The 57,671-nt window shown below is 57.8% G+C and carries 50 protein-coding genes (1 of these 50 running past the window's edge); 21 read left to right on the top strand and 29 right to left on the bottom strand.

The window, feature by feature from the left end:
- The 7 genes from xdhB to AC0B60_RS13875 form a co-directional block, all read left to right on the top strand.
- A protein-coding gene (gene xdhB, locus AC0B60_RS13905; protein ID WP_465086425.1) for a xanthine dehydrogenase molybdopterin binding subunit crosses the window boundary here: on the top strand, positions 1-65 show its 3' portion. 2,302 nt of this gene lie to the left of the window's left edge; only the last 65 of its 2,367 coding nucleotides appear in the window; the start codon falls outside the window, past its left edge; it ends in the stop codon at positions 63-65.
- The gene (gene xdhC, locus AC0B60_RS13900; RefSeq protein ID WP_465086423.1) at positions 50-928 is read left to right on the top strand and encodes a xanthine dehydrogenase accessory protein XdhC; all 879 of its coding nucleotides are present in this window, start codon (positions 50-52) and stop codon (positions 926-928) included. The genes xdhB and xdhC overlap by 16 nt, the downstream gene beginning before the upstream one ends.
- 170 nt (positions 929-1,098) lie before the next feature.
- Positions 1,099-2,454, top strand: a complete 1,356-nt coding sequence (locus AC0B60_RS13895; RefSeq protein ID WP_465086422.1) for an 8-oxoguanine deaminase — start codon at positions 1,099-1,101, stop codon at positions 2,452-2,454.
- 70 nt (positions 2,455-2,524) lie between these two features.
- Complete coding sequence (locus tag AC0B60_RS13890; protein WP_465086421.1) at positions 2,525-3,922, top strand: uracil-xanthine permease family protein; 1,398 nt, start codon at positions 2,525-2,527, stop codon at positions 3,920-3,922.
- 61 nt (positions 3,923-3,983) lie between these two features.
- On the top strand, positions 3,984-4,403 hold the full coding sequence (locus AC0B60_RS13885) for a GlcG/HbpS family heme-binding protein (protein WP_465086420.1): 420 nt from the start codon (positions 3,984-3,986) through the stop codon (positions 4,401-4,403).
- Between the two features lie 48 nt (positions 4,404-4,451).
- Positions 4,452-6,374, top strand: a complete 1,923-nt coding sequence (locus AC0B60_RS13880; RefSeq protein ID WP_465086419.1) for a methyl-accepting chemotaxis protein — start codon at positions 4,452-4,454, stop codon at positions 6,372-6,374.
- A 65-nt stretch (positions 6,375-6,439) separates the two neighbouring features.
- Complete coding sequence (locus AC0B60_RS13875; protein ID WP_465086418.1) at positions 6,440-7,252, top strand: substrate-binding periplasmic protein; 813 nt, start codon at positions 6,440-6,442, stop codon at positions 7,250-7,252.
- Positions 7,253-7,293: 41 nt separating this feature from the next.
- Here the strand turns inward: AC0B60_RS13875 and AC0B60_RS13870 are convergent, their stop codons facing one another.
- The 3 genes from AC0B60_RS13870 to AC0B60_RS13860 form a co-directional block, all read right to left on the bottom strand.
- A complete protein-coding gene (locus AC0B60_RS13870; protein ID WP_465086416.1) occupies positions 7,294-7,896 on the bottom strand; it encodes a hypothetical protein in 603 nt (200 codons plus the stop codon).
- A gap of 80 nt (positions 7,897-7,976) precedes the next feature.
- A complete protein-coding gene (locus tag AC0B60_RS13865) occupies positions 7,977-9,284 on the bottom strand; it encodes a methyl-accepting chemotaxis protein (RefSeq protein ID WP_465086415.1) in 1,308 nt (435 codons plus the stop codon).
- A gap of 162 nt (positions 9,285-9,446) precedes the next feature.
- Positions 9,447-10,337: a LysR family transcriptional regulator gene (locus tag AC0B60_RS13860; RefSeq protein ID WP_465086413.1), complete on the bottom strand. Its 891-nt coding sequence runs from the start codon at positions 10,335-10,337 to the stop codon at positions 9,447-9,449.
- 140 nt (positions 10,338-10,477) lie between these two features.
- Between AC0B60_RS13860 and AC0B60_RS13855 the strand changes: the two genes are divergently transcribed.
- Entirely contained in the window at positions 10,478-10,798 is a 321-nt protein-coding gene (locus AC0B60_RS13855; RefSeq protein ID WP_465086412.1) for a hypothetical protein, read from the top strand.
- Here AC0B60_RS13855 and AC0B60_RS13850 read toward each other — a convergent pair.
- From AC0B60_RS13850 to AC0B60_RS13825, 6 genes are read right to left on the bottom strand one after another with little or no spacing between them, the layout of a single operon-like run.
- Complete coding sequence (locus AC0B60_RS13850) at positions 10,789-12,591, bottom strand: AMP-dependent synthetase/ligase (RefSeq protein ID WP_465086411.1); 1,803 nt, start codon at positions 12,589-12,591, stop codon at positions 10,789-10,791. The genes AC0B60_RS13855 and AC0B60_RS13850 overlap by 10 nt on opposite strands.
- Positions 12,588-13,397 carry an ABC transporter ATP-binding protein gene (locus AC0B60_RS13845; RefSeq protein WP_465086410.1) on the bottom strand — a complete coding sequence of 270 codons (810 nt, stop codon included), beginning with the start codon at positions 13,395-13,397 and terminating at the stop codon, positions 12,588-12,590. Before AC0B60_RS13845 ends, AC0B60_RS13850 begins: the two co-directional genes overlap by 4 nt.
- Positions 13,398-13,405: 8 nt before the next feature.
- Positions 13,406-14,614 (bottom strand): ABC transporter substrate-binding protein, encoded by a 1,209-nt coding sequence (locus AC0B60_RS13840; protein ID WP_465086409.1) that lies wholly within the window; start codon positions 14,612-14,614, stop codon positions 13,406-13,408.
- Between the two features lie 59 nt (positions 14,615-14,673).
- Positions 14,674-15,717 (bottom strand): branched-chain amino acid ABC transporter permease, encoded by a 1,044-nt coding sequence (locus AC0B60_RS13835; RefSeq protein WP_465086408.1) that lies wholly within the window; start codon positions 15,715-15,717, stop codon positions 14,674-14,676.
- Position 15,718: 1 nt separating this feature from the next.
- A complete protein-coding gene (locus AC0B60_RS13830) occupies positions 15,719-16,597 on the bottom strand; it encodes a branched-chain amino acid ABC transporter permease (RefSeq protein ID WP_465086407.1) in 879 nt (292 codons plus the stop codon).
- Positions 16,597-17,412, bottom strand: coding sequence for an ABC transporter ATP-binding protein (locus AC0B60_RS13825; RefSeq protein WP_465086406.1), 816 nt, complete (start codon positions 17,410-17,412; stop codon positions 16,597-16,599). Before AC0B60_RS13825 ends, AC0B60_RS13830 begins: the two co-directional genes overlap by 1 nt.
- A gap of 249 nt (positions 17,413-17,661) precedes the next feature.
- On the opposite strand from AC0B60_RS13825, the gene AC0B60_RS13820 reads away from it, so the two are divergent.
- Positions 17,662-18,456 carry an enoyl-CoA hydratase/isomerase family protein gene (locus AC0B60_RS13820; protein ID WP_465086405.1) on the top strand — a complete coding sequence of 265 codons (795 nt, stop codon included), beginning with the start codon at positions 17,662-17,664 and terminating at the stop codon, positions 18,454-18,456.
- Positions 18,457-18,459: 3 nt separating this feature from the next.
- Here the strand turns inward: AC0B60_RS13820 and AC0B60_RS13815 are convergent, their stop codons facing one another.
- Complete coding sequence (locus AC0B60_RS13815) at positions 18,460-19,146, bottom strand: NAD-dependent epimerase/dehydratase family protein (RefSeq protein ID WP_465086404.1); 687 nt, start codon at positions 19,144-19,146, stop codon at positions 18,460-18,462.
- Positions 19,143-19,985 (bottom strand): Nmad3 family putative nucleotide modification protein, encoded by an 843-nt coding sequence (locus AC0B60_RS13810; protein WP_465086403.1) that lies wholly within the window; start codon positions 19,983-19,985, stop codon positions 19,143-19,145. Before AC0B60_RS13810 ends, AC0B60_RS13815 begins: the two co-directional genes overlap by 4 nt.
- A 113-nt stretch (positions 19,986-20,098) precedes the next feature.
- Between AC0B60_RS13810 and AC0B60_RS13805 the strand changes: the two genes are divergently transcribed.
- Positions 20,099-21,172: a mechanosensitive ion channel family protein gene (locus AC0B60_RS13805; protein ID WP_465086402.1), complete on the top strand. Its 1,074-nt coding sequence runs from the start codon at positions 20,099-20,101 to the stop codon at positions 21,170-21,172.
- A gap of 4 nt (positions 21,173-21,176) precedes the next feature.
- Here AC0B60_RS13805 and AC0B60_RS13800 read toward each other — a convergent pair whose 3' ends face one another.
- Entirely contained in the window at positions 21,177-22,064 is an 888-nt protein-coding gene (locus AC0B60_RS13800; RefSeq protein WP_465086401.1) for a chemotaxis protein, read from the bottom strand.
- 176 nt (positions 22,065-22,240) lie between these two features.
- Here AC0B60_RS13800 and AC0B60_RS13795 point away from each other — a divergent pair, with 176 nt between their 5' ends.
- Positions 22,241-22,660: a DUF4864 domain-containing protein gene (locus AC0B60_RS13795; protein ID WP_465086400.1), complete on the top strand. Its 420-nt coding sequence runs from the start codon at positions 22,241-22,243 to the stop codon at positions 22,658-22,660.
- Between the two features lie 91 nt (positions 22,661-22,751).
- Complete coding sequence (locus AC0B60_RS13790; protein WP_465086399.1) at positions 22,752-23,756, top strand: AraC family transcriptional regulator; 1,005 nt, start codon at positions 22,752-22,754, stop codon at positions 23,754-23,756.
- A 14-nt stretch (positions 23,757-23,770) separates the two neighbouring features.
- Here the strand turns inward: AC0B60_RS13790 and AC0B60_RS13785 are convergent, their stop codons facing one another.
- The 17 genes from AC0B60_RS13785 to AC0B60_RS13705 form a co-directional block, all read right to left on the bottom strand.
- Entirely contained in the window at positions 23,771-24,952 is a 1,182-nt protein-coding gene (locus AC0B60_RS13785) for a thiolase family protein (protein WP_465086398.1), read from the bottom strand.
- Between the two features lie 16 nt (positions 24,953-24,968).
- Positions 24,969-26,120, bottom strand: coding sequence for an acyl-CoA dehydrogenase family protein (locus AC0B60_RS13780; RefSeq protein WP_465086397.1), 1,152 nt, complete (start codon positions 26,118-26,120; stop codon positions 24,969-24,971).
- A 162-nt stretch (positions 26,121-26,282) separates the two neighbouring features.
- Positions 26,283-27,911: an acyl-CoA synthetase gene (locus AC0B60_RS13775; RefSeq protein WP_465086396.1), complete on the bottom strand. Its 1,629-nt coding sequence runs from the start codon at positions 27,909-27,911 to the stop codon at positions 26,283-26,285.
- A 54-nt stretch (positions 27,912-27,965) separates the two neighbouring features.
- Positions 27,966-29,351 carry a phosphohexomutase domain-containing protein gene (locus AC0B60_RS13770; RefSeq protein WP_465086395.1) on the bottom strand — a complete coding sequence of 462 codons (1,386 nt, stop codon included), beginning with the start codon at positions 29,349-29,351 and terminating at the stop codon, positions 27,966-27,968.
- Positions 29,352-29,435: 84 nt separating this feature from the next.
- Positions 29,436-30,899, bottom strand: a complete 1,464-nt coding sequence (locus tag AC0B60_RS13765; protein ID WP_465086394.1) for a mannose-1-phosphate guanylyltransferase/mannose-6-phosphate isomerase — start codon at positions 30,897-30,899, stop codon at positions 29,436-29,438.
- Positions 30,900-30,983: 84 nt separating this feature from the next.
- On the bottom strand, positions 30,984-32,165 hold the full coding sequence (locus AC0B60_RS13760; protein WP_465086392.1) for an alginate lyase family protein: 1,182 nt from the start codon (positions 32,163-32,165) through the stop codon (positions 30,984-30,986).
- Positions 32,166-32,198: 33 nt separating this feature from the next.
- Entirely contained in the window at positions 32,199-33,623 is a 1,425-nt protein-coding gene (locus AC0B60_RS13755; RefSeq protein WP_465086391.1) for an alginate O-acetyltransferase AlgX-related protein, read from the bottom strand.
- A complete protein-coding gene (locus AC0B60_RS13750; RefSeq protein WP_465086389.1) occupies positions 33,620-34,273 on the bottom strand; it encodes an alginate O-acetyltransferase AlgF in 654 nt (217 codons plus the stop codon). The genes AC0B60_RS13755 and AC0B60_RS13750 overlap by 4 nt, the downstream gene beginning before the upstream one ends.
- Before the next feature lie 11 nt (positions 34,274-34,284).
- Complete coding sequence (locus AC0B60_RS13745) at positions 34,285-35,436, bottom strand: alginate O-acetyltransferase (RefSeq protein ID WP_465086388.1); 1,152 nt, start codon at positions 35,434-35,436, stop codon at positions 34,285-34,287.
- Positions 35,437-35,447: 11 nt separating this feature from the next.
- Positions 35,448-36,866, bottom strand: a complete 1,419-nt coding sequence (locus AC0B60_RS13740) for an MBOAT family O-acyltransferase (protein ID WP_465086387.1) — start codon at positions 36,864-36,866, stop codon at positions 35,448-35,450.
- Between the two features lies 1 nt (position 36,867).
- Positions 36,868-38,460: a NosD domain-containing protein gene (locus AC0B60_RS13735; RefSeq protein WP_465086386.1), complete on the bottom strand. Its 1,593-nt coding sequence runs from the start codon at positions 38,458-38,460 to the stop codon at positions 36,868-36,870.
- Positions 38,461-38,469: 9 nt separating this feature from the next.
- Positions 38,470-39,915 (bottom strand): alginate export family protein, encoded by a 1,446-nt coding sequence (locus tag AC0B60_RS13730; RefSeq protein ID WP_465086385.1) that lies wholly within the window; start codon positions 39,913-39,915, stop codon positions 38,470-38,472.
- A 5-nt stretch (positions 39,916-39,920) separates the two neighbouring features.
- Positions 39,921-41,297 (bottom strand): tetratricopeptide repeat protein, encoded by a 1,377-nt coding sequence (locus AC0B60_RS13725; protein ID WP_465086384.1) that lies wholly within the window; start codon positions 41,295-41,297, stop codon positions 39,921-39,923.
- 14 nt (positions 41,298-41,311) lie between these two features.
- Positions 41,312-42,481 (bottom strand): alginate biosynthesis protein Alg44, encoded by a 1,170-nt coding sequence (locus AC0B60_RS13720; RefSeq protein ID WP_465086383.1) that lies wholly within the window; start codon positions 42,479-42,481, stop codon positions 41,312-41,314.
- A 63-nt stretch (positions 42,482-42,544) separates the two neighbouring features.
- Complete coding sequence (locus tag AC0B60_RS13715; protein WP_421841501.1) at positions 42,545-44,029, bottom strand: glycosyltransferase family 2 protein; 1,485 nt, start codon at positions 44,027-44,029, stop codon at positions 42,545-42,547.
- 93 nt (positions 44,030-44,122) lie between these two features.
- Complete coding sequence (locus AC0B60_RS13710; RefSeq protein ID WP_465086382.1) at positions 44,123-45,433, bottom strand: nucleotide sugar dehydrogenase; 1,311 nt, start codon at positions 45,431-45,433, stop codon at positions 44,123-44,125.
- 713 nt (positions 45,434-46,146) lie between these two features.
- Complete coding sequence (locus AC0B60_RS13705) at positions 46,147-46,908, bottom strand: SDR family NAD(P)-dependent oxidoreductase (protein ID WP_465086381.1); 762 nt, start codon at positions 46,906-46,908, stop codon at positions 46,147-46,149.
- A 102-nt stretch (positions 46,909-47,010) separates the two neighbouring features.
- On the opposite strand from AC0B60_RS13705, the gene AC0B60_RS13700 reads away from it, so the two are divergent.
- The 9 genes from AC0B60_RS13700 (at position 47,011) to AC0B60_RS13660 (ending at position 57,440) form a co-directional block, all read left to right on the top strand.
- Entirely contained in the window at positions 47,011-47,457 is a 447-nt protein-coding gene (locus AC0B60_RS13700; protein WP_465086380.1) for a MerR family transcriptional regulator, read from the top strand.
- Between the two features lie 25 nt (positions 47,458-47,482).
- Positions 47,483-48,649, top strand: coding sequence for an isovaleryl-CoA dehydrogenase (locus AC0B60_RS13695; protein ID WP_465086379.1), 1,167 nt, complete (start codon positions 47,483-47,485; stop codon positions 48,647-48,649).
- A 198-nt stretch (positions 48,650-48,847) separates the two neighbouring features.
- On the top strand, positions 48,848-50,455 hold the full coding sequence (locus tag AC0B60_RS13690) for a carboxyl transferase domain-containing protein (protein ID WP_465086378.1): 1,608 nt from the start codon (positions 48,848-48,850) through the stop codon (positions 50,453-50,455).
- A 14-nt stretch (positions 50,456-50,469) separates the two neighbouring features.
- On the top strand, positions 50,470-51,273 hold the full coding sequence (locus AC0B60_RS13685; RefSeq protein WP_465086377.1) for an enoyl-CoA hydratase-related protein: 804 nt from the start codon (positions 50,470-50,472) through the stop codon (positions 51,271-51,273).
- Positions 51,274-51,278: 5 nt separating this feature from the next.
- The gene (locus AC0B60_RS13680) at positions 51,279-53,279 is read left to right on the top strand and encodes an acetyl/propionyl/methylcrotonyl-CoA carboxylase subunit alpha (RefSeq protein ID WP_465086376.1); all 2,001 of its coding nucleotides are present in this window, start codon (positions 51,279-51,281) and stop codon (positions 53,277-53,279) included.
- Positions 53,279-54,187 (top strand): hydroxymethylglutaryl-CoA lyase, encoded by a 909-nt coding sequence (locus AC0B60_RS13675; protein ID WP_465086375.1) that lies wholly within the window; start codon positions 53,279-53,281, stop codon positions 54,185-54,187. Before AC0B60_RS13680 ends, AC0B60_RS13675 begins: the two co-directional genes overlap by 1 nt.
- A complete protein-coding gene (locus AC0B60_RS13670) occupies positions 54,184-54,762 on the top strand; it encodes a peroxidase-related enzyme (protein WP_465086374.1) in 579 nt (192 codons plus the stop codon). Before AC0B60_RS13675 ends, AC0B60_RS13670 begins: the two co-directional genes overlap by 4 nt.
- Before the next feature lie 64 nt (positions 54,763-54,826).
- On the top strand, positions 54,827-56,509 hold the full coding sequence (locus tag AC0B60_RS13665; protein WP_465086599.1) for an AMP-binding protein: 1,683 nt from the start codon (positions 54,827-54,829) through the stop codon (positions 56,507-56,509).
- Between the two features lie 271 nt (positions 56,510-56,780).
- Positions 56,781-57,440, top strand: coding sequence for a hypothetical protein (locus AC0B60_RS13660; protein ID WP_465086373.1), 660 nt, complete (start codon positions 56,781-56,783; stop codon positions 57,438-57,440).
- Positions 57,441-57,671 lie beyond the last annotated feature (231 nt).

The following is a 57,671-nucleotide window of genomic DNA, read 5'->3' as shown; positions in this document are numbered from 1 at the left end:
AGGCTGTCACAGCAACCGAGCGCTGGGTTGCAGCGCAAGGGGAACCGTCATGCAAGAACGCCTGACCTGGATCCAAGCCGTTGCTGACTGCGAACGTCGCGGTCAGCCCTATGTTTTGGTCACGGTGCTGGGCGTAACAGGCTCGGTACCACGGGAGCCGGCCAGTAAGATGGTCGTCACCCGGGAACACAGCTACGACACCATCGGCGGCGGCCACCTGGAATACCGGGTGATCGCCCGCGCCCGCGAGCGCCTGGCAAATCACGAATACAGTTACGAGCTGGCGCATTTCCCCCTGGGCGCCAGCCTCGGACAATGCTGTGGTGGTAGCGTGGCGGTGCTGCTGGAAGCCCAGCCTGGCGGCGATGCCCGCCTTGTGGTCTTTGGCGCAGGTCACGTCAGCCACGCCCTGATGCGCATCGTGGGTGATTTGCCCTGGCAGATCACCTGGGTCGACTCCCGGCAGGAATGTTTTCCGGACAGGACGCCCGACAACACCACGGTTCATTGCACCGACGACCCGGTTGGGGACGTTCCCGACCTGTGCAGCAACGCCCATGTACTGATTCTGACCCACAACCACGCACTGGATTATGACCTCTGCCAGGCGCTGCTAAAACGGGACGATGTGCGCACGATCGGCCTGATCGGTTCGCAGACCAAAGCGGAGCGTTTTCGCCAACGCCTTGGTCACCGCGGGTATGACGAAGCCGATATCGACCGTATCCGCTGCCCCGTCGGGCGCAGTGACATCCCGGGTAAGCGGCCCATGGAAGTCGCGGTGTCCATTTCCGCGGAGCTTCTTAGCCTGGTCGCTTCCGACACGGCCGAGAAGCCATCAAAACGAGGTCTCTCCTGGGGGGCACTCAAAGCGCTTACGAAGGAAGTTAAACCTAACGAGGTTGAGGTCGCGGGCCACAAAACGTAACTCAGCAGACAACCTGACATTGCTGCCAACCCCGGCCCGGCGCCCGCTTGAGCGCCGGGCCGGCAAATACCTCGTCATTAAAAGTTCAATTTGCTCACAATTTTTCTTGACAAGTAATACATATTTGTACGAAGTTATCGGTAACAATGTATACAACATGAGCTGCAGGAATGACCGAAACAGACCACAGATTATGGATTCGCAATCCGCTTGCCTGCTCTGACCCAGGCGCTGCCGGTGGTATTGTCGTCACAGGAACAAGAATTGTGGAAAAAGTGGCCGGGGGGCAGCAACCTCTCCAGCCCGTTACCGAGACCTTCGATGCTTCCGAGCATGTCCTGTTACCCGGCTTGGTGAATACCCACCATCACTTCTACCAAACCCTGACCCGTGCCTATTCCCCCGCGCTCAATAAAGAGTTATTTCCCTGGCTGACCACGCTTTACGATGTCTGGGCCAATCTCAACGACAGCCAGATGGCCCTGGCCAGCGAACTGGCGATGGTCGAGCTACTGATGTCGGGATGCACCACCGTAGCGGACCATCACTACGTCTTTTCCGGTGCCTTGGTAAACGCGATTGACTGTCAGGTCGAAACTGCCCAGCGCCTCGGCGTTCGTGCCGCCCTGACTCGTGGGTCCATGAGCGTCGGGCGCGACGATGGCGGTCTGCCGCCACAGACCGTGGTGCAGGACGAGCAAACCATTGTCGATGACAGCCAGCGTCTTATCGACCGTTACCACCAGCGTGCTGAAGGGGCCATGACCACCATCGCCCTGGCCCCTTGCTCACCGTTTTCAGTAAGCCGGGAGTTGATGCGCGAGAGCGCGCGGCTTGCAGAGAAGAACGACGTTCGCCTCCACACCCATCTTGCCGAAACTGAAGATGAGACCGCCTACTGCCAGAAGCTGTTTGGCATACGCCCTCTGGATTACCTCGAGGACAGTGGCTGGCTCACTGATCGCACGTGGCTGGCCCATGGCATTCATTTCAATGACGATGAGATCCAGCGCCTTGGCCGCGCAGGCACGGGCATCGCTCACTGTCCCTCTTCAAACATGGTTCTGGGCTCAGGGCTCTGCCGGACCCTCGAACTCGAAGCGGCGGGCTCACCGGTCGGATTGGCGGTCGATGGATCAGCGTCGAGCGACCACTCGAACCTTGCGTCGGAAATGCGTCAGGCACTGCTTCTGGGCCGCCTGCGTTACTCGCCGAGCCAGGTAACGCACGAAGCCGTCATCCGCTGGGCAACGGAAGGCTCGGCCCGCTGCCTGGGACGAACCGATATCGGCGGACTGGAGCCAGGCCAGCAGGCGGACCTGGCCCTGTTCAAACTTGATGAGCCGCGGTTTTCGGGCGCAGAGAATCCACTGGCTGCATTATTACTGTGTGGCGCACAGCGCGCTGACCGGGTCATGGTCGCCGGGCGCTGGAGAGTGACCGGCGGTCTGCCCTGCGACGTCGATCTTGACGCGCTGATGGCACGCCATGATGAGGCGGCCCGCCAACTAAGGAGAGCCATTTAGAAGATCTTTGTAGAGCTATTGGTAGTCAACAGTCAGGCATTCCTACAAAAACAACACCTAGGAGAGACTCATGACAACAAGTACATCCGAACGGCCAGATACCGGTCCAGCAGACCGTTATAGCACCCGCGACGTTAATTCCATGCCGCCCTTGCGCCGAGCGATTCCGCTGGGCATTCAACATGTTCTGGCGATGTTCGTTAGCAACGTGACCGTGCCGATCATCATCGCGGGGGCGGCGGACCTGCCTCCCGATCAGACCGCTTTTATGGTTCAGGCAGCGATGTTTGTCGCTGGCATCGCAACCCTGTTGCAATCCCTGGGCCTCGGGCCCATCGGTGCCCGCCTTCCTATTGTCATGGGGACCAGTTTCGGATTCGTACCGGTCCTGATTCCCATTGCCATCGGCATGGGGTTGCCCGCCGCCCTTGGAGCAGCGTTGTGCGGAGGCGTCGCAATGGCGCTGATGGGGCTGTTTCTTCCCTGGTTTCGGTTTTTGTTCCCGCCAGTGGTGACTGGAACCTTTGTCGTGATGCTGGGCATATTGTTGATGCCCGTTGGCCTTGCCTACGCCGGTGGTGGTTTCGGCGTATCGGATTTCGGTGCCCCCCATCACATCGGGCTGGCCTCGCTTGTTCTCGTCGTAACCGTGGGTCTTCACCAGTTCGGCCGAGGTATCTGGAGTGAAGTTGCCCCACTGGCCGGCTTACTGGTTGGCTTCGTTGCTGCCGCGGCCTTTGGCTATGTCGATTTCTCCAAGGTGGGCGATGCAGACTGGGTGACGTTCCCCACCCCGTTGGGCATTGGTATCGAGTTCCATATGGCCGCCATCATCCCCGTGGTGGTGCTGTCTCTGGTCACCGTGGCCGAATCCATCGGCGATATAGTGGGTACCACCGCGGGGGGACTGAACCGTGAACCCACCAAGAAGGAGCTCTCCGGCGGCGTCATGGCCGATGGCATCGCGAGCGTGTTTGCCGCCATCTTCAATGCGTTCCCCCAGATCAGTTTCAGCCAGAACGTGGGCATGGTCGCATTGACGGGTGTTGTTAGCCGCTATGTAGTCGCGATTGGCGGAGGATTCCTGGTGTTGGCCGGCCTGTTGCCAAAGCTCGGCGGTCTCGTTTCCAGTATTCCCAACGCGGTGCTCGGCGGCGCGGTACTGCTGATGTTCGGCATGATCGCCAGTGCCGGCATTAAAATGCTCAGCCAGGTGCCATTCGACAAGCGCAACATGCTGATCATTGGCACCTCTCTAACCATAGCCGTGGGCTTGCCGGCGCAAGAGGGGCTCTATGCCAACCTGTCGGAAAACCTGCAAGCGATGATCGAATCCGGTTTGATCCCCGGGGCCATTACCGCCATCGCGTTGAACCTTATCCTTCCAAAAATCCCAAACCCGGTGCCCGATGACGCTGAACGCCCTGAAAGCTCTAAAAGCACGGCAATGAAGCCGGACTCACTTTGAACACCTGGGTGACTGAGAGCTGAAAAACCATGTCTCCCAACGATAAACCAAGGAAAACTCGATGAAAACAAAACCAGTGCTAGGCTTAACAGACGTAAATCTGATTCTCGACGCGGCTCAGAAAGAGGCTGAAGCCAACGGCTGGCCGGTGACCATAGCGGTGGCCGACGATGGTGGCCATGTCCTGGGGCTGCGTCGGCTGGACGCAACGGCGCCATTCACCGCGCATGTCGCGATGGAAAAGGCCAGTAGCGCCGCGATCGGCCGAAAAGAAACACAGATTTTCGAAGATATGATCAACAATGGGCGAAATGCTTTTCTTTCCGCACCGCTCCAAGGGCTCCTCGCCGGCGGCGTACCAGTAATCCTGGACGATCAGGTGGCCGGGAGTGTGGGAGTCTCCGGCGTCAAACCTGACCAGGACGTGCGGATAGCCAAGGCTGGCATTGAGGCGATCACCTCATCCGTGAAACGCCTTTGAAAAATGGATCGCCCTGTCGACCACTGACGTCATCGCACTGGAGTATCCATGAGCATTCGCCTAAAGCTAATCATAGGAATGGGGGCAGCACTGCTTGCCAGCACGTTGCTGTTGGTTTCCCTCAACATCTTCCAGATGCGCGGGCTTCTTGATCAATACCTGCTCAACTCCGCCCTGCCATCCAGCCTGGAGGCCATAGCAAACTCCGTTGAGCGAGACCTTCAGGCGCCTATTACAGCCTCACAGCTGATCGCAGGGAACAGCTACCTCAAAGAGTGGATAAGTGACAATGAGCCGCAACAAGGGCTCGCCCCTGCCACCCGCTACCTTGAGGGGGTAAGGCGTAGCCAGGAAGCCTCCTCCGCCCATTTCGTGTCGGTGAACACGGGCAACTACTACACCCACCAGGGCATCGACAGGGTAGTGACACCCCAGGCGGACCGATGGTTCTACGATTTTCTGAAAAGCGGCGAGACCATGGAGCTGTCGCTGGACGTAGACAAAGCGACTGGCAAGCCTACCCTCTTCATCAATGCCCGCATGGAGGACCGTGGCGAGGCTATCGCGGTTACCGGCGTCGGGATCGGGCTGAATCAGATGGCGGAGCGAATCCGGGAATTCCGCTTTGGTGAAACCGGCATCGTGTACCTGGTGTCTGAAAAAGGTCAGGTCAACATTCATCCGGACCTTCAGAAAACAGACCAGCCCCTATCAAAGGTTCTCTCTCCGACGGTCGCCGCCGAACTGCTGCAGGGCTCAACTTACCATCTGACCGAGTTTGATCGTGATGGCCGCAGCTACATTGCCGCCAGCCTGCCTCTGTCGATCACGGACTGGCGTGTCGTCGTAGAGGTTCCGTCTGCCGAGATCTATGGCGAAGCCAGCCGTGCCAATCAAACCTCGTTGTTCGTCGGCGTCCTCGTAGCCGTTGTTTTCCTGGGCATCATAGCTCTGGTCGCCACTCGCATGACGAAGCCACTGACGAAAATCACTCGGGCGTTGACCGAAATTGCCAAGGGTGGCGGTGATCTCACCCAGGAACTGGCGGTCGAACGCAAAGACGAGCTGGGCCAATTGGCGACTGGATTTAACCAGTTTGTCGGGGCACAACGAGAGATGGTTCGGGGCCTTTTGGAGACAGCAATCCGGCTCAAGGCATTTGTCGAGCAAACGTCCACCGTCATAACGGCCAACACCGACCGAGCCAAGGAGCAAAGCAGCCTGACAGACTCGGTGGCCACAGCGGTATGCGAGATGGAAGCCACGGTTCAGGAAATTGCCAAAAGCGCCACGGAAACGGCAAACCAACTGGAGCAGGTCGGCAACAGCGCCAGCGACATTCGTGAAGGCATGTCTCGCTCCATCGCCCAGGTCGAGGGAATGGCGAATAACATCCGCGAATCGGCCTCGGCGATCCAACAGTTGGCTACCGAAGCGCGGGATATTGGCCAGGTCATCGAAGTGATCAATGCCATATCCGATCAGACTAATCTACTGGCTTTGAACGCCGCCATAGAAGCAGCCCGGGCCGGTGAACATGGGCGCGGATTCTCTGTGGTCGCTGACGAAGTTCGCAGCCTGGCACAGAAGACGCAATCATCAACCAAGCAAATTCGAACCATTATCGAGCGTTTGCAGGAGGGCTCCGAGCGTGCGGTCGAGACGATGGCCACAAGCGAAAAAGCCACCGAAGAAACCGTCAGTACCTCCGCCAGCATGGGCAAGGCCCTGGATGGAATCGGCGAAAACGTGGACCGGATTGTAGAGATGAGCCACCAGGTGGCTGCAGCAACCGAAGAACAAAGCTCCGTTACCGAGGAAATCAGCTCAAACGTTCAGGACATTTCTCATCTCAGCACGCGTTCGAGCGAGGACATGACGGCAGCCAGCCGTGAAATTGAAGAATTACGTGCGATGGCTGAAAAGCTCGAAGCTCAAATGAAAGCGTTCCGGCTCGACCGTGAAGACTGACCTAATGCGGAAAATATCCGGACGCTATACAGCTCATCCAACAACGACTATATAGGGAGCCATCAGTGAAACATATATTCGCCGCCTGCCTGCTGTTTGCCTTGACCGCCCAGGCAACTGCGCAGACATACGTGGTGGGAGTGGAACAAGGAAGCTTCCTGCCCCATTACGGGGTTGACGAACAAGGCCAATACAGCGGTTTCGCCCGTGAACTACTGGACCTTTTCGCCGAACATGCCGGCGTAACATTCGTTTATAAACCGTTGCCCGTCGAAGAACTGATGCCGGCCCTGGTTGAAGGCAAGGTGGACTTCAAGTACCCGGATCATCCCGACTGGGCCCGTTCGGCAAAAACCGGGGATCGGATGAGCTACAGCCGCCCCATCGTGGAATATGTTGACGGCGTTCTGGTGTCTCCGCGCCGCCTCGGCCTGGATGGGGACCACCTTAAACGCATCGGTCTTGTCGATGGCTGGACGGCCCGGGGATACGAGGAAAAGATCGAGGCCTCGCAGATACTCCCGGTACCCAGCGACAGCCTGCCGGAAATGATTCACCAGGCTTTGCTGAAGAACAGTGACGGCGCTTACTACAACGTGGTGGTCGCCCTGCACCACATCAATAATGTTCGGATAAGACCGGGCGTTCTCGTGTTCGATCCCAATCTCCCGCATACCCGAAGCTCCTACCGGCTTTCAACGATCAGGCATGGGGATTTGCTACCGCGCTTCGACAGTTTTATGAAGGAGCGCCACGAACAAGTCGCGGCGATCAAAGCCAAACACCGGGTAGAGGCCAACATTGGCACCGAATACTTTGGCATGGAGCAATGGAAAGTGGATTTTCTCAAACGGCAAAAGGCGAAAAACACTCAGTGAAACTGACCCTTTCGCCACATTCTTTCCCGAACTGATCAAGGCTACTGAGGACACAGTTCCGTTTCCAGCCAACGGTGCACTTCATGCCGGTGACGCCTGCGATTGAGCTGTTCACTGTGGATATCGCGGGGAAAAATCTCCGATACGCCATCATGCCTCAGCCAGAAACGCCGGCGTACGCCCACGGCATAGTGGCTGGGGCCGTGAACCACCGCGGCCCGGATTTCAACGGCAGTAACATCCTCGAACAGGTAGTCACCGTCACCGCCGCTATCGTCACTTCGGCGCCCCAGGATAATGTTGCGGAATGAACCCAGCACCAAGTACCCACCAGGCTGCAGAGGCCCCTGCCGCAAAACCTGGTGCACATTACTGTCATCCGCCCCAACCCGGCGATATTCGGTGACCGTCAGGGTTTTCTCTTCGCCACTGCGGGTTTGCAGTACCACCTGCACACACTGCACATGGATGGTTTCTTTACCCATATTCACCAACAGACACAGGGCGTCCGGGTTTTCGCTCTGGGCATGATGAATGACCATATAGGGGCGGTTATTGCGCTGATACTGGATCAGGAACAACTGGAAATATATGATCCAGATAATCGCCATGACCGCGCTGCTGATGGGGCTGATATATTCCATTCGCTCTCCTGTTTCAGTCGACGTATGCGATTACACGTTCTGTCGATACACCGGGATTTCAACCCCATCTCCGAAACAGATTACCCCTCGCTACTCAACCGCGCCACCACAGCCGCCAGATCCGTCATACCCTTCTCCACCTGCTGAATGCCGGTAGCAATGCCGGAAATTTCGTCCGAACTGCGACGTGAAAGCGTCGAAACCCCGTCCATATTCGCGCGTAGAGACTCGATCAAGTGACTGTTCTTGCCTACCACCGTGGAAATTTCTTCCAGAGATTGAGCGGTCTTTGCAGCCAGTTTACGCACCTCGTCGGCCACCACTGCGAACCCACGCCCCATTTCGCCAGCACGGGCAGCTTCGATCGCAGCGTTCAGGGCCAACAGGTTGGTCTGCTCTGCCACGGTGCGGATGGTGCTGACAATGCTGCCAATCTGCTCGGCCTGGGTCTCGAGATCCCGACTGACCTCTGTGGCGCTGGCGACCTCTACCAGTGCCGACGCCGAGGTGTCGACCGCAAGGTTGAGGGCACGAGTGGCTTCTGCCGCAATCTGTGACGTTTCCTCGGAAGTGGCGGCGGCTACGTCGGCCGCCTCGCGGGCATTGTTCACCCGCGCGGTAATGTCCGAGGCAAACTTGATCACCTTGTATACCTGCCCTTCGGCATCCAGCACAGGGCTATACGTGGCTTCCAGCCAGATACTTTTGCCGCTTTTGTCCCTGCGTTCAAACTGCCCAGAAAAGCTCTCACCGCGAGCCAACCGCTTCCAGAAGTCCGGATTATCGCGATAGAAATCATCAAAGCAGAACATCTTGTGGTGCTGATGGATGATCTCGTCTTTGGCGTACCCTGTGGTGGCCAGGAAGTTTTCGTTGGCTTCCAGTATCTTGCCGTCGGGCGTGAACTTGATGACTGCCATGTACCGGTCGATGGCATCAAGCATGGCGGTATCATTCGCCACTTTGTCCTGGGCGGCGGTCGCGTCTGTTGCCAACTTAACGACCTTGAATACTTTCCCTTCCTCATTGGTGACGGGAAAGTAGGTGGCCTCCAGCCAGACACGTCGACCATCCTTGGCAAAGCGGGGGAAAGTGCCTTGTTTCTTGATGCCGCGCCCGAGGTCATCCCAGAAGCGCTGATATTCTGACGATGCCGTATAGCTTGAGTCACACAGTGACCGATGGTGCTTGCCAATGACTTCCTGGCGCTCGTACCCAATAATGGAGAGCAGGATATCATTGGCAGACTCTACAATTCCCGAAGGGCTGAACTCGATATACCCGATCTGGGAGGCAATGGCATTCAGGGTTTGCTGAACCCTCTCCTGTTCGCCCCTGGAGACCGTTAACTGATCCGTCAATTCCGCAATACGATGGCGCCCAAACATACACTCTCTCCCTGATGGATGAAGCGGCAATTTGTTCAATATATGCTCAACCCATCGGAGAAATAAGTAGTTTAAAGTACAGTTAAGGCAACGAACTGTAAGAAACAATTACATTACATGTTTAGCGATATGACCACCTTGAAACCAAGAGATTCCTGGATATCACCTTAAGTCTACAAACGCGTCCTTCACATGCCGGGCCAGCTCGTCGTTGACCGGATTGCTGCCACTGCGCACCAGTGCAATCTGATAATCCGCCAGCGTTGGCAGCCCTTCCCGATCAAGTTTTCGCAGCGGCGGGCGCACCAGGCTGACCGGAAAGGGCGCAACCGCCAGGTCCGACAACATCGCCGCTTCCTGGCCGAAACAGTTGTCACAGGTGTAGGCGACCCGATAGGAAATGTGGGCGTCACCCAGGGCCGTCAGCGCTGCCCGGCGCCATACACATCCATGGCTGGCGAGAGCTACTGGCAAGGGTGAGCGGTTGGCGGCAACTCCACCTTCGCGACCAGCCCACACCAACGGTTCCGTGTGCACGACTTCCCCCCGTCGCTCCTGGCCCTCATTACCAATGGTGACCAGCACCATGTCCAGTTCTCCGGCGTCGAGCCGATCCAGGTTCTGCTGGCTCGAGCCTACAACCACATCCACCTGAACGGCCGGGCACGAGCGCGCAAACTGTGCCAGCACGCCCGGCAGGATACGACTGCCCACATCGTCTGACGTACCGAGACTGACCCGGCCTTCCAGCACGGGTGAGAGGAACTGCTGGATGGCCTCCTCGTTCAATCGCAGCAGTCGCCGACCATAGCCTAGCAACACTTCTCCCTCAGGCGTCAGCCTGACGCGACGGGCTTCACGCACAAAGAGGACGTGGCCGAGAATTCCCTCGAGCCGTTTGATCTGCATGCTCAGGGCCGAAGGGGTACGAAAAACCTGTTTCGCAGCCCGGGTAAAGCTTCCACTCTCGGCAATGGCCACGAAGGTTCTCAATACGTCGGTATCCAGTAGCGGGCCAACCTCGCGGCTGGTCGCAGGTTCGGTACTGTTCATAAGCCACCTTTCAATTTTTCTTAACTCATATGTTAAATCTTTTCGTTTGTTTGATCAAAGGTGGCGTTGCATGCTGATTACCATGCCCCAGCGAACACGCGAGGGCTCCCATACTGATGACTGAACAGGAGATTGAAACGATGAGCCATTACCAGGAATTCCGCCGCCCGCAGCTTCGTCCAGACTCCCCCGCCAAGCCTCCGGAGCTGGAGATTTACATGCCAGCCACCCCGCCACTGGCGTTCATGGCAACGATTGAGTTCTGGGTCAGGATCTTCCGGCGCAGGCACCATTTTCGTCGGCTGTTCCTGCCCCTACTGAAGGAAGATGACGAGATACTGGTGGATATCGGCTTCGAGAGAACGGATATTCAGTGGGCTCTCAGTCTTCCACTGAAGGTCGACGCCCTTAAGGCGCTGGAGGCCTGTCGCAGGGCACGAGGTAAACAATTTCAACCATAAAGCGACTCAATGACGTCCGCATACTTCTCATAGATGTTGCTTCTGCGCACCTTCATGGTGGCCGTCACTTCATCATCGTCATGGTCGAGTTCTTTGGTGAGCAAGTGGAAACGCTTGATCTGCGCTACTTGGGGCAACTGGTTATTACCCTCGCTCACTGCCGCTTCAATCAGTTCGCTCACCCTGTCCTGCTCAGTCAGACTGCGGAAGGTGGTGTAGGCAACCCGTTGCTGTTCGGCCCACTTGGCCACGGTGTCAAAATCGATCTGTATCAGGGCGGAAACGTATTTCCGTGCCTCGCCAATCACAATGCATTCCTTGATATAGGGGCTGGCCTTGATGGTGTTCTCAATTTCCGTCGGCGACAGGTTCTTGCCGCCAGCGGTGATCATGATGTCTTTCAGGCGGTCGACAATCTTGAGTTGGCCGCCCCGCCATTCGCCCACATCGCCGGTATGCAGCCAACCGTCTTTCAGGGTTGAGGCAGTCGCCTCGTCGCTCTTGTAGTACCCCTTGAACATGCTGCCGCCACGCATGATGATCTCGTTGTGCTCACCGAGTTTGACCTCAACGCCGGCAATCGCGACACCCACGGTTCCAAGATGCACATCATCCACCGGCTGTGCGGTTGCCACGCCGGTACTTTCCGTCTGGCCATAGACTTCCAGCAGGGGAATCCCAATAGTCCGGAAGAATTCCAGGATGCCTGTGGAAATGGGGGCGGCGCCAGTCATTGCGATGGTACATCGGCGCAGGCCAATGAAATTCTGCAGAGCCCGGAACACCAGCCAATAACTGAGACTGTATAGGCCTTTTTCTTTCAGGCTCCACTGCGTCCGGGGTTTGGTGGCCATGGGCGAACATGCCCGGATTGCCCAATTGAACAATGCCCGACGGAGGCGTCCGGTCTCCTGGATCTTGATATAGATGGCGGAATGCAGCTTCTCCCATATCCTGGGCACGCCCAGGAAAAAGGTCGGCGCAATTTCCCGCAAGTCTTCCTGGACGGTCCGCAAGCTCTCGCCAAAACTGACGGAGCTGCCTGCATAGACCGGCGCAATGTTGGTTACCGCTTGCTCCGCCACATGGCAAAGCGGCAGGTAAGAAAGGCTGGAACCGCGATCGTCCGCCTGCAGCAACTCAATAAGGCCGGGTGCGGCAGCGTGAAGATTACCCCAGCTGATCATGGCGCCCTTCGGCCGCCCGGTAGAGCCGGAGGTGTAGATCATCAGGGCGGTGTCATCCATTCGCTGGCCATCCAGCAAGTCGTCCACCAGCCGCGGATGATCTTTCTCAAACGCCCGGCCTCTGGCTTCGATGTCCTCGAACGCCGCCGGGGGCTCGGGGTAGTAGCGAAGGCCTTTCATATCAATGGCAATGGTGTGCTTCAACTGGGGCAGTTGGGGCCAGGCTTCCAGCACTTTATCGGTCTGCTCCTGATCCTCACACACCACGATGCTCGCATCGCTGTGCTCGAGAACGTAGGCCACCTCATTCCAGGGGCTGGTCGGATACACACCAACGCAGATGCCCCGAACCATGCCAATACCCATCTGGGCAATCACCCACTCCACCCGATTTTCGGAAATGATGGCCACATGGCCACCCTCCTCCAACCCCATGGCGCGGAGGCCAAGACCGAAATGTCGGGCACGGTCGTAGTAGTCCCGCCAGGAATAGGCCTGCCAGATACCGAAGTCTTTCTGGCGCAGGGCCAGGGCATCCGGTCGCTCTTTTGCGTGGGCCCGAAGCATCTGGGTCAGTGTCAGGTCCGGTAGGGCAAGTGTTGTCATGACAGCCACCGTTTACGGCGTTTATAGTGCTTGATGTCGCGGTAGCTGCGAGCCTTACCTTCTTTACCACCCACACCCAGGTAGAATTCCTGAACGTCTTCGTTCGCCGTTAGCTTGTCCGCTGGCCCGTCGATCACGATCTTGCCGTTCTCCATGATGTAACCGTATGACGCAATCGCCAGAGACACCGCCGCATTCTGCTCCACCAGAAGAATCGCGGTGCCCTGTTCACGGTTGATCCGCGCCACAATGGTAAAAATCTCCTCCACCAGCAGCGGCGCCAGGCCCAGCGAAGGCTCATCCAGCATGATCAGTGCGGGCTGGGCAATCAGCGCCCGGCCCAAAGCCAACATTTGCTGTTCGCCGCCGGAGAGGTAACCGGCCAACTGCTTACGGCGTTCCTTCAGGCGTGGAAAATAGTCATAGACCAGTTCGTAGCTGTCGCCCAGGGAGGGTTTGTTGCCGCTGAGCGCGTAGGTGGCAGCGATCAGGTTCTCCTCCACCGTGAGGTCTTCAAACACACGGCGGCCTTCCATGACATGAAACAACCCGTTGCGCACCAGTTTTTCGGGAGGCGTGCCCTTTACATCCCTGCCCCGGAAACGCACCTCGCCGGCGGTCACTTCCCCATCTTCCAGGGTCAGCAGGCCGGAGACACTTTTCAGCGTGGTGGATTTGCCAGCACCATTGGAACCGAGGAGCGCCACAATGGCACCCTCTGGCACCCGCAGTGACAGGCCCCTCAGGACCTGCACCGACTTATTGTAGACCACCTCGATATTATCGATTTCCAGTAAGGCTTCCATACAGCCCCTCAGTCGAGGTGAATCCAGTCCGATACTGGCTCGTAACGGCCTTTATCGGCATTCACTCGCCAGATACGTCCAACCGGGAACGACATGTTCCGAACGGTGACCGGAATACCAATAATGCCGCCGGTATCCCAGTCCTCAATAGACGCAAGAGACTCGGCCATGTTATCCCCGGTCAGTTCTTTTCCCGCATCCAGGGTGCGCTTGACCACTTCAGTCCAGACCATGGCGTTAAACCACCCCTGCATGTAGCCAGTCGGACGGTAGTCAGCCTCCGGATCGCTCTTCTCAGCCTGGGCACGAAGGGCCTCAAGCATCGGGCCGCTTTCTTCACTGTCGTAGTAGTTGTAGGGCATCACACCCATGTAACCATCGGCATCCGCCCCCATCTTGTCGATGATCAACTTGTCCGAAGACCAGAAGGTGCCCATAAACTGGGTATCGAGGCCCATCTGGCGCATCTGCACCATGAACTCGTTGATCGGCGACAGCACGTAGCCATGGAACACCACGTAGTCTGGTCGTACCCGGCGAAGCTTAAGGACCTCGGCAGACACATCCACGCTGCCAGGCTTGGTCACGATATCCTCGACGACTTCGATGCCCAGTTCGCCCGCCCGGGCTTTGCCATTTTCGATGGGGTCCTTGCCGAACTCGGTATCACTGTATACAAAGGCCACGGTGGGCATATCACCGCCTTCACCCTGGGTGGCGATGTACTCCAGAATGATGCCGAACATCTGGCTGTAGTTCGGGCCGGGAATGAACTGATAAGGGTATTGTTCGTTATCCGTCAGCGCGGTCGCGAACGAGGCCCCGCTCATCAGGGTATTGCCCTGGCTGTTCAGCTCTGAGGCGATGGCCTTCATGAAACCGGTGCTGTCGCCGTAATAGGTAGCCGGGGAACGGCTACCGGAAATCTTCTTGAAGGCCGCCACCGAACGGTCCACCTCATAGGCGGTGTCTTCCATCACATACTCTACCGGGTGGCCATTGATGCCCCCCTGGCTGTTGATCCAGTTGGTGTAGTCGGTCAGACCGGCGTGGATATGAATACCCGCAAACGCAAACACGCCAGAGAGCGGTATGGAGCCGCCAAACACGATGGGCTCCTTGTCCTGTGCCATCACCGGAGCGGCGACGGTCAACGCAGCGACCAGGCTGCCAAGCCCGGCAAGCCGGCAACCTTTTTTGAGGATGTTTCTGAACATGTCTCTTCTCCTTGCGGCTTCTTGTTGTTGGTGTTGCACAGGTTCCCGTGAGAGAACCGTTAGTTCCGGAACGGCCAGAGGCGGAAAAAACGGCGGATTCGGTGCCAGATTTCCGCAAGGCCATGGGGTTCGAAAATCAGGAAGCCCACGATCAGGGCACCAAAAATGATCTCCAGCATTGGCGACATGAACACCGGCGCGCTGGGGTAGAACGGTGTCAGGGCCGCCGTCAGCAGTTTCAGCGCTTCCGGCACCAGGGTCATGAAAGCGGCCCCCAGAATGCCGCCCAACAGATTACCCATACCGCCGACAATCACCGCCGCCAGATAGAAAATCGACATGGACAACGGAAAACTCTCGGGGGTAACCACCCGGTAGAAATAGGCGAACAGGCCACCGGCCACCCCGGCATAGAAGGAGCTGAGCGCAAAGGACATCAGCTTGTAGCGCAAAAGGTTAATGCCGAGAATCTCGGCGGAAATATCCCGGTCACGAATGGCGATAAACGCCCGTCCGATCCTCGTTCTGAACACATTGCGGGCCGCCAGCACCATCAGCACGGCCAGCGGCACAATGATGAAATACATCATGAAATCGCTCTGGAACGTCAACCCGAACAGGTGGGCCGGCTCCAGGCTCAAGCCACCCATGCCACCGGTGACGGATTCCCACTCGGCAAAAATGAAGTGCAGGAACACGCTCGCAGCCAGAGTGGCGATGGCCAGATACAAGCCTTTGACGCGCAGTGAAGGCAGGCCCACCAGAATCCCGACGGCGGCGGCCATGAGCCCGGCCAGCACCAGAGTGACCGGGAACGGCAGGCTGGTGTTAATGGACAGCCAGGCCACTGTATAGGCACCAACGCCCATGAACCCGGCCTGTCCCAGGGAAATCAGCCCGGTAAAACCGGTCAGGATGTTCAGGCCGGTGGTGCTGATCACGGCAATACCAACCAGGCAGCCCAGGTACAGCAGGTAAGAGTCGACGGCAAACGGGAACACCATAAGAATCAGCAGGAAAAGACCCAACCACAGTTTCTGGGTCTGGCTGGTCCAGATTGCCTCATCGGCCTCATAATTCTGTTTTGCGTCACCGATGCGCATCTTACACTCGCTCTATTTCGTGGGTGCCGAAAAGGCCGTAGGGGCGGATCACCAGGATCACTGCCAGCACCAGGAACGTTGCCGGCATCCGGTACTCGCCTCCAAGGTAGGCACCGGCAACTGTTTCCAGCCAGCCAATGAACACGCCAGCCACCAGGGCACCGAGAATGCTGTCGAGGCCGCCAACGATCACCACCACCAGCACACTCAGACCGATGATCCCGAATTGCGGGCTGAGCCCGCCAGTGGCGGCCACCAGCACACCGGCCAACGATGCCGCAAGAGAACCAAACACCCAGGCCATGTTGAACACCCGGCGCACATTAATGCCCATGGAATAAGCCGCAGCCTGATCCGAGGCCGTCGCCCTCAGGGCCACGCCACCCCGGGAAAACCGGAAATAAAGCAGGTAGAGAATGAGCAGTGCGGAGCCGATCAGAAAACCGTAGGCGATTTTTGGGGCGAGGTAGAGCGGGCCGATAAACACCGGCTCTCGCGGCAGAAAACTGGGCAACAACTGCGGATCGGCGGTCCAGATAAACTCCACCAGACCCACCAGGATACTGCCAATCCCGATGGTCACCATCACGACCGAGATGGGGGACTCGCCCAGCATGGGCCGGATCATGGTCTTTTCGATCACCCCGCCGAGAATACTGCCGCCGATCACGGCCAGCGGCAGGGCAATCCATGGTGACAACTCCATGCCGCCAGCAAACGCCAGGAACAGGTAGGCGGCAAACATCATGATCTCGCCGATGGCGAAATTGATCACCCGGGTGGCCTTGTAGATGATCACAAACCCCAGCGCAATAAGGGCGTAAAGCCCACCCATGGCCAGGCCGGCCAGGCTGATTTCACCAAAGAACAACCAATCCATCAGGCGACCTCCCCTTCCGGATTGAGCTTCCTTCGCAAACTGTCGATGTCGCTGTTGCCCAGATAGGCCTTGATCACCTCGGGGTTGTTCTGAACATCCGCAGGCACGCCTTCGGTGATGACCTGGCCAAAATTCAGGACCGCGATATGGTCGGATATGTCCATCACCATGCCCATATCGTGTTCCACCATCAGCACGGTAATGCCCCATTCTTCCCGGATATCCAGAATAAACCTGGCCATATCCTCCTTTTCTTCCCGGTTCATGCCTGCCACCGGTTCATCCAGCATCAAGACCTTAGGTTTCATAGCCAGGGCGCGGGCAAGCTCAACCCGCTTTTGGAGTCCGTAGGAGAGGCTGGCCACCGGCTGTCGTCGTATATGATCAATTTCCAGGAAGTCGATAATCCGCTCTTCCACTTCCTTGCGAACGGCCATCTCCTCCCGGCGGGCGGGCCCGAAATAGGCCAGTGCACTGAGCAGGCCGCTCTTCATGTGTACATGGGCGCCCAGCTTGATGTTGTCGAGTACGGTCATACCCCGGAACAGGGCTATATTCTGAAAGGTTCGGGCCAGGCCAAGTGCGGCTCGCCTGGGCGGCTTGATACTGCCCGGAAGCGGTTGACCCTGATAGCGGATAGTACCCTGCTGTGGTTTGTAGAAACCGGAGATGCAGTTAAAAAGCGACGTCTTGCCGGCACCGTTCGGGCCGATAATAGTCGTGACGGTGTTTTCAGGCACATGGAAGCTGACATCCTGCAGCGCCTTGACGCCACCAAATGAGAGAGACAGGTTACTAATCTCAAGGATGCTCACATTACCTCCCGGCACCCCTGGCGCCGGGCAGACAGGCTGCGCGCACACCCTGCTGGTACCCATCTCACGCCCGAAGATGATTGTCGTTTTTGTTTTTTATTGTCGTCGGGGTTATTCCCGATCCAGACTTAAAGTAGTCCATCCCGGCAATATTCGCCAAACCGCTCTATGCTGTTACCCAGTGGACAACTGTACAAATTACGCACGGAACTTATCATCAGATGCACTGTGGCAAGAGAAGCATTAAAAATGACAGATAAACTGGTGACCACCGGCTTCGACTCTGAAACCGGTATAGCAACTCTTAGCTTCAACCGGCCAGAGACCCTGAACGCCATTAGCGTGCCCATGGCAGAAGCCTTTCTCGCGGCGGTTCAGGCACTGAAAGACCGCTCAAACCTTCGATGCATTGTTCTGACCGGCTCCGGGCGCGCTTTTATGGCGGGTGGGGATATCGCCAGCATGACCGGCTCTCCCGAGCAGGCGGGCAAAGCCGTCAGCGCTATCCTGGATGCGGTCAACCCGGCCATCCTCCTGTTGCGCAGTATGGATGCCCCGGTGATCGCGGTGGTCAAGGGGGTTGCCGCTGGAGCCGGGCTGAGCCTGGCACTGATGGCGGACATTATCATTGCTCAGGAAGACACGAAGTTTTTGATGGCCTACAACGGTATCGGTGCGGTGCCTGACTGTGGTGGTAGCTGGTTTCTGACGCACAAGATCGGCGCCGGGCGGGCAGCCGAGTTAATGCTGCTAGGCAGGACCCTGAACGCGGCCGAGGCAAAGGCTTGGGGGATGATCGCCGAGTCTGTCCCACAAGCCGACTTTGAAAAACGGGTAGCTGAGATAACGAAGAACATCGCAAATGGCCCCACCCGAGCCTTCGGCGCCTTCCGACGGCTTACTGACGGAGCCTGTGGTGATCAGTTGGCTGCTCAGTTAAAAGCGGAAAAGGAAGCATTCCTGGAAATGACGCGGACCGGGGATTTTGCAGAAGGCGTCGCGGCGTTCCTGGCCAAGCGCCCCCCTGAATTCCACGGGTCCTGACGGTCAGGGTGTTGCGTCCTGCGTAGCCAACGTCACGATGTCCCGGTATTCGTGTACCCGGACATTCGATTGGGCAGGCGCTTGCTGAGCAAGAGCCAGCACTTCATTCACCATTGCCCTGGCCACGGTGGCCGCCTCAATACCGCGAAACTTTTCCAGTGGGCCGATCAGCGCCCGGTTGATGAGGGGCATGGCTTTTATGCCCAGTGCTTCGGCGGTGCGCTGCTCGTTGCGTTCGCCCAACAGCAGGCTGGGTTGGTAGATGGACAGGCAGGGATAGCCCAGCGACTTTATGCCGTCTTCCAGTTCACCCTTCACCCGATTGTAGAAAACGGTGGAAGACGATGACGAGGCAATGGCAGACATCAACACGAATACCTGTGCGCCGCTTGCCCGGCCAAGTTCGGCAGCTCTCATCGGGTAGCCATAGTCCACTTTGCGAAACTGCTCGCGAGAGCCGGCCTTCTTAATGGTGGTGCCAAGGCAACAGATGATGGCATCCACCGCAAACAAATCACCGTGCTCATCCAGGCGCTCGAAATCCACTTCCTGCTGACGCAGTTTTTCATGGCTCAGCGGCAGCGCTCGACGCACGGGCGCGACAACCGATGACACCTCTTCCAGCGCCAGCAGCCCTTCCAGTACCTTACCGCCCGTCAGGCCGGTGGCACCCAGTAACATGACCTTCATAGAATATCCTTCAACCAGGAAACAACATCTGGATAACGGCTCGTATCCAACACAAACTCCTGCCCCCGCGCGGCGCTTTTCAGGTAGCAGTAATCCCCATCTCTCGACCAGCGTTCAGGATTGCCGTGAAACGTCATCGCCGTATCCGCTGTGCCCGGAAAAAAGCATCCCGGCAGGCGCCACTGTGTGGTCGACCCTGCATCCGGTGCTGTCAGGCGAAATTGATTCTGCTGAGCATCAAACACCCCGGCGCCCGGCAAGCCTGTTGGCACACCTTCGAGCTGCAGTGTATCTGTCGCCACGTATAGCGTATTGCCACCGTCTGGCTGACCGTGAAAGTGGGGATGGTAACGTGCCCAGGTCAGCTCGCCATCCGCCAGGTCGTCAATACGGTACACGTCACCAACCTGAAGCCAGCCCCACAAGCCATGGAACGGCCGGGCGTGTTTTACAAATCGCCAGCCCCTGCCCTGTTTTTCCACCTCACGGAACAGGCCGAAGAACAGGAACAGGTCTCCCACGCCTACCTGCTGTTTCCGAAGATGGCCCTGGGCCGCACCAGTTTGCCCCAAACAAGGCCGCCAGCCAGCAGTCCGGGGATAGGCGTCAGCGATCAGATCCGGGTCAAGATGGGCCTTTCGAGCGTGCCCTCGTCGGTCGCCGGTCAGGTTGGCCACCAGCTTGCCAACGTTTAGCCCCTCGTGATGAATATCACCGTAGGTAATCCCGGACCGTGAATCCGGGATCGGCAGGGTATAGAAAGACCTGTCGGGGAAGACCGGGCTGGGACAGCCGCCTGCGGAGGAATCGAAGCCTTTTCGACTGAGGATCAGTTTCATAAACGCCGTTTGGAGCAATGGAACGGACCGCAACCATATCACGCCATTGCAAAGCAGTTTAAACTGACCACAACGACAGACTGGCCCACCCGCTGACTCAATGCCGACTGCCCATGACTGATTTTGAGACCCTGAACGCTCTGAAGGCTGGCCTTGAAGACTGGTGGTATCCGGGCGTTACCGTTCTAATCTCAATGGCTATCACCTTTCTTGTGTACAAGGGTGTACTGGCCATAGTTCAACGCTTAACCCGTAGCAAAACCATTCCCCGCCTGTTTCTGGATGCCTCATCAACCGCTTTGGGTGTTGCCGTTACCCTGGTGGTGCTCAATGCCATCCTGGAGGCAGCGTCCCAGGATCTGCCACTGATCAATCACTTCCGTCACGCCGCTACCCTGCTGTTGATTGTGGCGGTTACCTGGGCTCTTGTTCGCTGCACTTCCGCCATAGGGGATGTAATCGTATCCCTGAACCCTGTCTTCGAAGGCCAGTGGAAACGGGCCCGCAAGGTGGAAACGCAAACGCGCTTCCTGGTGAGGGTGCTGAACATTCTCATCGTTATCGTGGGCCTGGGCGCAGCGCTGGTGACTTTCGAACCGGTTCGTCACCTTGGCAGCAGCCTGCTGGCGTCTGCGGGCATCGGTGGCATCATACTGGGCTTCGCGGCCAAGCCGGTATTGGGCAATCTGCTGGCAGGCATGCAGATCGCACTGACTCAGCCGTTCCGCATCGATGATGTGCTGCATGTGCAGGGCGAATGGTGCTGGGTGGAGGAAGTCACCGCCACTTACGTGGTGCTGAGGGTCTGGGACCTGCGGCGGCTGGTGGTGCCGCTGCAATGGTTTATTGAAAACCCGTTCCAGAACTGGTCGAGAAACGACACCGAAATGATGGGAACGGTGTTCATCACCGTCGACTATTCCATGCCCATCGAACCACTACGAACCGAGTTTGAGAGGCTGCTGGAACAGGCGACTGACTGGGATGGAAAGACCAGGATCGTTCAGGTAACCGAAGCCGGCGAGGCCAATATCGAGGTGCGCTTCCTGCTCAGCGCCAAGGACTCAAGCTCACTCTGGAATCTCCGCTGTGCCATCCGTGAAGGTCTGATCACCTTTATACAGGAGCGGTTTCCGGCGCATCTTCCACGGGTTCGAGCCAGGCTGATGGAAACGCCCGACCAGTAAATCCTCACACCTGCTCTGCCCCGCGCAGCATGGCATGGAGCAACTCTTCCGCATCGAATTTGGTCAATGCCTCGTCTGCCCCCACCTGTTTGGCGTAGCTCACGCTCATTTCACTGTTCAGGGAGGTATGCAAAATGATGTACGGCTGCTTCAGGGAGTTGCCGCTGTCCCTCACATTGAAGGTGAGCTCGTAGCCGTCCAGGCCGGGCATTTCAATGTCGCTCACCAGGATATCGATCGGCCTGCCCTCGCGATTGGCGTTGAGCATCAGGTCCAGCGCGTCCTGGCCATTGGTCGTTACGTAATAACTCACGTCCTTGCTATCCAGGGCATCCGACAGTTGCTTCCGTGCCACCTGTGAATCGTCCACCAGCAGGATATTCAAGCCTTTCAGGATTTCCCTCTGGACATCCGTCAGTACCACTTCACGGGGATTAACGGACTCCGGATACACTCTGGCCAGCAGCAACTCCACATCCAGCAACTGGACAATCTGGTCCTCAAAATTTACCAGCCCTGTAATGAAGGCTTTGTCGCCCAGGCTACGAGGTGGCGGCAGGACCTCTTTCCATTCGGTTTCGATAATTTTTCGAACGCTTCGTACCAGGAAGCCGATTTCCTGGCGCTGGATATCCGTCACAATGATGGAAGCCGTCTTGCGCTCATCCTCGGTGAGCGGCGGATAGCCGACCGCCGCCGCCATGTCGATCACCGGCACAGCGGAGCCACGGAAACTCATGGTGCCGATCACCGCCGAATGGCTGTGCGGTAGTCTGGTCAGCGGAACAAAAGGCATGATTTCCCGGATTTTCAGGGTGCCCAAGCCGAACAGCCTCTGATTGGTCAGATAAAACAACAGTAGTTTCTGGGGGTGTTTGGTACCCTCGGCCATAGCCTTACAACCTGTCAGGAGCTTTGAAAAAAAGTATAACAACCGAACGATAACATGCCGCCCAAATCGACATTGTAAGAATTTGCAGCCATTCGCAGGTCGCTCAAGGCTGCCATTGAATCCAGCGCTTCCTCTTCTGCGTATCATCTATACTGTTGTCATCGGGAGGCCATTCGATGAAACGCACCACTGCACTAATATCGGTATTCCTGTTCTTCGCCGTCATGGCCGTGGGTGGTCATGCCGACAACGATGATATCGATAACGCCATTCAGAACACGATCCTGTCGCAGATTGAAGCCTTCGCCAACGACGACAGGCTAGCCGCCTGGGACTATGCCTCGGATGGCATCAAGCAACAATCAGGCTCGCTAGATACGTTCTACGATATGGTGAAGCTGGCCTATGCGCCAGTATATCGGGCATCGGCCATTGAGTTCCTGGAACGCATCCCCCACCCCGGTTTCCAGATTCAGGTGGTGCGGCTACTAGGGCCCGAGGGAAAACGCTGGATCGCCCACTACCGCATGGTCAAGAATGGCGATGACTGGAAAATCGGCGGCGTCGGGCTCAAAGAGGGACCAAGCTCAATATAGCAGGCGACTGTTCCGGGAGCCTATGTCTTTCAGCTTTGTCCGTCCGTAAGATACATTCCATGATCCTGATTGCCGGCAGAGCCTGAATTCGATGAAGAACCTCACCTTTTCCTCCCACTATGCAAGGGCCGTTCTTTATGGTCTGGAGAAGGCCGGTGGCTATTCCGACGACCTGCTCCACAGCAATGGCATCGACCCGGAATTCATCCACTCGCCACGGGCACGGGTGCCCACGGAACAGTTTATCCGCCTGTTTCGGCTGGTGTGGGGCAAGCTGAACGATGAGTTCATGGGGCGCACCACACAGCCCTGCCGTGTCGGACATTTCCACCTGATGGGATCGCTGGTGGTACACAGCCGCAACCTGGAAGAGGTGATCCGCCAGAGCATTCGCTGTTATCGGCTGTTCTCGGATGACATCGTGATTGAACTGGACACCCGTGGCGACGACGTGGAACTGAGCATCACCCATCGCCACCCGGAACTGGACCCGGACAATTTCCTGGTGGAATGGCTGCTGATGGTGTGGCACCGGCTGGTCGGGTGGCTCATCGGGCGCAAGATTGTGCTCAGCCACGCCACGTTCCAGCACGATTTGCCGGGGCATTTCGACGAATATCGGTTTGTCTTTCCCTGCCAGTGCTTCTTTAATCGCGACCGCAACAGCCTGTTTTTCAGCCACAACTATCTGGACATGCCAGTGACGCGGACGCCGGATGAACTGGACGGTTTTATTGAGAAATCGCCGCGCAACCTACTGATCTGGACTGATGAGGACGACAGTTTGACGACCCAGGTTCGGCGGATTCTGGAAAACGTGGACGATGAACGCCTGCCCACTCTGGAGCAGATTGCCGAGCAACTGCATATGACCGCCTATACCCTGTCGCGCAAACTGAAGGCGGAAGGCAGTTCCTACCAGAAGATCAAGGACAACCTGCGGCGGGACCAGGCAGTGATCATGCTTACGCGGCAGAACCTGACGGTGTCGGAGATTTCGTCACAGCTGGGTTTTACTGAGCCCGGCGCTTTTTCCCGTGCCTTCAAGCACTGGACCGGGCTCAGCCCACTGGCCTACCGCAAGCAGGACCAGTAGCTCCAGCTTCCTGTTTACAGCAATTCGATTGCTACGGCTGTGCCTTCACCGCCGCCAATACACAGGGACGCTACGCCACGCTTCAAACCACGCTGTTTCAGGGCGTTGATCAGAGTGACCATGATCCGCGAACCGGAGGAGCCGATGGGATGTCCCAGGGCACAGGCGCCGCCGTGGACATTCACCTTATCGGCATCGAGCCCAAGTTCGTTGATGGCGGCCAGGGTAACCACGGCAAAGGCTTCGTTGATTTCGAACAGGTCAACGTCGTCACGGTTCCAGCCGGCTTTTTTCAGTACCTTTTCGATGGCACCGATGGGCGCAAGTGTGAACTCGGCCGGCAGGCGGGCATGAGTAGCGTGAGCGACGATGCGGGCCTGGGGCGTTAGGCCGCGTTTTTCGGCTTCTTCGCGGGTGGCCAATACCATGGCGGAGGCGCCATCGCTGATGGAGCTGGCGTTGGCGGCGGTAACAGAGCCGTCTTTGGCGAAAGCCGGTTTGAGGTGGGGAATTTTCTCGGGTTTGGCTTTGCCCGGCTGTTCGTCAGTGTCCACCACGGTGTCACCGCCACGGCCGGAGACGGTAACGGGGGTGATTTCGTCAGCGAATCCGCCATTCTTGATGGCCGACAGCGAGCGCTCAAGGGAAGCGATGGCGAAGTTATCCATGGCTTCACGGCTGATGTCGTATTTGTCCGCTGTGCGCTGGGCGAAGACACCCATGAGGCTGCCCTCGTAGGCGTCTTCAAGGCCGTCCAGGAACATGGAGTCCATGACCTGCCCGTGGCCCATGCGCATGCCGGCGCGGGCTTTAGGCAGCAGGTAGGGTGCCTGGCTCATGTTTTCCATGCCGCCGGCGATCATGATGCTGTTGGTGCCGGCTTTGATCTGGTCGTGGGCCATGATGACGGCCTGCATGCCGGAGCCGCACATTTTGTTGACGGTGGTGCAGCCGCTGGAGTCGGGGATGCCGGAGGCGCGGGAGGCTTGGCGTGCGGGTGCCTGGCCGAGGCCACCGGGCAGTACGCAGCCCATGATGACTTCCTGGATGTCGGCGGGTTGCAGGCCGCTTCTTTCGATGGCGGCCTTGATGGAGATGGCGCCGAGATCCGGGGAGCGTACGGAGCTGAGATCACCCATCATGCCGCCCATGGGGGTTCTTGCTGAACCTGCGATGACTACATCATTGCTATTCATGTTTTCCATCCTCTGATTAAGCCTTACCTAAAACCGACCGTGCGATAATTTCTTTCATCACTTCCGATGTACCGCCGTAAATTCTCTGCACCCTGGCATCGATAAACGCTCTCGAAATCGGGTACTCGCTGGTGTAGCCGTAGCCGCCGAACAACTGCAGGCAACCGTCTGCTACCCGGCACTGCATTTCCGTGGCGCTGTACTTGGCCATGGAAGCGGTCGGCGCGTCGAGTTCGCCTTTTTCATACAACGCAATGCATTCGTCGACGAAGGCGCGGTTGACGCGGCAGTCGGTTTCCATGCGGGCGATTTCGAAGCGGGTGTTTTGCAGTTGGGCCAGTTTCTGGCCGAACAGTTCCCGTTCCTGGGCGTAGTTAATGGTCAGGTCCAGGGCGCCGCGTGCAGCGGCAACGCCCAATGCGCCGATGACCAGGCGTTCGCGGGGGAGTTCGCGCATCAGGTACATGAAGCCCTGGCCCTCTTCCCCCAGCAATGCCGAGGCGGGGAGGCGCATGTCGGAGAAGAACAGTTCCGAAGTGTCGCCGGAGTGCTGGCCGATTTTGTCGAGGTTGCGGCCTTTGCTGTAACCGGGCAACGAAGTATCGACCAGGAACAGGCTGATGCCACGGGCGCCGGCCTTGGGGTCGGTTTTGGCGGCGACGATGACCATATCCGCGTGCTGGCCGTTGGTGATGAAGGTTTTGGAGCCGTTGAGGATGTACTCATCACCGTCTTTCACCGCGCTGGCGCGGATGGCCTGGAGGTCGCTGCCGGCGCCGGGTTCGGTCATGGCAATCGCGCCGACGGCTTCGCCGGAGACCATTTTGGGCAGCCAGTACTGGCGCTGCTCGTCGTTGCCGATATGGCTGAGGTACGGCGCGACGATGTCGGAGTGCACCATCACGTTGGTGGACAGGGCGCCAAAGCCCATGCGGGCCATTTCTTCGCCCACGACGACGGAGTACAGGAAAGGCGCGCCGCAGCCGCCCATGTCTTCGGGTACGTCGACGCACAACATGCCGGCGTTGCCCAGAGTGTTCCAGAGTTCCCGGGGCACGATGCCGGAGTGTTCCCACTCTTCGTAATGGGGCGTTACTTCGGTTTCCAGGGCCTTGATGACGGACTCCCGGAACATGTCGAGTTCTTCTTGATCAACAGCGCTGGTCATGGGTATCTCCCGTCGGTGAATCGTGTGGCCTTGTTTGGGTAATCATCAGTCTGTCGCAGTCGCGGTCTGAGCGCCATGACATAACCGGGCAGGAAATTTGATAAAAAATGACACCCAGGGACGGCATTGTCGGCTGCCCCGAGGTTTATATATCACTCGCGATCAGAGCTTTTTGGCGTCGTCCCGCAACACGAACTTCTGGATCTTGCCGGTGGAGGTTTTAGGCAGCTCGCTGAACACAATGGTCTTGGGCACTTTGAACTTCGCCAGTCGCTCCCGGCAGAAAGCGATGATGTCGTCTTCGCTGACCTCCCCTGCTTCAGGCTTGAGGGTCACGAAGGCGCAAGGGGTCTCGCCCCACTTCTCATCCGGCCTTGCCACCACGGCGGCTTCGAGGATGTCGGGATGACGGTAGAGTATGTCCTCTACCTCGATGGTAGAGATGTTCTCACCGCCGGAAATGATGATGTCTTTCAGGCGGTCCTTGATTTCCGCATAGCCATCGGCGTGCCAGACGGCCAGGTCCCCTGTGTGGAACCAGCCGCCGCGGAAAGCTTCCTCCGTGGCCTTGGGATTTTTCAGGTAGCCTTTCATCACCGTGTTGCCGCGCAGGAAAATCTCGCCAATAGTGCTGCCGTCTTTTGGCACCGCTTCCATGGTTTCCGGGTCACCCACCATCATGCCGGCCAGGGTATGGTAGCGAACGCCCTGCCGCGCCTTGATTCTGGCCCGGTCTTCCACCGGCAGGTCATCCCACTCGGACTTCCAGGCGCACACCGTAACCGGCCCATACACCTCGGTAAGCCCGTAAACGTGGGTCACGCGGAAGCCCATGTTTTCGATGGCCTCGATGACTTTTGCCGGGGGTGCCGCGCCCGCGGTCATTGCCTGTACCGTATGGCTGAAGCTGGATTTTGCGGTTTCCGAAGCGCCCAGCAAGGTATTCAGTACGATAGGCGCACCACACATGTGGCTGACTTTGTGTTCGCTGATCAGCTGCAGGATTTTCTCTGGCTCTACCTTGCGCAGGCACACGTGGGTGCCTGCAAAGGCGGTGATGGTCCAGGGGAAGCACCAGCCATTGCAGTGGAACATAGGCAGTGTCCACAGATACACCGGATGCATGCCCATGGACCACACCGCCTGGTTGCCCATGGCGTTTTCGTAGGCGCCGCGATGGTGATACACCACGCCTTTCGGGTTACCGGTAGTACCGGAGGTATAACACAGAGAAATCGCGTCCCATTCGTCCGCCGGCATTTGCCAGTCGAAGGCCGGGTCGCCGCTGGCGACGAAAGCGTCGTAATCCAGATCGCTCACCCGGGTTCCTGCACCGCTGAATTCGGGATCGTTGACATCAATCACTTGTGGCGGGTTGTCCAGCATACCCACGGCTTCATTGATAACATCGCCAAACTCCCGGTCGGCAATCAGCACTTTCGCCTCGCCGTGTTCCAGCATGAAGGCAATGGCCTTGGCGTCCAGGCGGGTGTTCAGGGCGTTGAGTACTGCCCCCAACATGGGGATACCGAAATGACATTCCAGCATCGGCGGAATGTTCGGCAGCATGGCCGCCACGGTGTCGCCCTTGCCGACACCTTTGTCAGCGAGAGCCGACGCAAGGCGGCGACAGCGCTCGTAGGTCTGCTGCCAGTTGCGGCGTGTGGCACCATGTATCACCGCTGGGTATTCCGGGTAAACGCTGGCGGTGCGGGCCAGGAAATCCAGCGGTGTCAGTGTGGCGTGATTGGCGTCGGTCGGCTGTAGCCCTTTGTCAAAAATGGAGTTCATACCGGTCTCCTGGTGTTGTTATTCAACACCTGACTATAGGGCACTACAGACGTTTCAGCGAGCCTCTAGAGCAGCCTCCCGGTCACCTACGCTGTTCAGCCGCTCCATTGCATCCAACAGCTCCGATGTCTTTTCCTTCATCAGGGCAATATCGCCCCGCGACTCCACATTCAGCCGCACCAGAGGTTCGGTATTCGACATACGGAGATTGAAACGCCAGCTCTCAAACTCAACGCTCAGGCCGTCAACGTGGCTGACCTCCCGTGCATCCGCGCCATAAATCTGCTCGATGTCGGCAATCAGTCGGGCGGGGTCTTCAATGGTGCGGTTGATCTCACCACTGGCGGGATAGGCCTCAATACGGGCGTTGATCAGCGACGACAGCGGTTGGCCTGTCTGGCACAGGCGTTCTGCGACCAGGAGCCAGGGGATCATTCCGCTATCACAGTAGGCGAAGTCCCGAAAATAATGGTGGGCACTCATTTCTCCCCCATACAACGCATCTTCCTCGCGCATACGCTGTTTGATAAACGCGTGTCCGGTCTTGCTCTCAATGGGGGTCCCCCCCGCCGCCAGAACCAGGTCACGGGTGTTCCAGGTCAGCCTCGGGTCATGAATAATCCTGCCTCCGTCTACCTTCTGCAGGAACTGGTCCGCCAGCAGCCCCACAATGTAGTAGCCTTCGATAAACCGGCCGTTTTCGTCGAAGAAGAAACAGCGGTCGTAATCACCGTCCCAGGCAATGCCCATATCCGCGCCTTCGCGCAATACTGCTTCGGCGGTTATCGCCCTGTTCTCCTCGAGAAGCGGGTTAGGAACACCATTTGGGAAGTGGCCATCCGGTTCATGTTGCAGCCGCACGAATTCAAATGGCAGCCAGCGCGCCAGCGAGTCGATAACCGGGCCCGCTCCACCGTTACCGGCATTGACCACCACTTTCAATGGCGTAATCGAACGGCCGTCGATGTAGCCCAACAAGTGATTGATGTAATCGGGCTCCACCTCCAGGCTCTCTGAGCGCCCGCGTACCGGGGCATCCTCAAATGGCAGGGACACTCTGTCACGGATGGCATTAAGACCATTGTCCGAGCTGATCGGGCGTGATTCAGGCCCTACCAGCTTCATACCGTTGTGATCCTTGGGATTATGGCTGGCCGTCACCATGATGCCGCCATCCATGTTGTAGTGGCTGGTGGCAAAATAGATCTGCTCAGTACCACAAAGGCCGATGTCATAAACATTTGCACCCGCCGCGTTCAACCCGGACGTCAACGCCGCCGCGATCTCGGGGCTGGATAACCGGATGTCGTACCCCACCGCAACCCGGGGGGCGTTGGTCACCTCTACATAAGCCCGTCCAATACGCTCTGCCAGTTCGGGATTCAACTGGTCGGGGACCCGACCGCGCAGGTCATAGGCCTTAAAACAGGACACGTCCATAGCTGTTTCTCCGTCTCACCTTCGATCAATGGCTCGGCCCGCGCTGCTGCCCCTTGCGGCTATGCAGAGCGGGCCGCGTTGGCCCTATACCTTTTCCGACATCACTGGAATCTGCTCTTCCTCCACTTCCGGGGTGGGCGCAGCGCGACCGTACCGGTCGTCCAGGCGTTCAATGTCATCCTCTCCCAGATAGGCGCCTGACTGGACTTCAATCAGTTCGAGAGGAATGCATCCGGGGTTAAACAACCGGTGTACCGCGCCAATGGGGATATAGGTCGATTCGTTTTCCGAGAGCAGGAACGTTTCCTCGTCTCGGGTCACTTCGGCAGTACCTTTAACGATGATCCAGTGCTCAGCCCGGTGATGGTGCTTCTGCAACGAGAGTTTCTCGCCAGGTTTGACGCTTATGCGTTTCACCTGAAAACGGTTACCCATATCGATGCTGTCGTAGCTGCCCCAGGGGCGATACACCTGCCGGTGCGTGCGGGTTTCCGAGCGCTGATCACCGTTCAGCCGCTTCACCAGTTTCTTGACGTCCTGCACTTTGTCCTTGTGAGCAACCATCAACGCATCCTTGGTGTCGACCACCACCAGGTCTTTCACACCCAACATGGCCACCAGCTTGTCCGAGGTGTGCACCAGGCAGTTATCGCTGTCTTCCAGGCAGGCGTCCCCCAGGATGGCATTGGCGTTCTCGTCCTTGTCGGTCACATCCCAGATCGTGGACCATGAGCCAACGTCGCTCCAGCCGGCGTCCATGGGCACCAACAAAGCTTTCGACGTTTTCTCCATCACCGCGTAGTCAATGGAATCGTCCGGGCAATGCTCGAATATCTCCGCGGGAATACGAGTGAAATCCATGTCGCGTTCAAGGCTTCGGGCGGCCAGAAGGCAGGTGTCGTAAATGTCCGGGCTGTGTTTTTTCAGTTCCGCCAGGTAACTGTCGGCACGGAACATAAACATGCCGCTGTTCCAGTAATAGCCACCGGCAGACAGCAACGCAGCGGCTTTTTCAGCATCCGGTTTCTCGATAAAGCGGGACACCGGCCTGGCAGCGCCGGGCGCTTCCCCGGAATGGCCGGCGGCAATATAGCCGTAGCCGGTTTCCGGCCGGGTTGGCGTAATACCAAACAGCACCAACCCTCCGGATCTGGCGGCCTCCTGGCCTTGGGCAACCGCACGCTGGAACGCCTCGACATCTTCAATGGCGTGGTCCGCGGGCAGCACCAGCATGATGGCCTTGGGATCTTTCCGCGCCACTTCGATAGCGGCCATCGCAACCGCAGGGGCTGTGTTGCGGCCAAACGGCTCCAGCAATATCGACAATGGTTTACGGCCTATCGCCTCCAACTGCTCTTTGACAATAAAGCGGTGTTCATCGTTCGCCACCACAACCGGCGACTCGGTATCGTCGACCGGTAGCCGACACAGAGTCTCCTGCAACATACTTTGTTCCCCCACCAGTGGGAGGAACTGTTTGGGATAGGCCTGGCGCGAGAGGGGCCAAAGCCGTGAACCGTTACCACCTGAGAGTATGACTGGAATCATCGTTCTTCTCCTTTGCTCTACAAAGACGTACCACAGGGACGTCCATTGGCGTATTGATCAAGACCCTTAAGCCAGGATCTGTTACTAACGTTCGCTAAGTTGAATGTTGCTGGGTGGATCCGGCTCTGCGCCATCCGGCCACAGCGGGTCTATGCCGTACAGATAGGAAATATCGCCACCCAGACGGGTAGATTTCATCGGCCGAAGCTCGTCCAGAAACGCCGACATTCCCTCAACAGAGCCCCAAGTGGCCTGCCAGGGTTCCATCCAGGCCAGCGACCAGGATTTGTACAACCCATCGACAACCTGTTCGTCTCCGGTAATGCGTTCAATTCGATCCGGGTCATCCAGCGCAGCGACCACATTGCCGGACAGCTTCCTGAAACTGTCCTGATAGCGGTCGTAAACTGAATTGCCGTTGACCTCTGCGAATACCGCAATCATGGTTAAAGGCTGCATGGCGTAATTCATATACTCGAGAGCCCGTGTCTCCCGGCTAAGCTCCTTGGGCAGGTAACCACCGTTGTTGATCTGCCCCATGGCTTCGTCGAATTTTGCCATCGACCAGTTCCAGTCGCCGCAGTCCTGAGTCGCCACCGCCGACGACATCACGGCCCAGGCCGCCCAGTAGTCGTGGTTGTTGACCTTCCTGGGCTCCCGGTCCGTGTAGTAATCGCGAACCCCATCGCTCAAACGCATAAACCAGTCTTCAATTCGACGGGCCCGCTCCAGGTCCATGGCCGCCTCCGGAGCTGACGTCCACATCCGGAGATAGGCGTTTGCAGCGGCGGCCAGCGCCCACTTGCGCACCGCCTGACCGACGTGATTGATGTCATCCGTTAACAGAGCGTCCGATGAGGCCCACGCGTCGAGGTTGTCCAGTACACAATCCAGAGCCTCGGGACCATCACCATCAACCTGGTAGTCATCAGCGGCTGCGACAACGGCCTTCTCGAAATCACGCACGTTGCTGGTGGCCTTTTTGTACTCTTGATAGGCCTCCTTGTTCAGCTTGTTCCGAGCGTTGTCACTGCCCTTGTACTTGCTGGTCAGCGACAGCGAGCCGACGTGCGGCTCCACCCGCTCGCAGTCGTAGTCGCCGCCATCCTCTTCTTGTGGCGTCTGGTAATAGCCAACCGGGGCACGCAGTTGTCCGTTCAGGCACTGCCCGGCGTGCACGCTGCTCACACCAAAAACTGCGGTTATCGCCGCAGACAGCAGCACCCGGCCCCATTGTCGATGTTCAGAGCGATGTTGGATTCGCATAACCATCCTCTCTATGCGTTGCATGAATGTGCGTCAGATGTCCTGACGGCGACAGATTTTCGTGGTCACCGTTAAGCCGTCCGTGACCTGCTCCGGTTTCAGAGCGAGGTCCAGCGACATGAACTGCTCATCGTTCCAGTTCGGCCCTTCGGGGAGCTCGAAGACAAACCGGCCGGGGGTTTCAACCCGGTCGCCGTACTCCATATCCACACGGTCCTTACGCCCGAACACGTACCAGATGAAAGCATCAACCTCTTTCACCCCCGGGTCGCTGAACTGCAGGTCGACAACGTATTCGTTGCTGTGCATTTCGATGAACTGCCCACCGCCGTTGTAGAGCACCTCAGTAGTTCCGGCCTTGACCGGGGTAGTTTTCTGAAGCACCGGCTCCTGGCTCTCACAGGCACCACTGATCATCGGCGTGACCTGTCGATAGAACTCCGCGCTGTCGAGATTGTGGTACCCCGGAACCTCCCAGATCATGATTTTGGGTGGCGACTCCCGGAAGTTGTCGGAAAGCAGGTACTCGTACATCGAGCCGTCGTAGCTGCCGCCGGCGACCGCAACGTTGAGCACCTCGACACCCAGGAACTCCTGCAGCGCACCGACAAAGTTGTAATCCTGGGCGCCCTTACTGTTACTGGTGCCCACCAGGGTGATGGGCGGCAATTCCTGATCGCCAAACAGAGAGCTGGCTTCAGCGGATTGGCCGGTACCGGAGGATTCGGTCCGAAACTCGTCCACGTACTGCGAGCCGTACTCGAAGCCGCATATCCGTTTTACCGCGTCCTGAAGCGACCCGTCCTTGCGAATCAAACCGGATCGACGAGTCACGAATTCCTGCTGCGACAGCGACTGATAGGCCGGCATCTCCTTGATACGCTCCGCCACGACTTCCGCGGTGCGACGCGCACCATACGGCGTCCAATGGTGATCCCGTTTAAAGAAAAAGGCGTCTTCACGTGTCTCTTCGTCCAGAAGCGGCGTCAAATCCGGAACCACCAGCCCTGCCTGACGAAAACGCATCAACGCGTCCGCGTAGTTTTTACGGGCCACGTTCCAACTGAACGGTACCGGCGATGTCGCGGGCAGATGATTGGGATGGACCAGGCCTTTTGTAGGCTGGAACACCATCACCAATTCGGTACCGGTGGTTTCCTTCAGGTGCTTGGCAAAGCGCTTCAGGTGTTTCAGGCCTTCCAGATTCGGCCCGAACTGCTCCACCAGCTCCGCTTCCGAACGGAACAGCCAGCCGTCTTTGCCCTGGACCAGCATCTTGAAATTCTTCAGATAACCGGTGTCGTAGCTGGATGGGTATGCCGTGAGTGGGCACAGGTCGCAACAACGTTCGATGTTGTATTCAGGCAGCTCGGCGGCGCTGGCGTTTACGCCCGCGACACTGAGCAGCCCGAGCGCAACCAGCGCCCATAATCCACGGCCTCTGAACACCTGCTTCATACCGATGTGTCCACTCGGTTTTCAGCGACAACCAGCCTGGGTTCGCCACCCACATCAATCGCAAACACGCTGAATACCTTGCCGCGCTGTAGGTTCACCTCACTCGTGGTGGCCAGCGCTTTGTCACTCTGAAAAGCGCCCAGCGCGATGCTGACGGCGTTGATCTCGCGATTGGCCACATCCAGGGAGCCCACGGCATCAATCACGGCTACCTTGCCGTCGGACGTTTTCAGAGTGACCCCGCCATTGCTGGTCAGGTTATAGAATGAAAGCAGCGCCTTGCGAGGGTTGTCGAAGGCGACATCCTTGATCACTTTCATCTCACCGGAATCCAGCACAACCAGGGTATAGAACGCGTTCTTTTTCATGTCGATGGATGTCTGCTGGCCGGCAACGTCCACCTGGTAGTTACCTTCAGGAAGGTAGATGTAAGGGCTCGCTTCCAACGGCGACACTTCCTTGATCACCTTGTCGCCCAGAGAGGCGCGGGCGATGGCGCCGCTGGCATCCGCGTTTACCACGCGAATAAAGGCCGCGCCGTCCGGTGCCTCCGCGGCATAAAGCGCGTCCTCGCCGGCCTGGGCCATGTTCATGGAGACCAGCAAACTGCTGATCAGGGCAAAAAAAGCGGTATGCATCAGTGCTCTCATTTTCATCATCCTCAGGGGTTGGTTTCAGAACGGCTATCCGCGTGCGCGGTCAGCGTTTTGTCAGCCCGGCGGAACCACGCCTGGGCCTGTTCAGACTCCAGTGGTTGCGCCAGGTAGCGCTCGGGAAACTCCCAGATCACCAATTGCGGCGGTTGATCCCGGAAGTCAGAAGAATTCAGGTAATCGATCATGGGTACGATGGGTCCGTCGCCTTCTTCGGCCACGTTTATCAGGTCCTGGCCAAGGTGCTTTCGCAAGGCGCCGGGGAAGTCCCACTGCTCGTTGGCGCTGTAACTCGTACCAACCAGCACGGTGTTGGTGGCGTCATCGCCAAACAAGGCGCCGGCATTCGCCTGGCCGTCGTTTTGAGCGTGCGTCGTTCTTGGTTCCAGTTGGTCAGGCGCCGGACCGAAGTCGGTAAACGCCGGTTCCACCGGAATGTAATTGAGCAAGTCACCCCGGTGCTGGACCGGTTGGCCAACGGACGTCACAAAGCTCTGCTTGCCCCAGGACAGGCCATTGAAGCGATCGCGGATGAACTCCGCAGCGCCTTCCGCGTAGAGGTTTGCGCCGTTCGGCGACCAGTGGGTGTCGGTTCTCAGGAACACCGATTCGCCGTGACGCTGCGCCTGCTCCAATAGAGGTTTAAGTTCCGGCGCTGGAATGCCCGCCGTTGCCAGCGACTGCTGGAACCGGTCGTACAGCGACATCATCACCGGCTCGGGCTGCGTGCTGCCCAGCTTGTCCGAATAGACTCTCGCCTTGGCTGGCACCACCAGCACAACCAGTGGAACGCCCTCGGCCAGCAGGTGGTCGGCGACGCGCTGAACACGACTCAGATTACGGTCGACCACCTGCCCGTCACGGCTGGCCGGGTAGATTTCCTCATCGGTAAACAGCCATTCGTCCTGGCCTACGACAACGCCCTGCCGACCCTCGTCAAAGAGCGTGTAATTGATCGCCGCCCAGAGGTTGGTGCCCAGATCCTTGGCCGGAAACTGATCGTCATAGTGGCTTTCCAGATTACGGGCCAACTCGCCGTTGACCGGACTCAGCCCTTTATCAGCCTGGTAACCCAACAGGGGCCGCACGGACAGAACACCCAGAACCAGTACCAGTGCAATGAAGAGAAAAGCCGTGATTCGTGCAGACGTTTTGGTCATCAAATCCACCCTCAGAACTGGAAGTACAGGAACGGTGAGAAACTCTCGGCAGACAGCTTCAACACGGCGAGCGCAAACACCGGAACCAGTAACGGCGCAGCGGCAGACCGCCAGCCGGACACGATGGGGCCAACGTCGCGATGCCCGAGCCGGTCCTTCAGCCCCATCATCGCGATCACACCGTAAGCCACCACCAGGATCACCAGATTCAGGTCCCGAATGCCCTGGACAAAGACATCACTCAGGCCGGCACCGTCGAAGCTGAACATGGCACCGTAAAAGCCAAAGGCCTCGGTTAACGTGCTCGCCCGGAAGGTAACCCAGCCCAGCATCACGAACAGGAAGGTCAGCGCCCACCGGAAAAACCGGAACCCGGACGGGCTGCCCGACACGCCCAGTGCCCGCTCAAGCGACAGCAACAGTCCGTGCCAGGCGCCCCACAACAGGAACGTCCAGTTGGCGCCATGCCAGAGCCCACCCAACAACATGGTGAGCAGCAGATTGCGATAGGTTTTCACGGTGCTGTTGCGGTTACCGCCCAGGGGGATGTACAGGTAGTCCCGCAGCCAGGTAGACAAGCTGATGTGCCAACGGCGCCAAAACTCGGTAATGCTCTGACTGATGTAGGGCTGGTTGAAGTTCTCGTTAAACCGGAACCCCATCATCAGGCCCAGGCCGATGGCCATGTCGGAGTACCCGGAAAAGTCGAAATACAACTGCGCGGTGTACGCCAGTATGCCCAGCCAGGCATCCGCTGTACTGGGATCAGACAGGGCAAAGGCACTGTCCGCCAGCGGCGCTATCGAATCGGCGATGAAGACTTTCTTGATGAAGCCCTGCATGAACCTGAACGCGCCCTCACCAAACTTTTCCATGGTGTGAGTGCGGTAGGTGAATTGATCCGCCAGGTCCTTGTAACGCAGCACCGGCCCGGCAATAAGCTGCGGGAACAGCGCAATGAACGCCGCAAAATCGATAAACCGCCGGGTCGGTTCTGTATCCCCTCGATACACATCCACCACATAAGAAATCGCCTGGAAGATGTAGAAGGAAATCCCGATCGGCAGAATGATGCTCGCCATTTCCAGCGGCTGACTGCCGGCACTGACCAACAGGTCATTCAGGCTGTCGACGCCGAAATTAGCGTATTTAAAGTAAGCGAGTGTCGCCAGGTCACCCCCGACACCCACAGCAACCCACTTGCGGGCGTTTGCGGTGCCAACACCCGCGCGGTGTATTGCCAGACCGACGAAATAGTTCCAGAAGGTTACGGCTACGAACAACAGCAGGAAATCCACCCGCCACCAGGCATAGAACGCGTAACTGCCGATCAGGATAACCAGTGAGCGGTGCCTGAACGGCGTCAGGTAATATAGCCCCAGAAACGCGGGCAGGAACAGAAACAGGAAGATATTGGATGAAAAAACCATGTCAGTTCTCCGCCTGCGTGACCTGGCCCGATACGACGGCCGCGGGCTCTATAAACACCGCACGCCCCTGGTTCCGTAGTGCGTCAAAAATCTGCATCTGGTATTTGCCAAGCACACCCTCGAAATGAATACCCACATCCGATCTGGGGAATCGCATGCCGACATCATAAATCGCGATGTAAGCAGGGTTATCCGTCGACAGGGGGCCGCTGGCATTCGACGCCAGTTCACCGCCCACCACGTTCATCGACACTTCGTAGGAGTAAAAATCTTCTTTGAAATTACGGTCGGTGGCAGACAGGTCTTTCAGCTGGCCAAAAATTCCCCAGGTGCCGTTAAGCACCGCAACGTTGTGGTATACATTCACATTGCTGCTGTTTCTTACCCGGATACCATTGCGCAGATTGTTCATCAGCCGGTTGCCCCAGAGCAGGTTGTCTGGTGACTCGTAGAGCCCGATACCGTCACCCTGGTTGTCATAGGACACGTTGTTGGCCACAACGTTGTTGCTGCTCTGGCGGTCCAGCACGATGCCGGACAGGCCGTTGTCATAGCTACGGTTGCCAACAATCCAGCTGTTATTCACTTCGCGGGAAATAATGATTCCATGTTTCTCACGAGTGCCATAAACCTCGTTGTTGGCAATAAGCAGGCGGCTGGAATAGTCATGGGGGTCGATGCCGTACACGATGTTATTGCGGTAGACGTTATCGACGATGGCAACGTCTTCCGCCTCGTAGCAGTAAAACCCGTAGTAGAGATCCTCGAAAGTGGACTCCACCAGCCAGGCATGAGGCGCGCTGCGCTGCAGCCTGGCATTGTCGTATTCCGAGTACTGGGCCACGGTAAAGCCATAGGATTTACTCTGGAGGTAACCCAGGTTTGCCATGGTGGTGCCGAGAATAAAGTTCTCGCTACCGCCCCAGCCCACATAAAACGGACGGAAGTTACCTTTCTTCTCGAAGGTTGCCGGGCCATTGGCCTCTTCGCGCCACCCGATAATCTTGCTGTCAATCGCAAACAGCCAGCCGTCGTTGGCAATAAACGAACCGCGTTCCTCCGACAGCCGCAGTGTCTCGTCGCGCAGAACCAGCGTGGCGTCCTGTTTGACCGCCAGCGGCAAACGAATGATGTAAGTACCATCGCCGGTGCGTTCCATGTAGCGACGATCATTCACCTGCTTATAGACATCCTCCAGCGTCACCTTCCCGCTGTTAACCAGAATCGCCTGGGGATGTGAAAACTGACGGATCACCCACTCGCGCGCCCGCCCTTCGTCCACGAAATCCCCCAGTGCACTGACCCCGCCCATACGTTCCACTGTGACGTTCGGCGCGGTATCCGGCTGGCCGGCAAGCTTTGCTTCAATGGCGTCACGGCTATAGCCCGACACATCCGGAATCTCAGGCTCAGGCAGATACAGCTCCTCTCCGGACTTGATCTCGATGCCATAGTCTTCCACCAAGGGCGCAATCGCCGGCGGCGCATTGACCACCCTGCCATCATCGGCGCTGGCTGCAGCTAGCGTATCCGGCGGCACGATGAACGCAGTTATAAGCAGGCAAAAAGCCCATCGGGTTTCCAGGGTTTTCATGAACTCTCCTCAGAACCGCTTCGACACGTCTACAACTACCCGATGCCTGGCGTCATCTGCGTCCTCGCCGTAGGCATCCCCTGGCATGAACACGCCACCACGCAAACGGACATCAAACGCCGCCCAGGAGGTTGAAGCACTGTCGCCGTAGTAGCCCAAGACCAGATCCACTGATTGGCCCAGGTCATCACTGCTGCCGGTAAAGCCCGGCTCGACCAGGTCGGAGTGCACGGCGCCGTTTTCATCACTCAGCCAGTAACGGTGATACAGCAGGTTGGCGTCCCAGGTGTCGCGGTCAGACAATGCGGTATAGAAGGTCAAGACCCGGATATTGCTCCACTCCGGCTGAATGGCTTCACCAAACCGCGGAACCTGGGAGCGGGTACCGGTAAACCGCGAGCGGTTGCTTTCCAGGCTGGTTTGCCGGAAGGCATCACTTTCGCCCGACTCACCACCACCGGATGCAATGGCACCGTGAGCGCCGACAACCCAGCGGGGCGTATCCAGCAACTGGGCACGCGCGCCCAGGTCCGCCGCCCACCCGGAAACATCGCGTTCACGATCGCTGAAGCCACTGGGCGCACTGGGGTCGGCGCCGACTACAGTCTCGTTGCCGTTCACGGCCGCGACCGAAGCGAAGTACTGGAACGCATCGTGGGAGTGCCAATCAAAATAACTCCGGTCCGCCTGAAGGGCCGTCCAGGTCAGCGAATCCGTGAAACCGTCATCCAGCGTCTGGCCTCGCGATGCGTACTCTTCAGCCTGATCGCCGTAGCCCTGGCCATGGGTCACCAGGAAGCCAAGGTAGTGCCCTTTCCGCCATTGCCAGCGTGTGTGGGCAAAAAAGCGAGCAATGTCCTGCTCTTCATCCTGAAGTTCGTTGTTGTCGGTTCGCAGCTCCGCGACCTTCTGGGCAACGCCCACCGTGGTGTCGAGCAACGACGTGTTGAAGATCCAGCGTGTGAGGGTGATATCGTCGTCCCACCACATGCCGCTGTTTTCCTTCAGGCGCTCACGGCCAAAGCGAATCGACTCTCCGGGATAGTCGCTCAGGCCGTTGTAATCCAGCCAGGCTTCCCTGAGTGCAAAAAAGCCGTCGGTGGTAGTCGTGCCGCCGATCTCGTCGCTGACGTCCACCTGGCCGGTTGCGCCAAACGCCTGCAGGCGCACTTTTGAGCGCCAGTGCGGAGACAGCTGCCAGACCCATTCGGGTTTGATGTCAAGCCCGGCCTCGTTGGACTTGGTCTCACCATTGGGACCCAGCCCAAGACGGCGATCGCCTTCGCTGATAAAGCTCAGCTTGGATTTCACGTTCTGCTCAACCAGCCGTGGGTAACTCTGGTTCGCTTCAGCTTCTGCCGTTGACTGCGCCACAGCGGGCGCCGCACCCAGTGAAGCCAGGCAACTGACAGAGAGTGCGAGGCGAGTTAATCGATCGTTCGTTATAAGCTGCATTGAGCTTATCCTCCTTGTTTCGTGGTCGTTGCCGGGCCTGAGGTGCCTCCGGCGATCATCTGTCGCCGCGCGGCACGTTCCTGTCTGTACAGGGCCTCAGCTCTCTTTTCGGTGTGCTTTGGTAGCGACAGAACCATATCCACCATCAGTTCTTTGGCACGCTCAACACCGCCCTCCACGGCCAGCAATGCGAAACTCCAGGCATAGACACGGTTCACCTCAATGCCTTTTGCCTCCCAGTAGAGTTCGGCGAGGGCGTAATCCGCCTTTGGAAAGCCTCGGCGTGCCGCCGTCAGAAGATGCTGTTTCGCCTTTTCGGGATCTGGCTCACCGAGGTAGCCACGCTTGTAGATGCGCCCGAGCAGGTATTCCGCGGACGGGTACTTTTCGCGCGCTTCCATGGCGTACTGGATCGCTTTTTTCGGATCGGTCGGCACAATGCGGCCTCGCTCATAGGCCCGGGCCAGTGACAGCGACGCTTTCAGGTCACCGTTGGCTCGCGCCTCCCGAAGCATCTCAATGACCACCTCAGGCTCGGCGAGGTAGTTGTTCTCCATGATCAGCTTGGCGCGCGCCGTCAGGGCGGGCACGTAATCGGGCGTCAACATCAGGTAGAGTTCGTTGGTGGCGGCCACCTGCTTTTGCGGGGTTTCATCGTCCGACAACCACCGCGCGAACAGGTACAGATCGCGATCTTCGATACTGCCCTGCTCCCAGGCCTGCTTGGCCCGGTCGACAAGCGCCTTCAGATCCTCACTTCGGCCGTCAACCAGATACACTCTGGCGAGCAGTTGGAAGCACTCCGGCTGAGCCTCTGCAATCGGTGCACACAGGCCTTCAACCTCGTCCGTGTGGCTGTCGAACTGGCCCGTCAGAAGATAGTAACGGGCCAGCGCCACGTCGCCTTTCGGGTCGCCGGCGGCGCGGGCTTGCTGAATCAGCTCACGCGGTTTGGCATTGGGAAACTCTTTGGGAAAATGGATGTACAGGTTGATCAGCGGGATCAACGCCGTCTTATCACCTTCCGCAAGCGCTTTGCGCAGGTAACGGGCGCCATTGGCCCGCTGCTCCGGGGTTTTCCCTTCCCGCGCATTCATCTTGCCTATCCGGATGGCGGCCCGGTCACTGCCCTGCTCCGCGGCCTTGCGGTACCAGTCCAGCGCCTGCTGGCGTGCTTCCGGTGTATCCTGCGCGCCGTAGAGATCCCCGAGCTCCACCTGGGCATCCGCCAGGCCAAACTTCGCCAGTTTTTCCAACTGCGCCCGGGCTTCCTTCACGTTGCCTTCGGCCGCGGCCTTCTCTGCCCGCTGAATGTCAGGCAGGTTGCCGCAACCAGACAGCACCAGGGTGAACAGACCGGTAATGCACGCTACTCGCATCATGCTCCGCAACTCCCTCAACCTTCCGAAAACCGTTCAACAACTTTCTGCAGGCTCGGCATCCGGTACTGATCGACCCTGACACCAATCGGGCGTCCGATGGCTTCAATCGGCAGCGGTTCGGCAGATTCGATAGACGCACTGATAACATCAATCAGCCCGCCCTGAGCCTGGGAGTTCACATACAGCGAGGTAATCTTCCCGGTCTGTTCCTGGCCATTGGGAAGCCGCAATATCACCTGTTGCCCTTCTTCCAGCTTTTCCCCCTGGTCAAACGGGAAGTTGGCAACAACGTGGGCGGACGAGTCCATGGGCGCCATAACCGCAAGCTGCTCACCCTTGCTCATGTACTGATCTTCCGCCGGCCTCATGTTCACCACCTTGCAGTCGCAGGGGCTGGTGATCGTTCCCCGAACCCGCTGGTCCAGCAATTCCTCGATCTGGCCGACGCTGTAGCTGCCCTCGCCAACCAGGTCGTTCACATAAGACATCATCGGCGCGTCAAAGGTGGCGACAGCTTCGCCCGCCTTAACCTGCTGCCCGGGCTTGACCAGTGTTGTAACCTTGGCGTCTTTGGGAATGCGTAAAGGAATCTGTTCTGATGCCACCATGGCGGACTCCGCCTTGGTCACGAAGTAGATATCCCAGAGTTCAGAGACAACGAAGCTGATCGCCGTAAGGCCGATAACCATCACGATCAGGCTTCCAACCATGGCCCGGAGCTTGCCGAAGAACCCAAGGTCATTGCTGCCCTTGCTTTTGCGGGCTTTGGTGAAGTTCTCTCGGGACAAGGTATTGAGAACATCCCCTGCCGAAATAACCTCCCCACTCAGGAAGGCGGTGATGAGATATCGCAGCACCGACACCTCGCGTGCGCCAAGGTCATGGAACTGACACCCGCAGCGATCATTCATCGAATCAAAACTGCGCGGCACGAAGTTCACGTCGACGGCAAAATCGAAACCGTCGACCTTGAATATCAACCGGCCGTTGTATAACCGGCCCTGACGGAATGATTCCAGACCGGTGTTCACACTGAACCCGCCGGCCGATAAATCAGCCACCGGAAACTTGTGGGTTGTGCCGTCGATGCTCACAAACAACTTGGCCGGAATTCGTACCCGGGCATACTGTCGCTGAGCTTCGGATTCATGGACAAATTGCGGTGCAACTGCTGCCGTATTCATTGCTCTGGCCCTTGTGTTTTCTTCATTCGATGATTGGTGTACATGGAAAAATCTCCGTTTTCGCTATACCAGCTTCATGACCAACGCCAGGAAGACACTGGCCGCAGAAAAGGTCATCACCCGTGACGACCAGCGGTTCATGCGTTGCTGGAACGAAGCGTTGTTGGCGCTGAATCGGGTTTTTTGACGTGTCCACGACTGTCGATCGAGCCGGAAAAAGACATAGATTTTCACCAGCGACCCGAAAATCTGGTTGAAATACAGAATGCACGGATAGGCTGGCCCGACTGAATGCCCGGTGGTGATGAGCAGCAGGGTCAGCAGCAAACGGGTAAGTCCGATCCACAACAGGTAGGCCACCAGCACAATGCCGGAGTACTTGATGGCTGCGACAATAGCGGCTGTCAGCCCGAGGATGCTGGTCCACATCGAAATGCGCTGGTCGAACAGGATGTACCAGGTGAACCAGCCTAGGCGCCGGGGGCCGAGCTTGGTCGCACGGGAGTTCTGACGCAGCGAGTTGCCGTACCAGCGAAACATGAGCTGACGGGCAGAACGGATGAAACTGGGATCCGGCGGGTGTTCGACCGTGCGAATGGTCGCGTCTGGCACGTAGAATGTGTCGTAACCCAGGCGCATCATGCTGAACCAGCTGGACTTGTCGTCGCCGGTCAGAAAACGGAATTCACCAAGCCGCCAATGCTTCAGGGAGTCGTACTCCACGTCACTGATGAACTCCGGGCGCGTAACCACGCTGGCGCGGAATACCGACATCCGGCCCGTGAGGGTCAGAACGCGATACGACAGCCCCATCGAACACATATTCATGTGCCGCTGGGCAAACCTCAGCTTGTGCCACTCCGACATCAGATAACTGCCGCGCACCTCGCAAAACTCGTTGGTGGTCAGCGCGCCAATGTTTGGCATCAACCGGAAGTAGGGTGCGGTTTTACGCACCACGCCCGGTTCCAGCACGGTATCGCCGTCCACCACGGCCACCACGGCATTCTCGTCAGGCAGGTCCCGCGAAATAGCGCGGAAGCCGTACGCCAACCCATCCCGCTTACCGGTCCCCGGAATGCGCACAATCTTGAGTTTAATGTGGCCAGGCGGGTCCAGCTTGCGCCACATTGTCCGCATCAGCATTTCATCGGAAAGCTCGACCACCGAGGCCACCACCGTCGTTGGCCAGCCACATTCAACCGCTTCCCGGATAATCGAGTCGTACACCATGGCGGTGGTGCCGGCATCGATACGGAAACTGGTCACCATCAGATAAACATGGGAGGGAGCGGCATCATCGCCCAACGCCAGTGCCCGGCGCCGAATCCCCGGAAATGCCCACTTAAGGAAATACATCGCACGCAGAAAGTGGGTAAATCCAACGGAGTACCGCCAGATACCAATCACCCCGATGACCAGAAGGAAGTGGGCGCCGCCCCTCACCGTATAGGTGGTGGGCAGAGAGATCGCCAACGCTCCGAGTACGGAGAGAAAAAGCAACCAACCGCCTGTTCTGGACACTGTGTTGTCTGAGATATAAGACATGCCGTCCGTTCCTGAAATAACATTCCGTGCGTTTTCTGAGCGTGACGCCCCGCCCCACCAGGGCATCAAAGCGTCACGCATGGAGGTGAAGGCCTACCAGCAGATACCTTCCAGCACCTCGGTACTTGTGGTCTTCATGAACCCCACAAGATCGATCACCCGCTTGCCGTCAGGCACTTCAGAAATCACCGTTTCGAAGAGCTCGTCATTGTTGCCGACCACGATCACGTCCGCGTGATCAATCACGCCGCGCAAATCGCTGTGCATCAGGTTCGAAAGGTGCGGAATTTTCTGGTTGATGTACTCGCGGTTGGCGCCGTGGGTTCGGGCGTAATCCACATTGCGGTCGAAAATCTGCAGGTCATAGCCCTTGCCGATCAGCATCTCAGCCAACTCCACCAGCGGGCTTTCCCGCAGATCGTCGGTGTTGGACTTGAAGCTCAGGCCCAGCATGCTCACCTTGCGGCAGCCATAGCCGGTGAGAATCTTGAACGCGTGGGCAACCTGCTCATTGTTGCTGCTCATGATGGAACTCAGCAGCGGGTGCTTCACGTCCATTTGATTGGCCCGATAGGTCAGTGCCCGCACGTCTTTTGGCAGGCATGAGCCACCGAAGGCGAAACCAGGGCGCATGTAATAGCGTGAGATGTTCAGCTTCTTGTCCTGGCAGACAACGTCCATGACATCGCGGCCGTCCACGCCCATCGACTTGGCAATATTACCGATCTCGTTGGCGAAGCTGACTTTGGTCGCGTGCCAGATATTGCAGGTGTACTTGATCATCTCCGCCACCTCGATGGGCTTGCGGATGATCGGCGCATCCAGGTCTTCATAGATCCGCGCCAGGAACTCGCCCGACCGCTCGTCAAGCTCACCAATGACCGTCATCGGAGGGTGGTCATAATCCTTGATCGCCGTGCTTTCACGAAGGAATTCGGGGTTCACACACACACCGAAATCGACGCCGGCGCGTTTTCCCGACGCTTTCTCCAGAGCAGGGATGACCACGTCACGAACCGTTCCCGGCAGGACCGTGCTGCGAACCGCTACCAGGTGCCAGTCACCCTTGTCCTTCAGGGCATTACCGATGTCGCTACACACTTTCTCGACAAACTGCAGATCAAGGTTGCCATTCGGCTTGCTGGGCGTGCCCACGCAGATCATCGACAGCTCACTCTCTTGAACCGCGATGTGACCGTCGGTAACGCCGTTGATGAATCCATTCTCGCGCCCGCTCCGGAGCAGCTCCTCCAGCCCCGGCTCCACAATGGGAGACCTGCCGCTGTTGATCAGATCAATTTTGATGGGCGACACATCCACACCGACCACGTGATGCCCCCGCTGGGCCAGACTGGCGGTACACACCGCCCCGACATAGCCCAAACCAAAAATACTGACTCGCATATCCTTTACTCCCCTGACTGTCATCCAGCGACTCCCGCCCGGAAGCCACCATGAATCCAACGACTGACTACTGGTTGACTGGCGACACTCAAAAGGCTCTGTACGGCAACCCCGCAACCGGAAAAGAGGTTCTTTTTTGAACTTTTCCCTGATACCGATGTCTGCTTACGAACAGGCAAGCTCAACAAAAAACGTTGGCCCGATACGCCTTTTGAGTATCCAGTTTGAGTTGGGAGAACACGAAGACGTACAAATCACCGGCAAGCGATCCACGTCGTCCACAGCGTTCCAACAGCCAGAAAGCTATCGTAAAGAAACGTTAAATGCCTGTTACGAAAAGATAATTCCGAGTACAGATAGGGGATACATGTCTCTTTTTTCGGTGTGCATTAACTGAATACAGACAAAACCTAGTCGCCTGAGAACGCAGAAAAAATGAGAAAGGAGATCTTTAGGTCATGCACCTATAAGGCGCAAATTAGAGGAAGGAATGCATTTTTCTATTTCGTAATCGCAAAAAAACAAAAATCGATATTATAAAATCGAATCAAACGCGATTTTTTCGTATGGAACCCATTTGAGCACCCCGTCGTTATACAGGGTCGTATCGAGAAAAATACGGCTCAAAGACAGTGAAACTCAGCCGATCACCGACTGAGCTCCACCACTGAACCTCACCAAAGAGACAAGATTCGTGTCAGCGCACCGCTCGTTTATTTCGGTGCCATGCGCAGTGCACAGTCCAGGCGAATAACCTCACCGTTGAGGATCGGGTTGCGCACCATCTGGTCCACCAGCATGCCAAACTCTTCGGCCTTGCCCAATCGCTTGGGGAAAGGCAGCGTGGCAGCGAGGCTATCCTGCACTTCCTGCGGCATGCCCGCCATCATCGGCGTCATAAAGATCCCCGGAGCAATGGTGTTAACCCGAATCCCTTCACGGGCAAGCTCGCGGGCGGCCTGAAGTGTCAGCGACACCACGCCACCTTTTGAAGCACTGTAGGCTGCCTGGCCAATCTGCCCCTCGTACGCCGCCACAGACGCCGTATTGATAATGACGCCCCTTTCGCCATCCGCATTGGGCTCCCGCTGAGCCATATCGGCCGCGGCGAGACGCAGGATGTTGAAGGAACCAATCAGGTTAACCTGAACCACCTTGCTGAATGCTTCAAGGGGCATCACACCCTCCCGACCAAGGATCTTTGCGGCCGGAGCAATGCCCGCACAACTAACCGCCACACCACAAGGACCATGAGCTTTACGAGCTTCGCTAAACGCGGCTTCTGCACTTTCAGAAGACGTCACATCGCAGTATATAAAGACGCCTCCAATGTCTTCCGCCACTTTTCTGCCCTGCTCCTCCTGCACATCCAGAATCGCCACACGGCACCCAGCTGCAGCCAGGGCACGGGCTGACCCCTCGCCCAAGCCCGATGCACCGCCTGTTACAATCGCTGCCACATTTTTGAATTCCATTATTCGCTCCTGTTTCACATATCTGTTGGTTGAAATTGGACCTTAAAAATACTTTACGTTTACGTAAACTTTATCTAACCTAAGTCTAAAAAGGAAATCTCTATGGACATCAAGAAAACTTACAGCATCAGCGAGCTGGCCAAAGAGTTCGACGTGACTACACGGAGCGTACGCTTCTATGAAGATCAGGGTCTACTGCACCCCACCCGGCGCGGCCAGACCCGAATCTTCAGCTCGAAGGATCGAGTGCGGCTAAAGCTGATCCTCCGGGGCAAACGCATGGGCTTTTCCCTGGGGGAAACCAAAGAGCTTTTTGACCTGTGGGACGAAACCCTCAGCGGCAACGAGAAACAGCTCCTGCTGATGCTGGACACCCTGGCCCGTAAACGGGCGCAACTGGAGCAACAGAAGAACGACATTGCCCAGGCGGAAATGGAAATGGACACCGCAGAAGCAAGATGCCGCGAGGCCCTTGCTGACCTGCAAAAGCGAAAGCGTAAACAGACGAAGGCCACCACCAAAGAGCCTGAGTCGATAGAACAGAAATAACGGGAACATCAAAAGGTAGCCAACAATGAAATCACAATACTCAGAGTTCAACTTCGGCCTCGGCGAAACCCTGGACATGCTCCGCGAGCAGATCAACGGCTTCGCCGCCAGTGAAATCGCCCCCCGCGCCGAAGACATCGACCGCGACAACCTGTTCCCCAACGATCTGTGGAAAAAGTTCGGTGACATGGGCCTGCTGGGTATTACCGTCGACGAAGCCTACGGCGGCTCCGGCATGGGCTACCTCGCACACGTGATCGCGATGGAAGAAATCAGCCGCGCGTCTGCTTCCGTGGGCCTGTCCTACGGCGCGCACTCCAACCTGTGCGTCAACCAGATCAACCGCAACGGCTCCGACGAGCAGAAGGCAAAGTATCTGCCCAAACTCATCAGCGGTGAACACATCGGCGCCCTGGCCATGTCCGAACCCAACGCCGGTTCCGACGTCGTGTCCATGAAACTGTCCGCCAAAGACGCCGGCGACCACTACGTGCTCAACGGCAGCAAAATGTGGATCACCAACGGCCCGGATGCCAACGTCTACGTCATCTACGCCAAAACCGACCCGGCCGCCGGCCCACGCGGCATCACCGCCTTTATTGTGGAACGCGACACCCCGGGATTCAGCCAGGCCCAGAAGCTCGACAAACTCGGCATGCGCGGTTCCAACACCTGTGAGCTGGTGTTCGAAGACGCCAAGGTGCCCAAGGAAAACGTCATGGGCGGCGAAGGCAACGGCGCCAAAGTGCTGATGAGCGGCCTCGACTACGAACGCCTCGTCCTCTCCGGCGGCCCGCTTGGCATCATGCAAGCCGCCATGGACGCTGTGGTTCCGTACATCCGCGAGCGTAAGCAATTCGGCCAGGCCATCGGTGAGTTCGAACTGGTACAGGGCAAAGTCGCGGACATGTACACCTGGATGAACACCGCCAAATCCTACGTCTACATGGTCGCCATGTCCGCCGATCGCGGCAACACCACGAGAAAAGACGCCGCCGGCGCCATCCTCTACTCCGCCGAAATGGCCACCAAGCTGGCGCTGGACGCCATCCAGTTGCTCGGCGGTAACGGCTACATCAACGAATACCCGACAGGCCGTCTGTTGCGCGATGCCAAGCTGTACGAAATCGGCGCTGGCACGTCCGAGATCCGCCGGATGCTGATCGGCCGTGAGCTGTACCTGAACAACTGATCAAGCAGCTCAGAGCCACTGGTCCTCATAGCTTTAAAGAGGCCAGCACCCAAAGTATGACGAGGGACTGGCGGGGTGTCTTTCCGGGAATGTCTCCGGCCATGGATGGCCGGAGTCAAGCGCACATGGATGTGCTCGTAGCGTGTCCCGGAAAGACACCCCGCCAGTCCCGAAGCCCCGTAACTCGAGGCCAGGAAAATGACGATACTCCAAAGCAAAGTGAACCCAAGGTCCGAAGAATTCCAGGCCAACCAGGAATCCATGGCCAAAGCCGTGGCCGACCTGCGGGACAAAGTGACCACCATCCAGCAAGGCGGCGGCCCCTCCTACCAGGAACGCCACATCGCCCGCGGCAAACTCCTGCCCCGGGAGCGCATCAACCGCCTGCTGGACGACGGAAGTCCCTTCCTGGAAATCGGCCAGTTCGCCGCCTACAACGTCTACGACGAAGAAGTCCCCGCTGCGGGTGTTGTCGCCGGCGTCGGCCGCGTCTCCGGCACCGAATGCATGATCATCGCCAACGACGCCACCGTTAAAGGCGGCAGCTACTACCCGTTGACCGTCAAAAAACACCTCCGCGCCCAGGAAATCGCCCTGCAGAACCGCCTGCCCTGCATCTACCTGGTCGACTCCGGCGGTGCCAACCTGCCACGGCAGGACGACGTCTTCCCGGACCGCGACCACTTCGGCCGCATCTTCTACAACCAGGCCCGCATGTCTGCCGACGACATCCCACAGATTGCCGTCGTCATGGGCCTGTGCACCGCCGGCGGTGCCTACGTACCCGCCATGGCCGACGAATCCATCATCGTGCGCAACCAGGGCACCATCTTCCTGGCCGGCCCGCCACTGGTCAAAGCCGCCACCGGTGAAGTCGTCAGTGCCGAAGACCTTGGCGGCGCCGACGTGCACTGCAAAACCTCCGGTGTCGCCGACCATTACGCGGAGAACGACGCCCACGCACTGGAAATCGCCCGGCGCTGCATCTCCAACCTCAACCGCCGCAAACCGACGGACGTGGAGATTCGCAAACCCAAGGCACCGCTGTTCAATGCCGAGGAAATCTACGGCATTGTTGGCACCGACCTGCGCAAACAGTTCGACGTGCGTGATGTTATTGCCCGCATCGTCGACGGCTCCGAATTCGACGAATTCAAACGCTACTACGGCCAGACACTGGTGACCGGCTTTGCCCATATCCACGGCTACCCGGTGGGCATCATCGCCAACAACGGCATCCTGTTCAGCGAATCCGCCCAGAAAGGCGCCCACTTTATTGAACTGTGCTGCCAGCGCAATATTCCATTGTTGTTCCTGCAGAACATCACCGGCTTCATGGTAGGTCAGAAGCACGAGTCCGAAGGCATCGCCAAACACGGCGCCAAAATGGTCATGGCCGTGGCCTGTGCCGAAGTGCCCAAGATCACCGTACTGATCGGCGGCAGCTTTGGTGCTGGCAACTACGGCATGTGCGGCCGCGCCTACAGCCCGGATTTCCTGTGGATGTGGCCCAATGCCCGCATCTCCGTGATGGGCGGCGAACAGGCCGCTGGCGTGCTCGCCACCGTCAAACGTGAAGGCATGGAGCGTAAAGGCCAGGAATGGAGTGCCGATGAGGAAGCTGACTTCAAGAAGCCCATCGTCGACTCCTACGAACACCAGGGCCACCCCTACTACGCCAGCGCCCGCCTGTGGGACGACGGCGTGATCGACCCGGCCCAGACCCGGGAAGTGGTCGCCCTCAGCCTGTCCGCCACCCTTAACCGCCCGGCCAAGCCAACACGCTTCGGCGTGTTCCGGATGTAATCGGGGAGACTGACATGACAGACAACGAATCTGCCGTTCTAATCAACCGCCGCAGCGACGGTGTGACGGACGTCGTGCTGAACCGTCCGGACAAACGCAACGCCTTCGACGACGTGATCATCCAGCAACTGATCACCGCGCTGGAGAACGTCGACGCCGACGACAACACCAGCATCGTGATCCTGCGCTCCGAAGGCAAACACTTCTCGGCCGGGGCCGACCTTGGCTGGATGCGCCGCATGGCGGACAACACCCGCCAGGAAAACCTCGACGATTCGCGGGAGCTGGCACGGCTGATGAACGTGCTCAACCACCTGTCGAAGCCAGTCATCGGACTGGTTCAGGGAGCCGCCTTCGGTGGTGCGGTTGGCCTTGCCGCCTGCTGCGACATCGTGCTCGCCACGGAAAAATCCAGCTTCTGTCTGAGTGAAGTCAAACTCGGCCTGATACCGGCCGTGATCAGCCCCTACGTGGTGCGTGCCATCAGTGAACGCCAGGCCCGCCGCTACTTCCTGTCCGCTGAAGTATTTACAGCAAGACAGGCCCAGGAATACGGACTGGTGCACATCGTCTGTGACGATGTCGAGGCCATGGACGCACGCTGCAACGAGATGCTGCAGCAACTGGCTCTCAACGGCCCTGAAGCCATGAAGGCGGCCAAAGACCTCGTGTTTGCCGTCAGCCACAAGCCGATCAACGCCGATGTGATCGACGATACCGCACAACGCATTGCCGACATCCGGGTGGGTGCCGAAGGGCAGGAGGGGCTTGGTGCCTTCCTGAACAAACGCAAGGCCAACTGGGTTCCGGAGGAATAACAACCATGTTCAGCAAAATTCTGATCGCCAACCGGGGCGAAATCGCCTGCCGGATCATACAGACCGCCCACCGCATGGGCATTCGAGTGGTCGCCGTCTATTCCGATGCCGACGCCGACGCTCGCCATGTCGCTATGGCCGACGAAGCCTTCAACATCGGCCCGGCCGCCAGCTCCGAGAGTTACCTGAAAGCCGACACCATCATCGAGGTGGCTAAAGAAAGCGGCGCCCAGGCGGTTCATCCGGGCTACGGGTTCCTCTCCGAGAACACCCAGTTCGCCGAAGCCTGCGAAGCCAACAATATCGTATTTATCGGCCCACCCTCCTCGGCCATTGCGGCCATGGGCTCCAAGTCCGCGGCCAAAGCCATCATGGAGAAGGCCGGCGTACCTCTGGTGCCGGGTTACCACGGCGACGACCAGTCCCCGGACACCCTTCGCAAGGAAGCCGAAAAGTGCGGCTTCCCGCTGCTGCTGAAAGCCGTCGCCGGCGGTGGTGGTAAGGGCATGCGCGTGGTCGAGCGTATGGAAGACTTTGACGACGCCCTGGCCGCCGCCAAGCGGGAATCGAAGAACGCCTTCGGCAACCCGGACATGCTCATCGAGCGCTACCTGACCCAGCCGCGCCACGTGGAAATCCAAGTGTTCTGCGACAAGAGCGGCAAAGGCGTCTATCTGGCCGAACGGGACTGCTCCGTGCAGCGCCGCCACCAGAAAGTACTGGAAGAAGCCCCGGCCCCCGGCCTGAGCGAAGACACCCGCAAAGCCATGGGTGAAGCTGCAGTCAAAGCCGCCCAGGCCATCGATTACGTCGGTGCCGGCACCGTGGAATTCCTCTACGACGTGGACGGTTCCTTCTTCTTCATGGAGATGAACACCCGCCTGCAGGTGGAGCACCCGGTCACCGAAATGGTCACCGGCCAGGATTTGGTGGAATGGCAGTTAAAAGTGGCCTGGGGCGATGCCCTGCCACTGGAGCAATCCCAGGTGAAAACCCGCGGCCACGCCCTGGAAGCGCGTATTTACGCCGAAGACCCGGACCAGGACTTCCTGCCCGCCACCGGCAACCTGCGCTACCTGAGTACGCCTGATGAAAGCGCGCATGTGCGGGTGGATACCGGCGTCACCGAAGGCGACGACATCAGCATCCACTACGACCCGATGATCGCCAAGCTCATCGTGTGGGACGAAACCCGCGACCAGGCCATCAACCGCATGGTCCAGGCCCTGGAGCACTATCGCATCGCCGGGGTGAAAACCAACATTCGCTTCCTGCACGCCCTGGCTGACGCCCAGCCGTTCCGGGAAGCGAATCTGACCACCGGGTTTATCGACGACCATCGCGAGCTGCTGTTTCCGAAGTCACGGCTCGATACCCACAAGGCCCTGGTACTGGCTGCCGGCTTCGTGCTGGAACAGCGCAAGTCCCGGGAAGTGATCAGCACCGACCCCTGGTCGCCGTTCGGCCGCCAGAACAGCTGGCGCATGAACTCCGAATACGCCCAGCCCCTGCAGCTGCAAGTGGGTGAGGACATTCACGAACTCAAGGTACTGGAGCGGGACGACCGCTATCAGGTGTTTGTGGGCGACAGTGTCTACAACCTGACGGCGAAGCTGGACGACGACTACCTGCAGGCGGTCATCAACGGCCACCGCATCAGCGTTCACGGCAACCTGCACAACGACCAACTGGTGCTCTTCTACGAAGGCGACACCTTCCAGTGCATTCTGTACCGGGAAACCTACGGCTTCGAGGAAATGGCTGGTGAAGGCAGCTTGGCCGCGCCCATGAACGGTGCCATCGTGGCGGTACAGACCAAGGTGGGCGACACGGTGACCGCCGGCCAGAGCCTGGTAATCATGGAAGCCATGAAGATGGAACACGCCATCAAGGCCCCGGCCGACGGCGTGGTCACCGACATCTTCTTCGCCGAAGGCGACCAGGTCTCCGAAGGCGCCGAACTGATCGCCATCGACGTTACCGACGGCGAGGAGGAGGCAAGCTAATGGCCTTTCCACAGCAGGTAAGACTGGTAGAAATGAGCCCCCGAGACGGCCTTCAGAACGAACCCGGCGCGGTGATCGATACCGCCATCAAAACGGGCCTGATTGACCGACTGGCCGACTGTGGCCTCAACCACATCGAATCCGCCAGCTTCGTATCCCCGAAATGGGTGCCACAGATGGGCGACGCTGCGGAGGTGATGGCCGGTATCCAACGCAAAGCCGGCGTGCGTTACTCCGTGCTAACCCCCAACCTCAGGGGCTTCGAAAACGCCCTGGCGGCCGGGGTGGACGAAGTGGCCGTGTTTGGCGCTGCGTCGGAATCGTTCAGCCAGAAGAACATCAACTGCTCCATCGCCGAAAGCCTGGAACGCTTTCTGCCCGTGATGGAAGCGGCCAAGCAATACCATATCCCGGTACGCGGCTACGTCTCCACCGTGCTCGGCTGTCCCTACGAAGGCGATATCGCCCCGGAACAGGTGGCCAAAGTCGCCAAGGCCCTGGCCGAACTCGGCTGCTACGAAATCTCCCTCGGCGACACCATCGGCGTAGGCACTCCGCTGAAAGCCAAACGCATGCTCGAAGCCGTGGCCGCCGAAGTGCCGATTGAAAAGCTCGCCGCCCACTTCCACGACACCTACGGCCAGGCACTGGCCAATCTGTACGCCGTGCTGGAAGAAGGCGTTTCGGTGATTGATGCGTCCGTCGCCGGCCTCGGTGGCTGTCCCTACGCCAAGGGTGCCTCCGGCAACGTTGCCACAGAAGACGTGCTATACCTTCTGAACGGATTGGGCATCAAAACCGGCGTCGACCTGAACAAACTGGTCACCACCGGCGAGTGGATCAGCGAACAACTCAAACGCCACAACGGCTCAAAAGTCGGCCAAGCGCTCGGAGGAAACTGTCAATGAGCCATCATAAAAACGTCGTCGCCCTGGATCTCCCAATCCCCGAGATCAAGGACATGCCGGAAGACACCCAAAAGTACTTCCAGATCTGCCAGGAAAAACTCGGCATGATCCCTAACGTACTGACGGCCTACAGCCAGAACCTGAAGCAGCTCGAAGGCTTTACCCGCCTCTATAACGAGCTAATGCTCGGCGAAGGCGAACTCAGCAAACTTGAGCGGGAAATGGTCGCTGTTGTCGTGTCCTCCGAGAACAAGTGTTTCTACTGCCTGGTCGCCCACGGCGCCGCCGTGCGGGTACTGAGCGGCGACCCCACGCTGGGCGAACATATGGTGATGAACTACCGCAGCGCCAAACTCGACAAGCGTCAGCGCGCCATGCTCGATTTTGCGTCGCACCTCACCCGCTCCCCGGCCACCGTTACCGAAGAGCACACCCAGGCCCTGCGGGATGCCGGCCTCAGCGACAGCGGCATCTGGGACCTGAGCAACCTGATTGGTTTCTACAACATGTCCAATCGCGTGGCCATCGCCAGCGATATGCAACCGAACCCTGAATATCACAACCAGAGCCGCTAGCAGGCTGATTCAAACCTGCTGCTTGCCCTCGACGACAAAAACAATGGAGGCAGACACCATGAGCATGACTCTTCCCAGCTACACCAGCGGTACCTCCGAAGTACCCCTGCTGGGCATGACCATCGGCGCAATGCTCGACCGCACCGCTGAGAAATACCCCGACACTGAGGCCCTCGTTGCCCTGCATCAGGACATCCGCTGGACCTACAAAGAGTTCGTGGAAAAGGTCAACGAAGCCGCCCGCGCCTTCATGGCCATCGGCGTCAAACGTGGCGACCGCGTAGGCATCTGGTCACCCAACCGTTACGAGTGGACCGTTACCCAATTTGCCACGGCCAAAGTCGGCGCCATCCTGGTAAACATCAACCCGGCCTACGGCGTACACGAACTGGACTACGCCATGAACCTGGCCGGCATCTCCGTACTGGTCACTGCCGATAGCTTCAAGGCCTCTGACTACCGCAAGATGGTCTACGAACTGGCTCCGGAACTAAAAGCCAGCGCCCCCGGCAAACTCAAGGCCCAGAAAGTACCCGAGCTGCGCGCGGTCGTGAACCTGGACAAGCGCAAACACGACGGCATGTGGACCTGGGCCGAGTTCATCGGCTTCACCAGCGACGTCAGCCAGGAAGAACTGGACAAAGTGCAGGGCCAGCTGCAGTTCGATGACCCCATCAACATCCAGTTCACCTCCGGCACCACCGGCAACCCCAAGGGCGCGACCCTCACCCACCACAACATCCTCAACAACGGATACTTTGTGGCGGAGAGCCAACTGCTCACCGAGAAAGACCGCCTGGTGATTCCCGTGCCCCTGTACCACTGCTTCGGCATGGTGATGGGCAACCTGGGCTGCATCACCCACGGCGCCACCATGATCTACCCGGGTGAAGGCTTCGAGCCCAAATCCGTACTGCAGGCAGTGCACCAGGAAAAAGCCACCGCCCTGTACGGCGTGCCCACCATGTTCATCGCCGAACTGGCCGAGCCGGATTTCGAAACCTACGACCTGTCTACCCTGCGCACCGGCATCATGGCCGGGTCCATCTGCCCGGCGGAGGTGATGAAGAAGGTCAACGGCAAGATGAATATGAAAGAAGTTCAGATCGCCTACGGCATGACCGAAACCAGCCCTGTATCCACCCAGACCAGCTCCCTTGACCCGTTCGAGAAACAGGTCACCACTGTGGGCCGCACCCAGCCCCATCTGGAAACCAAGATCGTCGACCCCGGCAACGGCAACGTGGTTCCGCGCGGTGAAATCGGCGAGCTGTGCACCCGTGGCTACAGCGTGATGCTGAAGTACTGGAACAACGACGAGAAAACCACCGAAGCCATCGACGACGCCGGCTGGATGCACACCGGCGACCTGGCCACCATGGACGAAGACGGCTACATACAGATTGTTGGCCGCATCAAAGACATGGTGATCCGCGGTGGCGAGAACATCTACCCGAAAGAAATCGAGGAATTCCTCTACACCCACCCCGCCATCGAGGAAGTGCAGGTCACCGGCATCCCCGATGACAAATACGGCGAAGAACTCATCGCCTGGATAAAGCTGAACCCGGATGCTGACCCCGTCACCGGCGACGAGCTGCGGGAATTTTGCAAAGGCAAAATTGCCCATTTCAAGATCCCCAGGAACTACAAGTTCGTGGATGAATTCCCGATGACGGTCACTGGGAAGATCCAGAAGTTCAAGATGCGGGAGATTTCTATTGAGGAGATGGGGTTGAAGAAGTAACGCCCCTCCTCCCGTCCGTTCCTACCTCAGACCCCAGCCATGTGCTGGGGTTTGTGCTTTGTGTAGGCTGCGTATACGCTCTTGGATAAATGGGAATCAGGCGACGCGCTTCGTTATTACAGGCGTTTTGGGCTCGGTCTTTTCAAGCCTATGATTTAAAATCCATTTTAGACCTTAGCTTGTAAGTTGGGGCGTGATAATGAAGCGGTCAAATTTCCGCAATCACTGATACGTCGGTCTAACTGCTGTTATGTTCCTCAGGGAGTTTAGAGTGGATCCAAAAATTATAGCTGTACTAATTGGAATAATAGGTGCGCTGCTAGGCGTTTACCTTAAAGAGTACGTTCAGGCTCAAAATCAAAAACGTAGAGCTGTAAAAATATTAAAATCAAACTTATTGCTGTTCATGGATAAAGTTAATGAGAATGAGCCACTAGGCAAGATATTAATGGCTGGCAGCATTCTCGATGATCGTCATCTCAAATCTTTAAAGTCTGGCGATGATACCAAGTACAAAGAAATGCTTTCACAACTCGAGAGTATTCAAGAGCACTCCAAAACAGATGAGCTACTTACAAACCAAGATATAGATGAACTGTGCCACAGAATAAAGTCCTACTCGGAAAAAGAGATGGAAATAATTTACGAAGAAATAGATAGAATCAGAGAAGACATAGATCACGGCAACTACATTCTAGGAAATAATGATATCAAAGCTCTCGACTCGCATATGGTTTCCAGAGTTTTGCAAGTAAAACGTTCTATTAACGATATCTTTGCAACAATCAAATTAATTCTAGCTGCCATTTACGAGCGCAATGAAATTGATTACGAGTTCTTGAAATCGCAGGGATTAAGCGCTGTAAAAGAATCTGTATTCGCTTGTCGTCACGTGCTGCCATTGCTAAAAATCTGTAATGATAAAATTTGAACAAATAAAACGTAACCAGTGCATCTTGCCGGACTTGGGTAAACTGTCACCTTTTGTGCAAAAATACGCACAAAAGCCGCCACTTCACCCAAGCCGCAAATGCAGGCGTTGAGGCTGTAGAAAAACTCCGAATCGTGCCCCGGTTTTGCTAGGATCAGGCAAACGGACAAGGAGTCGTCAGATGCCCAAAGCCAAGCCCCGCTTCAAGCCCTACAACCCCGACCAGAACGC

This window comes from Marinobacter sp. V34 (assembly GCF_055524115.1).
This window is presented reverse-complemented; position numbering and strand designations above follow the sequence as displayed.

What these genes read in the sequence shown, in the direction of transcription:
- xdhC (WP_465086423.1), top strand. Translation starts at nt 50, where the DNA reads ATGCAAGAACGCCTGACCTGGATCCAAGCCGTTGCTGACTGCGAACGT.
- AC0B60_RS13895 (WP_465086422.1), top strand. Translation starts at nt 1,099, where the DNA reads ATGACCGAAACAGACCACAGATTATGGATTCGCAATCCGCTTGCCTGC.
- AC0B60_RS13890 (WP_465086421.1), top strand. Translation starts at nt 2,525, where the DNA reads ATGACAACAAGTACATCCGAACGGCCAGATACCGGTCCAGCAGACCGT.
- AC0B60_RS13885 (WP_465086420.1), top strand. Translation starts at nt 3,984, where the DNA reads ATGAAAACAAAACCAGTGCTAGGCTTAACAGACGTAAATCTGATTCTC.
- AC0B60_RS13880 (WP_465086419.1), top strand. Translation starts at nt 4,452, where the DNA reads ATGAGCATTCGCCTAAAGCTAATCATAGGAATGGGGGCAGCACTGCTT.
- AC0B60_RS13870 (WP_465086416.1), bottom strand. Translation starts at nt 7,896, where the DNA reads ATGGAATATATCAGCCCCATCAGCAGCGCGGTCATGGCGATTATCTGG.
- AC0B60_RS13865 (WP_465086415.1), bottom strand. Translation starts at nt 9,284, where the DNA reads ATGTTTGGGCGCCATCGTATTGCGGAATTGACGGATCAGTTAACGGTC.
- AC0B60_RS13860 (WP_465086413.1), bottom strand. Translation starts at nt 10,337, where the DNA reads ATGAACAGTACCGAACCTGCGACCAGCCGCGAGGTTGGCCCGCTACTG.
- AC0B60_RS13855 (WP_465086412.1), top strand. Translation starts at nt 10,478, where the DNA reads ATGAGCCATTACCAGGAATTCCGCCGCCCGCAGCTTCGTCCAGACTCC.
- AC0B60_RS13850 (WP_465086411.1), bottom strand. Translation starts at nt 12,591, where the DNA reads ATGACAACACTTGCCCTACCGGACCTGACACTGACCCAGATGCTTCGG.
- AC0B60_RS13845 (WP_465086410.1), bottom strand. Translation starts at nt 13,397, where the DNA reads ATGGAAGCCTTACTGGAAATCGATAATATCGAGGTGGTCTACAATAAG.
- AC0B60_RS13840 (WP_465086409.1), bottom strand. Translation starts at nt 14,614, where the DNA reads ATGTTCAGAAACATCCTCAAAAAAGGTTGCCGGCTTGCCGGGCTTGGC.
- AC0B60_RS13835 (WP_465086408.1), bottom strand. Translation starts at nt 15,717, where the DNA reads ATGCGCATCGGTGACGCAAAACAGAATTATGAGGCCGATGAGGCAATC.
- AC0B60_RS13830 (WP_465086407.1), bottom strand. Translation starts at nt 16,597, where the DNA reads ATGGATTGGTTGTTCTTTGGTGAAATCAGCCTGGCCGGCCTGGCCATG.
- AC0B60_RS13820 (WP_465086405.1), top strand. Translation starts at nt 17,662, where the DNA reads ATGACAGATAAACTGGTGACCACCGGCTTCGACTCTGAAACCGGTATA.
- AC0B60_RS13815 (WP_465086404.1), bottom strand. Translation starts at nt 19,146, where the DNA reads ATGAAGGTCATGTTACTGGGTGCCACCGGCCTGACGGGCGGTAAGGTA.
- AC0B60_RS13810 (WP_465086403.1), bottom strand. Translation starts at nt 19,985, where the DNA reads ATGAAACTGATCCTCAGTCGAAAAGGCTTCGATTCCTCCGCAGGCGGC.
- AC0B60_RS13805 (WP_465086402.1), top strand. Translation starts at nt 20,099, where the DNA reads ATGACTGATTTTGAGACCCTGAACGCTCTGAAGGCTGGCCTTGAAGAC.
- AC0B60_RS13800 (WP_465086401.1), bottom strand. Translation starts at nt 22,064, where the DNA reads ATGGCCGAGGGTACCAAACACCCCCAGAAACTACTGTTGTTTTATCTG.
- AC0B60_RS13795 (WP_465086400.1), top strand. Translation starts at nt 22,241, where the DNA reads ATGAAACGCACCACTGCACTAATATCGGTATTCCTGTTCTTCGCCGTC.
- AC0B60_RS13790 (WP_465086399.1), top strand. Translation starts at nt 22,752, where the DNA reads ATGAAGAACCTCACCTTTTCCTCCCACTATGCAAGGGCCGTTCTTTAT.
- AC0B60_RS13785 (WP_465086398.1), bottom strand. Translation starts at nt 24,952, where the DNA reads ATGAATAGCAATGATGTAGTCATCGCAGGTTCAGCAAGAACCCCCATG.
- AC0B60_RS13780 (WP_465086397.1), bottom strand. Translation starts at nt 26,120, where the DNA reads ATGACCAGCGCTGTTGATCAAGAAGAACTCGACATGTTCCGGGAGTCC.
- AC0B60_RS13775 (WP_465086396.1), bottom strand. Translation starts at nt 27,911, where the DNA reads ATGAACTCCATTTTTGACAAAGGGCTACAGCCGACCGACGCCAATCAC.
- AC0B60_RS13770 (WP_465086395.1), bottom strand. Translation starts at nt 29,351, where the DNA reads ATGGACGTGTCCTGTTTTAAGGCCTATGACCTGCGCGGTCGGGTCCCC.
- AC0B60_RS13765 (WP_465086394.1), bottom strand. Translation starts at nt 30,899, where the DNA reads ATGATTCCAGTCATACTCTCAGGTGGTAACGGTTCACGGCTTTGGCCC.
- AC0B60_RS13760 (WP_465086392.1), bottom strand. Translation starts at nt 32,165, where the DNA reads ATGCGAATCCAACATCGCTCTGAACATCGACAATGGGGCCGGGTGCTG.
- AC0B60_RS13755 (WP_465086391.1), bottom strand. Translation starts at nt 33,623, where the DNA reads ATGAAGCAGGTGTTCAGAGGCCGTGGATTATGGGCGCTGGTTGCGCTC.
- AC0B60_RS13750 (WP_465086389.1), bottom strand. Translation starts at nt 34,273, where the DNA reads ATGAGAGCACTGATGCATACCGCTTTTTTTGCCCTGATCAGCAGTTTG.
- AC0B60_RS13745 (WP_465086388.1), bottom strand. Translation starts at nt 35,436, where the DNA reads ATGACCAAAACGTCTGCACGAATCACGGCTTTTCTCTTCATTGCACTG.
- AC0B60_RS13740 (WP_465086387.1), bottom strand. Translation starts at nt 36,866, where the DNA reads ATGGTTTTTTCATCCAATATCTTCCTGTTTCTGTTCCTGCCCGCGTTT.
- AC0B60_RS13735 (WP_465086386.1), bottom strand. Translation starts at nt 38,460, where the DNA reads ATGAAAACCCTGGAAACCCGATGGGCTTTTTGCCTGCTTATAACTGCG.
- AC0B60_RS13730 (WP_465086385.1), bottom strand. Translation starts at nt 39,915, where the DNA reads ATGCAGCTTATAACGAACGATCGATTAACTCGCCTCGCACTCTCTGTC.
- AC0B60_RS13725 (WP_465086384.1), bottom strand. Translation starts at nt 41,297, where the DNA reads ATGATGCGAGTAGCGTGCATTACCGGTCTGTTCACCCTGGTGCTGTCT.
- AC0B60_RS13720 (WP_465086383.1), bottom strand. Translation starts at nt 42,481, where the DNA reads ATGAATACGGCAGCAGTTGCACCGCAATTTGTCCATGAATCCGAAGCT.
- AC0B60_RS13715 (WP_421841501.1), bottom strand. Translation starts at nt 44,029, where the DNA reads ATGTCTTATATCTCAGACAACACAGTGTCCAGAACAGGCGGTTGGTTG.
- AC0B60_RS13710 (WP_465086382.1), bottom strand. Translation starts at nt 45,433, where the DNA reads ATGCGAGTCAGTATTTTTGGTTTGGGCTATGTCGGGGCGGTGTGTACC.
- AC0B60_RS13705 (WP_465086381.1), bottom strand. Translation starts at nt 46,908, where the DNA reads ATGGAATTCAAAAATGTGGCAGCGATTGTAACAGGCGGTGCATCGGGC.
- AC0B60_RS13700 (WP_465086380.1), top strand. Translation starts at nt 47,011, where the DNA reads ATGGACATCAAGAAAACTTACAGCATCAGCGAGCTGGCCAAAGAGTTC.
- AC0B60_RS13695 (WP_465086379.1), top strand. Translation starts at nt 47,483, where the DNA reads ATGAAATCACAATACTCAGAGTTCAACTTCGGCCTCGGCGAAACCCTG.
- AC0B60_RS13690 (WP_465086378.1), top strand. Translation starts at nt 48,848, where the DNA reads ATGACGATACTCCAAAGCAAAGTGAACCCAAGGTCCGAAGAATTCCAG.
- AC0B60_RS13685 (WP_465086377.1), top strand. Translation starts at nt 50,470, where the DNA reads ATGACAGACAACGAATCTGCCGTTCTAATCAACCGCCGCAGCGACGGT.
- AC0B60_RS13680 (WP_465086376.1), top strand. Translation starts at nt 51,279, where the DNA reads ATGTTCAGCAAAATTCTGATCGCCAACCGGGGCGAAATCGCCTGCCGG.
- AC0B60_RS13675 (WP_465086375.1), top strand. Translation starts at nt 53,279, where the DNA reads ATGGCCTTTCCACAGCAGGTAAGACTGGTAGAAATGAGCCCCCGAGAC.
- AC0B60_RS13670 (WP_465086374.1), top strand. Translation starts at nt 54,184, where the DNA reads ATGAGCCATCATAAAAACGTCGTCGCCCTGGATCTCCCAATCCCCGAG.
- AC0B60_RS13665 (WP_465086599.1), top strand. Translation starts at nt 54,827, where the DNA reads ATGACTCTTCCCAGCTACACCAGCGGTACCTCCGAAGTACCCCTGCTG.